We start from the raw sequence: 41,003 nt of genomic DNA on the forward strand, positions 1-41,003 counted from the left end.
ATTTTAACAGCAAGTGACGGGGATAACAAGGAGAAATGTTGTGATGGTGTCTAAATATCTGTAGTTAAGATAAAAGAATTCAGATTCTGATATAATAAATTATCGGCGCGTACCTTATTTTGAATGACGGGTTAAATGTATTTATATGTGAAATTACGATATATAGAGAAGTATGGTGTAAGTATATGGATTTAAAAATGAGTGTATCCGCAACTTTTAAACCATTCATGGGAACCAAAAAGAAAGCGCCGTCAATGCTAGAGGCTGTAATTTTTATTGGGATTCAAGCAAGCGGCAAAAGCTCTATGTATTACCAGCGCTTTAGAAATACCCATGTTCAAATAAACCTTGACTCACTCCACACGCGTAACAAAGAACGCCTATTACTTCAAAAGTGCATAGACGAGAAACATTCGTTTGTTGTAGACAACACAAACTCTTCAAGAGCGGAAAGAACAGCCTACATAAAGCTTGCACTTCAGAACGGATATAAGATCATCGGTTACTATTTTCACTCTGTTATTGCTGAATCTATTGAGCGTAATAAACAGCGCAGCGGCAAAGAAAAAATTCCCCGAAAAGGAATAATCTCAACCGCGAAACGTCTTGAAAAGCCGCTTTACGAGGAAGGTTTCGATGAACTCTATTATGTTATGATGTCGAAGAATGGAGATTTTTTAATCAGCAAATGGGAGGAGGAGAACAATGAAGTTTGACGAACTAGACAAGATGATGCGCATCTATGAAGAGTCGCTGGATCAGTGCATCATTCCCGATTGCCACATCGTTGTAAGGATAGATGGAAGATGTTTTACAAGACTCACGAAACAGACATTAAAGTTAAAAGCACCTTTTGACGAGAAGATGCGTGACTATATGGTCAAGACCGTCAGACACCTTATGGATTGTGGCTTCGGAATCATGTACGGTTTCACTGAAAGCGATGAAATTTCCCTCCTCTTCCGCCCTGGCGACGGAACATTTGGACGTAAGACACGAAAGTTGAACTCTATTCTTGCCGGTGAGGCAAGCGCAGTATTCTCGCTTCAAGTAGGTGTTACGGCTAGCTTTGACTGTCGTGTAATTCCACTTCCAAATGAGGAAAGGGTAATTGATTATTTTATGTGGAGGCAGGAGGATGCTCATAGAAATGCATTAAATGCTTACTGTTACTGGGCTCTTCGTGGAGAGGGACTTGATGTAAGAGCCGCGACAAAGCATATATTAGGTCTTGACATCGTTGATAAAAAAGAACTGCTCTTTGCAAGGGGTATAAACTTTAATGATATACCAGCATGGCAGAAATGGGGCGTAGGGATTTACTGGGAGCGCTATCAGAAAGATGGTTATAACCCCATTACCGGTCAGCTCAGTAAAGCTGACAGAATGAGGTTAAAGACAGAATATAACCTACCTACCAAGCAGGAGTACGCAAAATTCGTCAAAACGTTCTTGCCCAATGTTTAGAGCCGTGTTTTCCATTTTTAAAAATAGTCTGCCCAGTTCCTCGCCAGGTTTGTTTTTTGCTTACTTTTACCAATAGAACGCCTTGTCATGCACTTTGCTCTCTATACCCGGCGCACCTCTCCACAAACCTCTCCGCCGCCTTTGGGAAGCCGGCGAAGTGTAGATGAAGATATGAACCCAAGATGTTGTCTTTTGCATAACCGGCGCAGTAGCTTTCGCCGGTACGGTTTTTAGTGAATTGGAAGGCGCGGGGGATTTCGCAGTCGGCCTCGGCGCTGGAGAAGTGGAATTCGTGGCCGCGCAGCTCTTCGCCCTTTTTCGCGATGATGTTGTCGGAGAGCGCCTTTGCCGTGACGTAGCCGACGGTGCGCAGGCTGTCGTTCATTTTGCAGCTCATGGGGATGAGACTGCACATGCGGTGCGCCGCGCCGTCGAAGTCCTTTATCTCGCGCGTGAGGTACATGAAGCCGCCGCATTCGGCGTATATGGGCATGCCGGAGGCCGCGGCGCCGGCGATGGACTCTTTCATCGCGGTGTTTGCCGCGAGGCGCGCCGCGAAGACCTCGGGGAAGCCGCCGCCGAAGATGAGGCCGCCGCAGTCGGGGATTTTTTTGTCGTTGAGCGGGCTGAAGTTTACGATATTTGCTCCCGCCGCCTCGAGGACGGCGATGCTTTCGGGGTAGTAGAAGGAGAAGGCCTCGTCGCGCGCGACGGCGATCGTCACCCTCTTTTCCGCCCGCGGCGCGGCGTTGTTCTCCGCCCTGAGAGGCGGGGCGCTTTGGGCGATTTTCAGGAGCGTATCGAAGTCGATGGCCGGTTCGATCATCTTTCTGACGTTTTCAATGTGTTCGCGGTTGCCGTTTTCTTCCACCGGCAGCAGCCCGAGGTGGCGCTCGCGCACCTCCGCCTCCCTGCTGCGCGGCACGGCGCCGACAACGGGCAGGCCGAGGCGTTTTATCGCCTCGCAGACCATCTCTCTGTGGTTTTCGGAGCCGTAGCGGTTGACGATCACGCCTCGAAGGTCGACCTCCGGGTCGTAGTCGCGGAAGCCTTTGGCGATCGCCGCCGCGCTCTCGCCCATCGAACGGACGTCGATGACGAGCAGCACGGGGGCGTTAAGGGCCTTCGCGATCTGCGCGGTGCTGCTGACGCCGCCGCGCCCGCCGTCGTAGAGTCCCATGACGCCCTCGATTATCGAGATGTCCGCCTCTTCGGAGGCGGAGAGGAAGATTTTTTTCATCGCCGCTTCGTCTGTGAGCCAGGTGTCGAGGTTGTCGGCGCGTCCGCCCGCGGCGAGGCCGAGGTATCCCGGGTCGATGTAGTCAGGGCCGACTTTGTAGGGATGCACGCGTAGGCCGCGCGCGGCGAGAGCCGCGACGATGCCGCTGGTGATCGTGGTCTTGCCGCTACCGCTGTGAGCGGCGGCGATGAGCAGGCGGGGGCGTTCGGCGTCCACCTTATTTTGCCTCCGTGGACTGTGGATTTCCACCGTCGGCGCGTCGGGCTGGCGCGTCGGCCTTCAGGTGCATGATGTCGATGATGTAGTCGAGGTCGAGATTTTTTCTCGTTTGCGCCGCGAGGGCGTCGTAGGCCGCCTCTTTGGCCGCCGCCGTGGAGACCGCTTCGCGCTCGGGCAGGCCGCGTTTTTTGCGCAGGCGGTTGAGCCACACGGCGCGGAAGAGGTCGTTGTGGAAGGCGTTGTGGAGGTAGCTGCCGCCGGCGCGCAGTTCGCCGTCGGCGAGGCCGTCGGCCCTGCCGTCGAGCTCAAACAGCGGTGCGAATCCCGGCTCTTCCCGCAGTGGGCGGGTCTCTCCGAAGTGTATTTCGTATCCGTCGACGGCCGCCGCCTCTTTGAAGTATGGGTGTATCGTACGTCCGCGGCGGCGGATGGTGGTCTTTTCCTCGCCGAAGGTGGTGACGACGGGCAGCAGGCCGAGTCCCTCGATCGCGGGGATTTTGTCGTTGTCGCGGAGATGGCGGTCGTCTATCTCTTCGCCCATCATCTGGTAGCCGCCGCAGAGCCCGTAGACGGTGCCGCCGTTTTGGTAGAAGCGGCGTATTTCGGCGGCGAGGCCGGAATCGAGCAGGTACTTCATGTCGAGCACGGTGCTCTTGGTTCCGGGCAGCACGACGGCGTCGAGCGAGGCGACCTGCGCGGGTGAGGCGAGTTCGATTATCTCCACGTCCGGTTCGAAGCGGAAGGCTTCGATGTCCGTATGGTTGGAGACGCGCGGGAATTTTACGACGCCGACGCGGAGCTTGCCGTTACTTTCTTCCGTTTCGCCGCGGTGCCAGTTGATGCTCATGATGTCTTCGCCTTCGATGACGATGTCTGTGAGCCAGGGCATGACGCCGACCACTTTGACGCCGGTCTTTTTTTCGGTGAATTCCACCGCGTCTTCGAAGAGCGAGAGGTCGCCGCGGAATTTGTTGAAGATGATCCCCTTTACGCGGCGGCGGTCCTCGCCGAGCAGCTCAAGGGTGCCGACGACGGAGGCTATGGCGCCGCCGCGGTCGACGTCCGCGACGAGCAGCACGGGGATGTCGGCCTCCTGCGCGACGCGCATGTTGACGATCTCCGCGGCGTTGAGGTTGACCTCCGCGGGGCTTCCCGCGCCCTCGCAGACCATCACCTCGTATTTTTCGTCGATGATGGCGAGCGCCTTGCGCAGGGTCTCCAGCCCCTTGCCCATGGTAAAGCCGCGGTAGTAGTTTTTATCACAGGGGGCGTCGAATACTTTGCCCATCAGCACGATCTCCGAGGAGGTGTCTTTGCGCGGCTTGAGCAGTATCGGATTCATGTATGTCTGCGGCTCGACGCGCGCCGCCTCGGCCTGCACCCCCTGGGCGCGCCCCATCTCGAGGCCGTCGGGGGTGACGCAGGAGTTGTTGGACATGTTCTGTGACTTGAAGGGGCAGACGGCGTATCCCATGTCGGAGAATATGCGGCAGAGCGCGGTGGTGATGAAGCTTTTGCCCGCGTCGCTCGATGTTCCCTGTATCATGATGCCTGTGCAGTTTTTCATCTTATTACACCTCGGTTGTGGCGTTTGTCGTCTATATTTATTTGTACTTGTGCCGTATCGCGCTCTCTTTAAAACTCTATCCCGCGCCGCGCGAGCAGTCCGTCGTCGTAGTAGTGCTTTATTTTCTTCATTTCGGTGACGAGGTCTGCGCGCTCCACCAGCTCTTTTGGCGCGCCGCGTCCAGTCATTACGAGTTCCGTCTTCGCGGGGCGCGTCTCAAGCAGCGAGAGCGCCTCCGCGAGGGATAGGCAGCCGTGTCTCATCGCCGCCATTATCTCGTCGAGGATCAGTACGTCGGCGCCGCCCTTTTTGAGGATGTCTCGCGCCGCCGTAAGCAGCGGACAGGGCGAGGCGCAGGGGCCGCTTCCGCGTCCCTGGGGGCACTGGGCGAGCCTGATGCCGAGCTTTTCCGCGCTCTCGTGCTCGCCGCAGCGCTGGGCCTTCTGGAACTGGATGATGAAGACCCTGCCGCCGCAGCCCGCGGCGCGCATCGCCAGTCCGAAGGCGGCGGTGCTTTTGCCCTTGCCGCAGCCCGTGTATATCTGTACCTTGCCCTGCTCTTCGCCGCTGAACATCGTTCTTTAAAATCCTTCGCTTCCGGCCACTTCGTCGGCGCAGACGAGGAAGTATTCGATGTCTTCGTCGCTGTGCGCGGTGCAGAGGAATAGCGCCTCGAACTGCGAGGGGGCCAGCAGGATGCCGCGGGCGGCCATGCCGCTCCAGAAGCGGGCGTAGCGGGCGGTGTCGCTCTTTTTCGCCTCGTCGTAGCTCTTTACCGGTCCGGCGGTGAAGAATATCGTCGCGAGCGATTCGATGCCCTGCACACAGGCGGCCACGCCGTATTTTTTGAATATTTTATCGAGGCCGGCGCGCAGACGCTCTCCACGCGCGGCGAGTTCTTTGTAGATTAGCGGGTTTTCGCGCAGCGCCGTCAGCGCCGCGAGCCCGGCGGCCATCGCCACGGGGTTTCCCGAAAGCGTGCCCGCCTGGTAGACGGGGCCTAAGGGGGCCACCATCGACATCACGTCTCGGTGTCCGCCGTAGGCGCCGACGGGAAGGCCGCCGCCGATTATTTTGCCGAAGGTCCAAAGGTCCGGCGTCACGCCGAAGTATCCCGAGGCACAGTTTATCGAGAGACGGAAGCCGGTGATGACTTCGTCGAAGATGAGCAGCGCGCCGTTTGCCGCCGTGATTTCGCGCAGCCCTTCGAGGAAGCCGGGCGCGGGGGGAACGACGCCCATATTCGCACCGACGGGTTCGACGATCACCGCGGCGATCTCGTCCTTATGTGCCGCTAAGATCTTTTTGATCTCTTCCAGGTCGTTGTAGCGGCAGGTCAGCGTCGCCGCCGCGGTATTCGCCGGCACGCCGGCGCTGTCCGGCTGTCCCGCCGTCGCGAGGCCGGAGCCCGCCTTAACAAGCATGCTGTCGGAGTGCCCGTGGTAGCAGCCCTCGAACTTCACGACCATTTCACGTCCCGTGAAGCCGCGCGCCGCGCGTATCGCGGAGAGTACCGCCTCGGTGCCGGATGAGACCATGCGCACCATCTCGACGCCCTTGACGAGCTCCGTGATGAGACGGGCCATTTCGACCTCCATCGCCGTCGGCAGGCCGAAGCTCGTGCCTTCATGAGCCGCCTCGCAGACGGCGTCCACCACGGGAGCGTAGGCGTGGCCGAGAATCAGCGGCCCCCACGAACCGATGTAATCGGTATATTTTTTGCCGTCGGCGTCCCATATATAGGCCCCTTCGCCGCGCGCCGCGAAAATCGGCGTCTGGCCGACGCTCTTGAAGGCGCGGACGGGGCTGTTGACGCCGCCGGGGATGAGGCTCTGGGCCTCTTCAAAAAGTCTTTCGCACTGGCTCTGGCTCATTACAGCTCGCCCTCTTTCATCATCCTGGCGAGTTCGGGGGCGAAGTAGCTGACGATGACGTCCGCGCCGCCGCGCGCGAGGCAGACCGCCGATTCCGCAATGACGCGTTTTTCGTCGAGCCAGCCGCGCTCGACGGCTGCCTTTATCATCGAATATTCGCCGCTGACGCAGTAGGCCCCGACGGGGACCTCGCTGACCTCTTTCACGGCGCGCAGCACGTCGAGATATGGAAGTCCAGGCTTTACCATGATCATGTCCGCGCCCTCCTCGATGTCGAGCAGCGCTTCACGTACGCCCTCGCGCACGTTGTGCGGGTCCATCTGATAGCTTTTGCGGTCGCCGAAGGAGGGAGCGGAGCCCGCCGCCTCGCGGAAGGGGCCGTAAAACGCCGAGGCGTATTTCACGGCGTAGGAGAAGATCAGGGTATCGTCCATGCCCGCGCCGTCGAGTTTCGCGCGGATCGCCGCGACGCGCCCGTCCATCATGTCGGAGGGGGCGACGATGTCGGCTCCCGCCTGTGCCTGGGAGAGCGCCGTCTTCGCAAGGAGGTCGAGCGTCGGGTCGTTGTCCACCATCTCTCCCTTCAGCAGGCCGCAGTGTCCGTGCGAGGTGTACTCGCAGAGGCAGACGTCGCCGATGAAACACATATCGGGGAAGTGTATCTTGCCGACGCGCAGCGCCTGCTGGATGACGCCGTTTTCATTATAGGCCTCGCTGCCGAATTCGTCCTTGTGCTCGGGGATGCCGAAGAGGAGTATGGAGTTTACCCCCGCGCGTTGTACCTCTTCGAGGAGACGCGGGAAGGTGTCGGGGCTGTAGCGTTTCTGCCCGGGCATCGCGGGGATGTCTTCGATGATGTTGCTGCCCTCGCGGATGAATACCGGGTAAACGAGCATGGAGGGCGAGAGCCGTGTCTCCGCCGCCATGTCGCGGATGATTTTGTTTTTTCTCAGTCTTCTTGGACGTACTATCATCTTATATCCTCCTCCAGAGTATTTATGAGGCTCTCCAGGGTCGCCCTTTGAGCCGTTATTATCCGTTTAAAGCCCGCGCGCCGCGCCTCCGCCGCCGTCTGTTCGCCGATGCAGCAGGCGCGTTCTATCTCAAGCTCCGGCATGGCGGCCTTGAATCCGCGCACGGTCGAGGCGCTTGTGAATACCGCGGTATCCGCCCCCTGTGGGATTATCTCCGCCTGTTCGTATATTGTCTCATAGAGCGGCAGTTCGGTGAAGTTTATCTTCAGCGCCGCGAGCTCCGCCGTCAGCTCCGGCGAACCCTCCTTCGCGCGGAGCATCAGCACCGGAGCGGCTTTCGCCAGCTCCGCGAGGCCGCGGGCAAGGTGTAATCCGTCGTAGACCTCCGGCATGTAGTCCGTGATAAGGCCGCGCTCTTTCAGCGCCCTGGCGGTCGCCGGCCCGATCGCCGCGATCTTCGCTGCGCCGAGGGAACGGACGTCGCGTCCCTTTTCCGCAAGCAGCTCAAAGAGCGCTTCGACGCCGGTCATGCTGGTGAAGCCTAGCCAGCCGTATTTTGAAAGATCCGGCAGCTCCGCCTCTATCCGGCGCGTGCTGATGCAGGGCAGCTCCACGACCTCCGCGCCGCGCGCGCGGAGCATGGCGGAGAGTTTGCCCGCCCGTTCGCGCGGGCGCGTCACGATCACTTTGCGTCCGGAGAGCGGCAGGAAGCGTTTCCAGGCGAATCCCTCTGCGAGAGCCGTGACTTCGCCGACGATTATCAGCGCGGGGGAGCGCAGTTTTTCCTCCGCGCACCTGGCGGAGAGCGTTCCCAGCGTTCCCTGGATGAGCCGCTGCGCCGCGGTGCTCGCGTTTTTGACGGCCGCCGCCGGTGTGCCGCCGTCCATTCCCGCCCTTTGAAGCTCGGCGCATATTTCTGTGACGGCGCTGGCGCCCATGAGGAAGACGAGCGTGCCGCCGAGCTTCGCGATGGCCTCGTAGTCTACGGGGGCGATGGTGCCCTCTTTTGTGTGCGCCGTGATGACGTGAACGGAGCGCGCGATGCCCCTGTGCGTGACGGGGATGCCGGCGCAGGCCGGTCCGCCGAGCGCCGAAGTCACGCCGGGGACCACCTCGAAGGGTATATCCTCGCGGTTCAGCGCCTCGATCTCCTCGCCGCCGCGTCCGAACATGAAGGGGTCGCCGCCTTTGAGCCGCGCGACGCGCCGCCCCCTCTTCGCCTCGCGCACGATGATCTCTTCGATCTCGCGCTGCGGCACGGAGAGGCCGCCGCCGGTCTTGCCGACGTTAATCTTTTCCGCTGAAGGGGGCATCATCGCAAGCACGCCGTCGCCGACGAGCCGGTCGTAGACGACGCAGTCGGCGGCCTCCAGCAGTTCGCGGCCGCGCAGGGTGAAGAGCCCCGCGTCTCCTGGACCGGCGCCGATGAGCGCCACATGGCCCTTAGCCTGTCTCATAGCTCTTCCCCCCTTGAAAGTTCCTGCGCGAGCTTCACCGCGATTTTTATATTTTCCGACACCGGGCCCTCCGCCGAGCCGCGGCGGATATCGCAGCCGCTTTCGTCGGCGTATAGTCCGGTTATCTTTATCGTCTCCCCCGCGAGCGCGGCGAAGGCGCCGACGGGCGCGGTGCAGCCGCCGCCTAGTTCGGCGGAGAAGGCCCGCTCGGCTTCGGCGCAGGCTGCGGCCCCGCGGTCGCGTATCGCGTCGAGGTAGCGGTAGTCCTCTCCCGCGCGTCCCTGGCAGGCGAGCACTCCCTGTCCCGGCGCTGGTATCATTTCATCAGCCGCAAAATATCGGGAGATGCGACCGTCGAGGCCGAGCCGCTTTAACCCCGCCGCCGCGAGCACGAGGGCGGAGAATTCTCCTTCGTCGAGTTTGCGCAGCCTGGTGTTGACGTTGCCGCGCACCGGCTTGATCTCCACGCCGGGATAGAGCGCCGCGAGCTGTACGCGCCACCGCGCCGAGGAGCAGCCGATCGCGCCCGATTCGACGCCCGTCCGTCCCTGCGGCAGAACGATCGCGTCGCGCGGGTCCTCGCGCCGTGAGTAGGCGACGAGCGGCAGCGCGGGGTTTGCGTTCATCGGCATATCTTTAAGGCTGTGAACGGCGACGTCGATCGCGCCGGATAACAGCGCCTCCTCAAGCTCCTGTGTGAAGAGCCCCTTGATGCCAAACTTGTCCGAGGCTTCGGAGAAGGGTTTCATGTTCCTGTCGCCGGTAGTCTCCATCGCGACGAGTTCGACCACCAGTTCAGGGTGGGCGCGGGCCACCGCCTCCATTACAAGCTTTGTCTGCACGAGCGCGAGCGCGCTTTTTCGGCTTCCAAAACGTATTATCTTTTTATCCATCTTTTTTCTCCTCCAGAGCGGCGCGCTCCTCTTTCACCCATTCGTCCCAGACGGAACGGAGCCTATCCGCGAGCCTGTGCGTCAGCGCCGGTGAGAGCGCCCCCGCGGAGACGGAGGCCGAGACCTCGCCGCTCGTGACCAGCGAGGGGAAGAAGAAGCTGCACTCCGCCGCGTTGTCCGCGACGCTCACCGGTATGCCGCGCTCTTTCGCCGCCGCGCCGAGGGCGGCGTTGACCTTTTCGTCGTCGGTCGCCGCCACCGCGAGCGCCGCGCCTTCAAGGTCGTCAGGCTCCCAGCTCTTTCTCACGAGACGGCATTTCATCTCTTTGAACTCCGGGCAGAACTCGGGGCTGACGACGGTGACCGCCGCGCCGCACTTTATCAGCGTCGCCGCGCGCCGCGCCGCGATCCGGCCGCCGCCGGCGATCACCGCGGAGCGTCCCTCCATGTCCGTCAGCATCGGAAAGAGCGGCGGTCGGGAGAGCCCCAGTATCCGCCGCACCCAGAGCAGCGCCTCTGTGCAGCTGTGTCCGCCCTCTTCATGAGGGCGTTCTATCATGATAAGACGCGCCTTGCAGCTGCGCGCCGCCTCTATCTTTTCTTCGATGCCGCCCGCCGCGCCGCCGTCCTTCGTGACGAGCCAGCGCGCGCCGGTGAGACGGATCATCTCTTCGTTCATGAGCAGGCTGAAGGGGCCCTGCATCGCGATGATGTGGCCGCTGTCAAAGCCGCACTCGGCACATTTTTTTATCACTTCCGGGTCCGGCAGCACCCGCGCGAAGAGGCGCGAGCGCTCGCTCACGCAGGCGAAGGCCTCCAGCTCCTTGCTGCCGGTCGTCAGCAGCACGTTGCCCGTGGTTCCCTCGAGGAAGCGGGCCGCCTCCTCCGCGCTCTTCACGCGGACGACGTCTCCGTCGGTGACGGCCTCACGCCGCTGTACGCGCATGAGCGGCGTATTCGTGGCGGCGCAGGCGGCGCGGATATTTTCACGCGCCTCGCGCGCGTAGGGGTGCGTCGCGTCGATGACGCAGGCGATGTCGGAGTCCCTGATAAATTTTTCCATCTCCGCCGCGTCCATGCGGCCGACGGTCACCTCGGTATTTTCCGCTCCGCGCACCAGCTCAGCGCCGTAGGCGGTGGCGACGGCATAAACGAGCGGCAAACGGAAGCGCGTCAGTTCGCGCCCCTCGGTGGTGCCGCCGAAGAGCAGTATGCGCCGTCCCATCTCAGTTTTCGCCATCGGCGGGATGCCTGTAGCCTCGCGGCGTGATGAGGCGTCCGTTTATCACGCGGGTGACGGAGTTCCCGATTATCACGGTGCAGAACATGTCTATAGGCGCCTCCTTGAGGCCGTCGAGCGTCGTCAGGCCGAAGCTCTCTTCGTCGCGGCCCGCGTTGCGCACCCAGCCGGCGGCGCGGCCGCCGGGGAGCGTCTCCATGAGGATCGCCGCCGCGCGCGCAAGGTGGTCGGGACGTCCGTGGCTTGCAGGGTTGTAGATACAGATGACGAAATTGGCCTCCGCGGCGGCGCGCAGCCGCCTCTCTATCAGCTCCCAGGGCGTAAGCAGGTCGCTGAGGCTGATAACGGCGAAGTCGTGCATCAGCGGCGCGCCGAGTATCGAGGCCGAGCTTGCGGCGGCGGTGATGCCTGGGATTATTTCGACCTCAGTTTTGTCCCGCGCCACCTCAAGCATTATCCCCGCCATGCCGTATATTCCCGGGTCGCCGCTGGAAATGAGCCCGACGGTGCGGCCCGAGAGCAAAAGTTTAAGCGCCTCTTCGCAGCGGTCGCGCTCCCTCTTCATCGGCGAGGCGACGAGCTCTTTGCGTCCCTCGAAGATCGGGCGCACCAGCTCGATGTAGGCCTTGTAGCCGACGATCAGATCGCATTTTTCCAGCGCCGAAAGCGCCCGCGGCGTTATCTGTTCCGGCCCTCCGGGGCCGAGGCCGACGACGTATATCATCTCTGCGCCGCCTTTGCCAGTGCGCAGTAACATTCTTTTGCCATATCTATATCAACCCTTTCTTTTAATGAGAAGAGAAGTTTATTCATCATACTGCGGGAGGCGGCCCTTACGCGGGAGAATTCCTCGGCGTCGGCGCAGCCGAGCTCGTTTGCCAGTTCGCGCTCCGCGAAGGCGCAGACGTCCTCTATGTAGGGCATGCACTCATGTATCTGCCGCCATTCGTGGAAGCGCGCGGTGTGCGCCGCGACGCTCTTTTTTATCTCCCGCAGGAAGCCCTCCGCCAGCGCGCTGCGTCCCAGCCCGTCCATGTCCACCAGCGTCACCGAGGGACGTCTCATGAAGGCCGGTTCGATATCGCGCGGGACGGCGAGGTCTATCATCATCCGCCGGACGCCGTCGTCGCCGAACTCTTTTGTCGTGAGGACGAAGTGGGGGCTTGCCGTCGCGCAGATGACGAGGGCACACTCGCGCATCGCCTCGTATCTTGTATCGTAGGGGATCAGGGTAACGCCGGAGGGCGGCTGCGCGCCGTCTTTGCGGCAGCGGCGCTGCGTCATGCGCACCGAAGCGCCGCGGTAGCGCAGCAGCTGCGCCGCGAGCATTCCCATTTCGCCGCTGCCCACGACGAGCGCGGAGACTCCGCGCAGGGGAGCGGCGGGGGATCCGTCCGTTGATCCGGCGATGTCTTTCGCGGCGGGAGCCTGTGAGAAAAATTCCGCCGCCGCCGTGCAGGCCGCCGCCGCCGCGGAGCATTCATGCGGCAGGGCCTTATATTTTGTGCGTACCTCTTTGCCGGCTGTGATCGCGCGCTGGAAGAGCTGCCCGAGCAGCGGCCCGCAGGCTTTTTCCTCGCGCGAAGCGGCGAGCGCCTCTTTCATCTGTCCCAGTATCTGATCTTCAAGGGGTATCTGTGAATGGAGTCCCGCGGCGATCTCAAAGATGCGTGCCACGGCGGCCTCTCCGCGCAGCGAGAAGAAGCTGCCGCAGCCGCAGGCGCGGTGCAGCAGCTCCGAGGGCTCCTCTTCGGAGACGACGGCCAGCTCCGTCCGGTTGCAGGTCGAGATGAGGACCGCCTCCTGGACGTATGGCGCGATCTCGCGCAGCAGCTCCCGCCGCTCGCTCTCCGTAAAGGTGAATTTTTCCCGAACGTCGACGGAGGCCGACCTGTAATCCAATCCGGCGATCTTTATTTCCATAGTCATATGTCACAGACTCCTTTTTCTTGCCAGCGCGAAGGTGATGCCGGGGTATTTTGTTTTGAGGCGTACCATGTAGCCGCCGCGCGAGGCGGCGAGCGCCGCGCGTTCACAGACGTTGTCGGTCCCGACCACCGCGAGCGCCGCGGGCGAGGGGGTAAATTCCCCCGGCAGCGCCATCAGCGTCTCCGCGGAGAAGGTCTCGAAGGGTATTTCATAAAATTCCGCGAGTCCAGCGACCGCCGCCTCGTCTTTTTTTTGTTCGACGGAGGCGACGGAGGCGACGGAGAGCGGCGAATAACCGCTCTGTTTCATAAAGTCCAAAAAGCATCCGCGCAGCAGCTCCGGCTCCGTGCCGCGCTTGCAGCCGACGCCGACGATCAGGTTTTTGGGCCGCAGCCACAGCGTTACCGGATAGGGGGCTGGCTGCAGTTCGTCGGTGACGGCGACGCCGACGGCGTGCCCAGAGAGCAGCTCGGCGGCGACGCGCTTCGCGGCGGGAAGGTTCTCAATGGCGCAGTTGTTCTTCACCGCCCATGAGTCCGGCGGCGTGATGCCGTTCACGTCGGTGGCGGTGGTGATCACTGGTCGGGCTCCGATAGTTTCGGCGATGCGCAGCGCGAGTTCGTTCGCGCCGCCGATGTGGCCCGAGAGCAACGATATCACGCTGAGGCCCCGTTCGTCGGCGACGATTACCGCGGGATCTTTATCTTTGCCTTCAAGGTACGGCGCGACGGCGCGTACCGCGATCCCGCAGGAGGAGACGAATACCAGCGCCTCCGCCTCCGTGAAGCGCTCTTTCGTCCATTCGCCGAGAGATGCGCCGAAGGGCAGCACGCCGCCGCCCGCGTAATTTTCCGGGGCCCAGGCGCTGCCGCCGAAGGCCAGCGCGATCCGCCTCGCCAGCTTTGCCCCCCTCTCCGAGAATGCCGCCGCGCAGAGCTTCATCTTTTATTCGGCGGCCTTTCGGAAGCCGTGGGAGAAGTGTTTGTCGTAGAGCTTCGAAAGCTCGTACTCGTCGCCGAGGAAGTCCCCGACGAGTATCAGGGCCGTATTTTTTATTCCCGCCTCCGAGGCGAGCAGCGGCAGGGTGGCAAGCGTGGCGCGTATCACCCTCTGCTCGGGCCAGGAGGCCTTGTAGACCATGACCGCTTTGGTTTCGGGAGCGTAGCCGCCCATGATCAGTTCTGCGCAGAGGCCGTCAAGCAGCCCCGTCGAGAGAAAGAGCACCATCGAGGCCTGGTGCGAGGCGAGCAGCCGTATCTTTTCCTTGTCGGGAACCGGCGTGCGTCCCTCCATGCGCGTGATTATCACCGTCTGGCTCACCGCCGGCAGGGTGTATTCCACCGCCGCCGCCGCGGCCGCGGTGCAGAAGGAGCTGACGCCGGGGGTGATGTCATAGGGGATGCCGAGCGCTTTGAGCCTGTCCATCTGCTCGCGTATCGCGCCGTAGATCGAGGGGTCGCCGGTGTGGAGGCGCACCGCGTCGACTCCGGCCTCGTGCGCTTCGCGCAGCTTCTCTATAACCTCGTCGAGCGTCATGGAGGCGCTGTCGTGTATCTCGCAGCCCTCTTTCGCGCGTTTTAATAGTTCCGGGTTCACGAGGGAACCGGCGTAGATTATCATCCCGGCCTCCTCAAGGAGCCGCGCTCCGCGCAGCGTGATCAAATCCGGGGCTCCCGGCCCCGCTCCGACAAAATGTATCATTGATCTATTCTCCCTTCGCGGCGCCGGTCACCGCCGAAAAAATCACAACGGGGTTCTGCGCCTGCCATATCTGTGTCTTGCCGACGGTCTTTATTCTGCTCACGGCGACCTGCGCCGCGTCAAATCCGGTAAATTTTTCTCCCGCGAGCTCCTGCGTGCAGAGCACGATCGTCTTAAGTGAGACGGCGGAGACGACGAGACGTATTCCCGCGCCGCGCGCCGCGATCCGCTCGAATATCATGGGAAGCTCGGGGCCGCTGCCGCCGACAAAGACGGCGTCAGGGTCAGGCAGGGCGTCTATTACCGAAAGCGCCGAGCCCTCGTATACCTTTATATTGTGGAGGCGGAACTTTTCCGCGTTCGCGCGTATCAGCGCCGCCGCCTCGCCGTTTATCTCCACCGCGTGGAGCTCGCGGCATAACTGGGCCGCCGCCACGGATACCGAACCGGTGCCGACGCCGAGGTCCCAGACTACGGATTCCGGCGTCAGGCGCAGCTTCGCCGTTATCACGGCGCGTACCTCCTCGTGCGTCATCGGCACGCCGGCGGCGCGGATAAAATCGGCGTCTTCCGGCAGCAGAGGCGGGCGCTCGGTGAAGTCTTTGTTTATCAGCAGCACGATTGAAAGCGCGTCGAAGCTCTCCTTCGCGAGCGCGCGCGTCTCGCCGCGGCTGACGCGTTCGTCCTTCGCGCCGAGCCTTTCGCCGACCACCGCCTCCACCGCGCCGAGCCCCGCCTCCGCGAGCAGCGCGCATAGCCAGGCGGGGTTCTTCTGCGCGTCGCAGAAGAAGATCGCCGCGCGGTTATGCTCCACGGCGTCGAGAATCTTCGCGCCGCCGATCTCGCGCCCGTGCCCCGAGAGGATCACGGCCTCCTGCCACGTCTCGGCCGCCTTGGCGCAGAGGCTTTGGAGCGAGCTGATGCCGGGGAGGACGGTGATCTCGTCGTGGGGGAAATTTTTCTTTATCAGCGGCAGCAGGCTGAATATCCCCGTGTCGCCGGAGACGACGACCGCCGCGTCGCCGAGCTTAAGCTCCTCGCGAAGGCGGTCGAAGGTCTCTTTGAAGCTCTTCATTTCAATGACGTTCGGATGCCCCGCGGCGATGTGCAGATGGCGCGGGGCGCAGGCGACCGCGCGCGAGGAGGCGATCGCGGCGCTCACCGCCGGCGTCACCTCTTCTATATCGCCCGGTCCGGCTCCCAGAACATAAAGCCTATTTCCCATCTCTTATCTCCTCCGCAAAGGACGGCGCGTCATCAGTCGCGCCGAGAATTATTCCGCCGTTGTCGATAAAGGCGACGGCTGTCTTTATATCTTCAAAGGCGCGTTCTTCGCAGCGTTTCGCGGCGATACGCGCCAGTATCGTCCATAAAAAATCCAAGCCCTCTTTGCGCACGAGGCGCATCGCCTCTTCGGTGGTGGGACACTCGTAGAGGGCCTTCACCGTGGCGGCGGGAGCTCCCGCGATCGCCGCCTGCGCGCAGAGCGCCTCTTTCGCGCCGCCGCCGGTGCGGTTGTGGGTGTTGAAGCTGCCCGCCGCGACCTTGAGCAGCTTTCCCGGGTGTCCGCCGATCAGCAGCCGTTTCAGTCCGAGGCGGGCCGATTCGTCGAGCAGATGGCCGATATAGTTTCCGCACTGCACGACGGCGCGGTTATTTATCCCGTAGGCCCTGCGCAGCGCGTTCTCGCCAGTCCCCGCGAAGGCGACCGCCACCGCTTCGCGTCCCTCCGCCGTGTGGGTGTTGAGCTCCAGCGTCAGCGATTCAAGCAGCGAAGCCTCGTTCATCGGCTTTACGCGTCCCGAGGTGCCGAGGATTGAGATGCCGCCGGCGATCCCCAGCCGCGGGTTGAAGGTTCGTTTCGCGACCTCGGCGCCCTGTGGCGCCGAGATGGTGACTTCCGCGCCGCGCGCGCCGATCACCTCGCGCAGCGCGCGTTCGATCATCGCGCGCGGCACGGGATTGATCGCCGGTTCGCCGACGGGGACCTTGAGCCCCGGCAGGGTCACCGTCCCCACCCCCTCGCCGGCGAGGAAGCTCACCGCTCCCGGCGCGGGAGAGAGTTTCACGGCGGTCTTTATCATGATGCCGTCCGTCGAGTCAGGGTCGTCTCCCGCGTCCTTTATCACGCCGCAGCTGCCGTCCTCATATCCGACGACCGGCAGCGTGAAGATCCTCTCCTCCGGCGTCGTTATCTCTACGCTCGTGGGGCAGGGCGACCCCAGCGCGCAAAGCGCCGCGGCCTTCGCCGCCGCCGCTGCGCAGCTTCCCGTCGAATATCCCTCGCGGAGCTCCCTATTCGATGCCATAGAGCAGCGCGTTCACGATCGTGGAGGCGACCGGCGATCCGCCCTTGCGCCCCACGGCGGTTATATAGGGCACCTTCGTTGCGAGAAGGCGATCCTTTGATTCGACGACGTTGACGAATCCCACCGGCACGCCGATGACCAGCGCGGGGGCGCATTTGCCCTCTTCGATCAGCTCGCAGAGGCGTATCAGCGCGGTGGGGGCGTTCCCGATCGCGAAGATGGCGTTGGGGGTGGCCTTCGCCGCCTCCTCCATGCTCACGACGGCGCGCGTCGTGCCGCGCGACTCCGCCGCCTCGCGCACCGCGGGATCGGCCATACGGCAGACGACCTCGACGCCGAAACGCGCGCAGGCCGCCTTGTTGATGCCCGACGCCGCCATATTGGTGTCGGTGACGACGGAAGCGCCGCTTTTCAGCGCCTCGCGCGCGAGCTTCACGGCCTCTTTGGAGAAACGCATATTCTCCGCGAAGTCGAAGTCCGCCGTCGTGTGTATCACGCGCTTTACCACCGGCAGCTCCTCGGGAGCGCCGAGCCAGGGCCCCATCTCGGAGGCGATGATCTGCATGCTTGCCTGTTCTATTTCGTTTGGTCTCATAGCGGTTACCTCATCTTTAAAATTTTCTGTAAAGAAAGACTGATCTATTAAATACCCGGTCTCCGGCGGTTTGTTACGTATATTTTGCCTGTCGTGAGACCGATGTCTGCCGGCCAATGTCCGCTCCCGGCGAGCGGCTTCAAAACAACAGCGGCAAAGCCGCCAGCGCTATCGACAGCACCGCGAATCCCGCGGTCGTCGTAAAGTTCCAGAATAAAAGCTGCTTGGCCATTTCCCTGCTGAAGAGGCCGAAATAATAACCGGCGTTCGCGCGGAAGAGCCGTGTGACGATGCCGAAGCTGTTGCCGAGCAGCAGCGCGAAGACCGCCTGCGCTATCGTCAGCTCGCCCGCCGCGAGACTGCCGCCCGCGAGCGCGAGCGCCGCCGAGACGTGCGCGATGGAGGCGGCGGCCACCGTGAGCGCCGCGAGCGGCAGTATCGTCCCCGCCAGCAGCCACTCCTTTATCGTGCTCTCGGCCCACGGCACTAGCATATAGGCGACCGCGAAGAAGAACCAGGCGATAGGCAGAGTCTTGAGCAGCCGCTTGTTGAAGCGGATATCTTTTGCCGAGCCGCCGGAGGCCGTATCCGCCGTCGCCTCTTCCGCCGCGCCGCCGCGCTTGAGGATGAAGAGTATCAGCACGAAGCGCGCCGCGCTGCGCAGCAGCAGGATCGAGCCGAAGATCGCTCCCGATACCCCCGCCATCGAAGTGGCCATCACCATCGTCGAGGGCCAGCGGTGCAGATAGGCGGGGAAGGAGAGCAGCAGCGTCCCCCATTTTGCCGAGCGTTCCGACAGCTTGCCGCTGTCGAGCGCCGAGGCGACGAAGGCCGCCCCCGCCTTCGCGGAGCCGAGGCTCAGCGTCAGCGCCATGCCGAGCTCGGAGCCGATTCCCGCCTTTCGCAGATGCGGCACGAGCCGCCGCATAAGCCTGTCGGCGAGGCCGCTTCTCAGGACCGCGAAGCCGATAAGAAGTCCGAAGAGGATGTCGAAGGTGAGCCGCAGCTCGCCCGCGACCAGGCCGCGCCAGTCCATTTAGCTCCGCCAGAGCAGGAGTATTGAGAGGTATTCCTCGGCGGGCTCCAGCGCCGCCGCGCCCTCGTAAATCTTTTCGTCGGCGAGTCCCGCGCGGTCGATGCGCGCCATACGCCGCCAGGGTCCCGTCTCCGCGACGACCTCCGCGAGTCTCTCCTTTAGTATGCAGGGCTTATAGAGCGCCGCGGAATCGGCGCGGCGCAGCGCCGCCACGATTCCCTCCCGGTCGTCGATACAGGGAATAACGGAGAAAACGTCTTCTCCCATTGCGAGAAATGAGCCGATGCGCGAGGCCGCGAGCTGATGCGCGGAGATGCCGGGCACCAGCGAGAGCTCAAGCTCCGGTACGAGATTCTTCCAGGCGTCGAAGAGATAGGAGCCCGTCGCGTAGAGCGCCGAGTCGCCGATCACCGGCAGCACCACGCTCTTTGCACCGCGCCATGAGCCGCCGATTCGTTCCAGTTCGCCAAGGAGGAACTTCTCGCGCTCCTCCGCGTCGGTGAGCATCGGGAAGGTGACGGGGGTTGTCTCGACCTCCGGAAGGTTCGCGCGCACTATCTGCTCGGCGACGGAGAACTTTCCGCGCGGCGAATAAGGCGTCAGCACCACATCCGCCTCTTTTATGATTCTTAGCGCTTTGAGCGTAACCAGCTCGGGATCTCCGGGCCCTACGCCGACAACTGTAAATTTCAAAATCTTCACTCTCCGTAGAATATTTTTATCAGCCTTCGCCCTCCGGCCTCAAGTCCAAGCAGCGACGGGCGGCTCAGCTCTCCCTCCGGGACGACGGCTGTCTTTATCTTTTTTATCGCCGGATACCAGGGGCGCGATGCGAGCGACTTCATGTCGGTAGCGTTCATCGTGCCTCGCTGTATAAGATAAACATCTATATCGCCCGCGGCGGCGGCCTTGAGTATCCGTTCAAGGCCGTAGGGCGCTATCGCGCTGCCTTTACGGATCGCCTGCGCGTCGGGGGCGGCGTTTCTGCCTCCCGCGAGCTCGACGAGCTTTGCAGCCCACGAATCGGGCGAGCAGGTGTGCAGCTCCTTCGCCGTCGCCTCCACGAAGACGGCGGGGCCTTTGCCGCCTGATTTCTTTGCCGCACCGGCGGCGATCACGCCGCGGATATTTTTCAGCTTCGCCTCGGCGGCTGCCGGATCGCTTCCGATGAGCGCGGCTAGCCCGCGCAGATAAGAGGCGAATTTATCCCATCTTGGCGGCTCTATCGAAACTACCCGCACGCCGGCGCGCTCCAGCACGCTGCGAAGCTGCGGGTTCTGCCGTTCCGCGAGGCCGCGCGTCAGGACGAGGTTGGGCTTCAGCGCCAATATCTCCTCCGCGCCGCTTTTCGCCGAAAAACGCGGCAATTGCGGCAGCATGTCGTCATCGTCGTTTTTGGAGACGGCGACGAGCTGTCTTTCGCCGCCAAGCGCGACGATGTTGTCGGTGTGCCCCGGATAAAGGGAGACGATGCGTTTTGCCGCCGCCTCCGCGCGGAGCGGTGAGAGTAAAAATATGATAAGGACATATATAACTATTCTGGGTGCCATGCCGTATCGCCCTCCTCCGATCTGTAACGGCGGAACCTTATGCCGTACAGTTCATGTAATATTTTTTCGTCCAGCAGCCCGACCGGGCCGCGGGCGATGATCTTTCCCTCTTTGAGCGCGATAAAGTCGTCGCAGCAGGAGATCGCGCTGTTCAGGTCGTGCGCCGCCGCGACGACGCTCCTGCCCTCCGAGGCGAGCCGCCGCAGCAGCGAGAATATACGCCGCGAATGGCTCGGGTCGAGCGCTGAGGTCGGTTCGTCAAGCAAAAAGAGCTCCGGCTGCTGGGCGAGGATCATCGCGAGCAGCACGCGCTGCCGTTCTCCCCCGGAGAGCTCCGTTGCGGTGCGAAAGAGCAGATGGTCCACCTCCGCGAGCTTCGCGCTCTCAAGGATTATCCTGTCATCCTCAGGCTTCATCGGTTCAAGCGCCCCATGAAAGGGCAGACGTCCGAGCGAGATTATCTCGTAGACGGAGAAGGCGGCCTTCACGCCGATGCTCTGCGGCAGAAAGCCCACCAATCGCCCGAAGTCGCGGCGCGGGATATTTCTCACCTCGCGTTCGCCGAGCGCGAGCTTGCCACTGTAGCTTCCGAGGCCGCCGAGCGTACGCAGCAACATACTCTTGCCGCCGCCGTTCGGGCCGATGAGCGCCGTTATCCTGCCGTTTTCTATCTCGCCGCTGATGCCGTCGATTATCTTTTTCGCGCCGTAACCGGCGCAGAGTCCGCTGAAGGTATAGACGCTCATGTGCCGCGCCTCCTGCCCATCAATATCCAGCAGAAGAAGGGGCCGCCGATGAGCGCCGTAATGACGCCCACGGGGAGTTCGCCGAGGTTCTGCGCCGCTCCGTCCGCGAGCGCGAGCAGCAGCCCGCCGCCGAGGAAGCTGAATATGAGCAGCGGCCTTGTCGCGGGCCCCGTAAAGGTGCGCATGAGGTGCGGGACCACGAGGCCGACGAAGCCGATGATCCCGAAGAAGCTGACCGCGGCGGCGGTGGCGAGCGACGAAAGCGCGAGCAGCAGTCCGCGCAGCTTTTTCTCGTCAATGCCGAGCATCGCTCCCTGTCCCTCTGAGAGGGAGACGGCGTCTATCTGGCACGCATAGATAAAGGCAGGGATGAATAATATGAGGGCCGCGCCCTAGACCGAGAGGGCGGAAAGCGGCGAGGCTCCCGAAAGGCTGCCCATGAGCCAGAGGACGATGGCGCTGAGGCGGTCGTCCGCGATCGCCTTAAGAAAAGTAACGCCCGCGGAGAGTATCGCGTTGGTTATGATGCCTGCGAGGACTATATAGGCCGCGCCGCCGCCGCTGCGCGCGGCGATGAGGCTGACGAGCCAGAGAGCGGCCATCGCGCCGGCAAAGGCCATCGGGGTCACTGCGAACGAGCCGAAGAAAAAGCCGAGAGCGCCGCCAAAGGCCGCGCCAGCCGCTATCCCCAGCGTATAAGGCTCGGCGAGCGGGTTTGTGAGCAGTCCCTGCAGCACCGCGCCTGCGACGGCGAGCAGCCCTCCCGTTCCTACGGCGGCGAGAAAGCGCGGCAGCCTGACGCTGCGGATAACGAGAGCCTCGGGAGTGGCGCGCGAGGCTTCGTCTAAAAACGGATTCAAAAGCGCCGCGACGCGGGCGGCGGGAATATCCCACTCGCCAGCGCCGAGCCGCCAGAGCGCGGCGATGAGCAAAAGCAGACAGAGCAGCGCCGCGAGACGCAGACGCTTTATGTACAGCCGCCGTCTATGCTCAGAGAGCTCCGCCACGCCGGTCATCGTTTATTTCATCATATCCTTGATCTTGGAGACGTAGACGCGGGCCATGTCCGCATCTTCGCCAAGGCCGACGAGGAAGGTCTTAATATCCTTGTAGCCTGCCACTTTCAGCTGGCTGTACCATGATTCGGGATCGTCCTTATCGGCGAGGTCGTTGTTCGCGTGGTCGCCCGCGACGATCATCAGCGGGGAGATGACGAGCGTCTTCACGCCCTTGTCACGCTTGAGGCGCGCGATCACATCTTCGATCATCGGCGCCGCTTCGACAGTGCCAAGGGCAAAGCGGCCGGGGGCCTTCTTGTCGAGCGAAAGCTGGAGCTGGCTGTACATCGCGTTCGCGGCGTGGTGCGGCGTGCCGTGTCCCATGAGGACGATCACGGTGCCCTTCTTCGCGAGATCCTTCGCGAAGCGCTTCATGAGAATGTCGGCCATCAGATCGCAGTCGGCGGCCGATGAAAGATAGGGGCGGCCGAGTTTCAGTTCTTTGAATTCATACTTCCCCTTCACCGCGGCGACGCCGTTCACGAGTCCCGCGATGTCGTCATACTCTTCTCCGGGGATGATGTGCATCGGCATCACATAGACGTGGGTGAAGCCTTCGTCGTTCATCTGCGCGAGCGCCGATGTCGGCGTGGGAATATTGACGTTCTGCTCCTTCGCTATCTTCCTGCGGATGATGTTTGACGTGTAGGCGAGTCGGACTTCGGTGTCGGGGAAGGCCTTCTTTGCCGAGTCGACGAGATTGTCGATCGCCTTTTTCGCGTCCGGCATCGAGGTGCCGAAGGCGACTACGAGGATACCCTTCTTGTCGGGTTTATCCTTGGGAGCGGCGGCGAAGGCCGTGCCTGACATCACCAGTGTGAGCATTACGAGAGCTATTACAAACGATTTCATGAGAAATATTTCCATCCTTTCGATCATCGCCAATCCAGAATAAAATCTGGGTCCAATAAAAAAAGACCCGAAAGTGATTCTCCGAGTCTTTGTCCTGTCAGCCGATAACAAGCTGCAACAAACTATCGCGAAGATGTTTGCCCGCGCAAACAGATCCCTCCCTTTACCTTTCTCCAGCAGGTTTCCTGACTTATCTTCATCCTAACAGCGCGCCTTCCCGGAATAAATTCCAGTGACATCCTTGCGCTTTCGTCTGAACCACAGTGGCGGGGCCGCACCGGCATAGGAAAAAATCCGCACCGGTTTCCCTTACTGAGAAAGACAATATTCAATTTTGTGGTAATTATAACAGATGGCGCCCGGGTGTACAGGTGATTTTTAGCGGCGCTCCGGATAATTTTGTCACATCAGACAAAGAGAAAGCCGGGCGCGGCACTCCATGATACCAGTTCGCCATCCGCGTCAAATTCGAGAATATACATGCCTCCGTTCGGTATCCGCCACTCTCCGTGGGGAATATCTTTATCGGCGAAGCGGTGCAACACCGCGCGCATCACATTGCCGTGCATCGTGCCGGCGGCCGTTGATACTCCCGCCGCGCGGCATCGCGAAAGCAGCGCCGCAAAACCGGCGCAGACGCGCTCCGTAAAACCGTTGAAACTCTCGCCCCGCTCTATCGGACGGTCGGGGGCCGCGAGCCAGGCGGTATAGTTGGGGTCATCGTCAAGATTTGTATAGGGACGCCCCTCAAGGATGCCCAGCGAGCATTCGGATAACGCCGCGGAAAGATAATCGGCGGCGCGCCCGTATATCAGCTCGAGCGACTGCGTGCAGCGTTTCAGCGGCGATGAAAAATAGAACTCGGCGCGCGGATAGGAAAAACGCGCGCATATCTCCCGCTGTTCCGCCGCGCCCTGCGGCGAAAGCGGGATGTCGCGCTGGCCGGTCCAGACATTCTCCGCGTTCGCGAGCGACTGCGCGTGGCGGATGAGATAAATCCTCAACGGTAATCCTCCATCGCGGCGAGCAGGATGTCGTTCTCCGGTCTCGTCCGCGCCGCGATGCGCACATATCTTCCGTCGAGCCCGGGAAAATTTCTCGTGTGGCGCACGACGATGCCCCGTTCCAGCATAAAACGGATGAACCTTTCGTCGTCGTCGACCGCGGCCAGGAAATAGTTCACACAGCTGGGCAGCGTCGGAAAACCCGCCCTGTTCACCGCGGAGATGAGCCGCGGCATCTCCGCGGCGTAATAATCTTTCGTGCGGCGCAGCAGCGTGGCGTCCGCGAGGAAGAAGAGCGCCGCCTGCTGCGCGAGGCCGCTGACGCTCCAGCTCGGTTGCCGTCTCTTCAGCCTCTCCGTCATCTCGGCGCCGGCGAGGATATAACCGATACGCGCCCCGCAGAGGTTGTACGTTTTTGTCAGCGAACGCAGCCTGACGACGTTAGGCCGCGGCCGGTATGGGGCCAGTGCCTCGTCGGTCCAGATAAAATCACGATAGGCCTCGTCGACGATAAAAAGCGTCCGTGGGTGCCGCTCCGCGATCTCGTCGAGCTCTCCATCGGGGATGAAGCCCCCCGTCGGGTTGCAGGGATTACAGAGCCAGACGGCTCCCTCTGCGGGAAGCTTCGCCGCGCGAAGGTCGAAGATGTTGAGCGGAGCCGCGCCGAAATTCTTCAGCGCGCGCAGATACTCGCCGTAGACCGGCTGAAGTATGCGGTTTTCCCGCGCCGCCTCATAGGAGGCGATGAGATATATCGACTCGTTGGAGCCGCTGGTCACCAGGATATTTTCCGGCGCGGCTCCCGTCGCCTCCGCGAGAAGCGCGCGCAGCGCAAGACATTCGTCGTCGGGGTAATCCTCCAGCGCCGCGCGCAGGTCAGGGACGAAGCCCCCGCGCTGCGCCACGGCGTTGGTATTGGTGCTGAAATCGTAGACGCGCTCCGGCATCGGGAGGCCGAAAAGTTCATATAACTTTTCGGGGTTTGCGCCGTGAAGCTGAAATTCCATCAGTAAAGCCGCCTCTCGACCGCAAATATCAGCACCGCGCAGAGCGCTACGGAAATGTTCATTATATAGTGGGCGTGCAGGATGTCGTTGGGCTCCGGTTCACGCAGATCGTCGCCGAGCGTCGGACGGGCCTCCCACTCGCCGCCGTAAAAGGCGCCGCCGCCCAGGCGGATGCCGAGCAGCCCCGCGAAGACGCTCTCGCCGTGGGCGCTGTTCGGACTCTTGTGATTCAGACGGTCACGCCGGAATATTCTCCACGCGCGGCGGTAATCCATGTTGGCGAGCGCGCCCGCGCCGATGGCGATGACTGCGCCGAGGCGCGCGGGGATAAAATTCAGAATATCGTCGAGCTTTGCCGCCGCCCAGCCAAAATCGCGGTAACGCTCGTCGTCATAGCCGACCATAGAATCCATCGTGCTCGCCGCCTTGAAGAGCCAGGCGAATACCGCGGCAAGCCCAAACAGCGAGCCGGCCGTCATCCAGAAGAGCACGGAGACTACGCCGTCGATATAACTCTCCGCGATGGTCTCGACCGCCGCGCGAGTAACGCCGCCAGCGTCAAGCCGGTCGGTGTCGCGGCCTACTATGCGCCCCACCTGTTTGCGCGCGCGCTCCAGATCCCCGCTTGCGAGGGCGCGGGCCACGGGCAGCGATTCATCTTTGAGGGACTTGAAGGCGATCGCCGCATAGAGCAGATATATATTGAGGGCCGTCTGCGCCCATCTGCCGATGAATCCGGCGGCGGTCATGGCCACGGCAACGACCGCCGCGACGGTGGCGAGCACCGCGGCGCAGAACAGCAGGCCGCGCCTTCTGCCATCCTCGCGGGCGTAAAAGATTTTCTCATAAAAGGTAACCAGCCGTCCCACCAGTACCACGGGGTGCGTCGGCCATTTAGGATCTCCAAAAAGGGCGTCAAGCAAAAGCGCCGCTAAAATCTGCAAAACCATTCCCCCTTGCTTATTTTGCCTTAAGCAAGATACATTCTACCCTCAATATTACAACCACGCGATAAAATTTTTGCAAAAAAACTTTGGCAGAAAACCGCCAAGCCGATTTTACCTATGCCGAAAGTAAAAAATAGTGATATAGTTTCCATCATGATTATAGACTTTCATACACACGTTTTTCCCTATAAGATGGCCGACGCGGCGATGACGAAGCTTCAGCAGCAGTGCGAGGTTCCCTATTACGCTCCGGCTACCGTGGGATCGCTTATCAGGACAATGGACGAGTGCGGCGTTGACAAAAGCGTCGTACTCAATATTGTGACGAAGGAGACGCAACATGAACACGTCCTCTCTTTTGCAAAGGAGATAGATTCGGAGAGGCTGATATCCTTCGGCTCAGTAATGCCCGGCTCGGAATACGCCCTTGAATACGTCTGGAAGATATCGGACGAGGGGCTCAAAGGCATAAAGCTGCATCCTCCGTTACAGCGCGCCGATGTGGACGATAAAAGGCTTTTCCCCGTTTACGATCTGGCGCGGGCGCTCAACCTCGTAGTTGTCTTTCACGCGGGCTGGGACGCGACATACAGGGATGAGATGCGCGCCTCGGTCGAAATGACAATCAATGTCGTAAAAAATTTCCCCGGCCTGAAACTCGTAGCCGCGCACATGGGCGGACTGCGCCTCGCGCGCGACGTTTTAGACCATTTGGCGGGAAAATATGACCTCTACTTCGACACCGCCTACGCGGCCGACCCCTGGCTCGACAAAGAGATGTTCCGCGACATCATCCGCCGCCACGGCGCGGAGCGCATCCTCTTTGGCAGCGACTACCCCTGGCACCTGCCATCAATGGAGATCAGGCTAATAAACAGCCTCGACATCGGCGAAGAGGAAAAAAAGATGATCCTCGGAGAAAACGCCGCAAAGCTGCTGGGGCTGTAATTCTAGGAAAATAGAGAAGCGAGAGAAAACTCCTCGCTTCTCTTATACATCTTATTTTTCCCATGCTTTGCGAGCATTAGAAGTTTACGTCAGTACGGAAGCGTACTACTGACTCTTTTCCCCATGCGGCACTGCCGGTGTTGTCGCCATGATCGATGTTGTCATAGACAAGTTCGAAGCGGATTGCTGGTGTATATTGATAGGCAACACCAACTCCCCATTCTGTCGCGTTATCTAGCCAGTTTGTATTAAAATCAACATTTGTAAAGTGAATGAAGCTGCTCCATTTTTTATCCCAATTTTGGTAGGCTTTTACGAACCACCATTTTGAAGTTCCGTATGGATCTGCGTACTCCATATTGCGTCCCACAAAGTCGTAATTCCCCGCACCCCCGCCTATAGAGTAGCGGTTATTGAGTCCCAAGAAAGTATTATCCTGTTGTGCGTGTTCAATCCAGAAGCCTGTGAACCCAAGTAAATCCTGTTTTATATCAAGCATGGCTTTCCATGCTTTTGGACTATCCTGAGTTTCTCCGGCCAGAGCGCCTGTGAATGCTAACGATGGTGTGGGAACATCGCGTCCTAGGTCCTGGAAATAATAAATTCCCTTGAGCTCAACGGAGGGAGTGAATTTGTATTGAGCGTAGACACCATACACATTTACGTTGTAATCTCCGTCTAGCAGGGTTCCTTCTTTCGACGGACTGTCAGTGTCGAACCAGTAGCCAGTTGCGCCCAACATGAACTTTTCGTTAGGCCTCCAGTTGATGTCAAGCACATAATTCATCAGGGAACCGGTGTCGAGAGCTCCAAGGAGGTATTCCATGAAATAGCCGTCGTTGCGTCCTATGATGGCGGTGACGCTAAGGTCTCCCCAGCTTTTTGTAAATCGGAAACCATCGGTGCGGTAGTCGCCAAAGAGAGCGTCATTATCTCCAAACAAACCGTAAGCGCCCTCAAAATCAATCAGGAAGCGCCCGAAACGGAAACCAATGTCACACGATGGGAACCTGGTGTCAGTATACATATAAGACCACAGACTATGTTGCTGGTCCCCACGGCCGTCTCCGCCTGTGGAATTTGCCCCCGTGCGGTACTCGGCAAAGAAATACGTGTCTTCGCTAATCTGTTTTGTCAGGTAAAGGTAAAACATATTTTTCGTGAACTCATTTTTTGCGCCATTTGCAAAAGTCGAATTGAAGTAATGTTTACCGCTGTCGCTGCCTGCAAACTTAGCATCGAAGCTGAACGTACCCTGTATTCTCCAGCCGCCAAGTCTTTCTTCAAGAATAGCGGATCTCTTGTCGAGCATATCGACCTTTACTCCAAGTGCGTCGAGCTCATCCTTGAATTCTAGCACGAGCTTTTTGAGAAGCACGAGATCCTGTTCGTCCGCTTTTTCGATATTTATTGATGACAGCATACGGGCGACTGCAGAGGCCATTTCATAACGATTGACAGGATTTGTTCCTTTAAAAATATCGTTGGAATAGCCAGATAGAATGCCGCGTGAGGTCAAAAGTTTCATTGCATCATATGCCCAATACCCTTGGGGGACGTCCATAAACGCGTTTGCCATCGAAGGAGTCGGAGCCGCAAAAGCCAAAATTAAAACAAGTAAAGAGACTGCCACAAAAGTTTTCATGTTAATAGCCACCTTCTTCGGTTTTTATGAATTTCGGGACGGTGCCTAGTCTAATATTTTTCTGTAGGATCCGTATTAATGGAGTATAGGGGAATACTCGTCAGGGCAATATTTTGCCTTAGCATAAGTTAGAATATAATAAAGAACTGCGCTAACAAAATAGCTCTGTATAGCAGGGATACCCAATGGATGTATATACTGAGTAAAATACCCTACCGTTATACCTGCCGACATGGCTATAGTTGCGAGCCAGTTCCATGCCAGCCTGTCGCGCCAGACCTTCCTGGAAATGAGGAAAAAGTCTGTTGCCATAATGGCGCCAACGGCAGGAAACATTAGCCCAGTCAGAAACAGGAAATCCATAAAATGATCGAGGATACCCATAAGTGCTATGACCAACGCGATGACCGAGCCAATAGTCGTGTACATCTTTCGCTGGAATTCATTTTTTGCATCGAACATATTACTAAGGCAAAGTCCCATCGAATAGACGCATACGAGTTGGGATGTCCACTGTGCAAGCCAGAGAATCAGGAACCCCCACCACCCAAAGCCCAGCCCTTTCATGATGGCGACAATGTCAAAGGTCCCCTTTCCCACCCCCATTACCGCACCCATCATAAAGAGCATGAAACCGACAATTAATACGCCTATGGGGACCATTGCCGCATTTTTGATAGTTGGCTTACAGAAGCGAGTATAGTCTGCCATTATGACCATCTGTGAGACGTTTGCTCCGACGATTAAGCTTATTGCCTCTGTCGTTAGCATTTTCTGTTCAGGCTGGAAATTAACAAGTGTGTCGAAACCTACGCCTTTGATCGACAAGTAGAAACCTGCGATACATAGCAGGACGCCTCCTGGGACGGCTACGTAATCGACCCATTTCACTGAGGAATATCCGAATATTGGTGGTAGTGCAAATAAAATACCTGCAATGATTGTCATAACGATCCACGTACCCTTTTGTGAAGTGTAATCTATGTTGAACATTGTACATAGCGCATTGCCGGTTATAGAAGTTTGGATCACCCACCAACCAATTAGGTTAAGCATTATTATGAGAGATATAACATATTTCGATTGTAAAGATCCAAAAGACGAGCGTGTTATGACAGTTGAGGAGCGTCCAGTGAGCGCACCGAGATGGCAGTTAATGCTGTCAAATATCCATGTTATCCCCAACAGGGCAAACAGGGAGATGAAAACAAACTGTTTCAGACTGAAATTCGCGATTACGCCACTGCCTGTCATGATAACACTGATGGCGAATTCACAGCCGGCCCAGACAATTGCGGCGTTCACCCAAGATTCTCTTTTACTAGGAGGTATCGGCAGTATTCCCGCTTCGTTGTTGACGGTATTATTTTCCGTTGACATGGGTGTATCTGCTCCTTTCTGTTCAAATCTTTTGCTGTTGGAAATGAGATTTGTGAAGGTACGGGTTATGGAAAATAAGTAAAGAGAAAGGAGCGCAGAACGCATTGCGCTCCTTTCTTGTTGCCGCAGAAATGTACTATGCGTTCCTGAGTGATTTGGTCATGGTCTCATCGATGTCCCCGATTTCACTTAGTACGACGCCGTATGCGGTCCTGGCCTCTTCCCGGCTGATGTACTCCTGCAAATAGTCCTCGCGGACCTTCTGAGGATCTCTTTCGAACGAGCAGCCGAATCCGCCGCCGCCGCCTGTATACACGGTAGCCGTAGTACCTTTGGCCATCGGGTAGGCGTTGACTTTTAGCATTTCTTTCACATCTCCGCCGCTTCGTACTACGACGTTTGGTTTGGCTCCATCCTTGCCGCCTTTAATACCCCAGGCCGGAGTTACAGAGCGTTCAAACCAGAGATAGAGGAAGGTATCATCATAGAGAGCTTCGTATTCCTTAATGATCCCGAGCCCGCCACGATTACGTCCGGGGCCTCCGGAGTCACGACGCAGACTGAAACTGTTGATACGGACGGGGTAGTTGTTCTCGAAAACCTCGACGGGTATGTTTTTATAGGCTCCATTTGATACGTTGATAAGAGCGTCGGAGCCGTCTGCTGTTTCGTATGCGCCCCAGCCGCCGACGGTCGCTTCGACGTAAAGATAGTTTTGGTTGTATCTTGGGTCATGCCCTGAGAGGTAAACGACCATTGAATCGCCATAGTGAGCTGCGCTGACGCGTTCGGGGCAAATATTTTCAAGCGCTTTGGGGATGAGGTCGATCAGTAATCCAAGCGATGAAAAGTACCATGCGCACGCCGACGGTTCCTCGGCTGTAAAGATAGATTTCTTCGGAGCTTTTATCTTGAGATGCCTGAAGCATCCGCCGTTTACCGGTGCGTCGGGTGATACTATCATCTTATAAGCCATGCGTGTTGCAGATATGGTCTGTGCGAAGCCACAGTTTGTGGATCCCTTAGCCGAGGGGGCGGAGCCCTCAAGATCAACAGTCATTTCACCGTCTTCGATAGTAATGGTCATATTAACGAAGATAGGTTTCATCACAGTGCCGTCGTTGTCAAGATAACCAGAGGCGCGGTAAATGCCGTTCTCGAAGGAACTGACGACCTCTTTTTCCATTATTTCCGACTGGAGAAATATGTCATGGATACTGTCACGCACAGTGTTGTGACCGAAACGCCTTACTATTTCTATGAAGCGTTTCTCACCAGTTTTGCACGCAGCGATCTGAGCGTTCATGTCGCCCATGGCGGAACGGTAGAAGCGCGTATTGCGGCATATCATGTCTGCAAGGTCATTTTTTAACACGCCTCGGTCCATTATTTTCATTGGAGGAATACGGAGTCCTTCTTGAAATATCTCTGTTGAGTCAAGCGGATATCCAGGGTCTTTTGAACCAATGTCCAGCCAATGCGCTCTGTTTGCTGTGAAGCCGCATAGCTTACCTTCATAGAATATTGGAGAAAGGAATGTCATATCGTTGAGGTGAGCGCCTGTCATATAACAGTCGTTCAGGACGTAGACATCACCTTCATTCATTATAGTTTTCGATACCGCCGATATATTCTGTTGTTGACTTGATAGTGACTTCAAGGTTCCCGAGGAACATTGGTACGCCAACGGAAAGCCCGAGAGCATCGGCATTTTCATCGAATAACCCAGCTGCACAGTCCTTTGATTCGTAAATGATAGGAGAGTACGAACTACGGTATAGGCATTCATTCATTTCCTTAGCTGCCGAAATGAAAGCGTTGCGCATTATTTCTGTTGTAATAGGATTTCCTCTGAATTGCTCGTGGTTGCTCATATTTTCTCCTCCCTGCTTAATTGTGCCTATATCACATTTTTGTGATGATAATGTTTTCATAGCCGTCTACATGGATAGAGTATCCAGGCGGTACGACAGTCGTGGCACTGAGTTCTTCTATAACGGCAGGGCCTCCGAACTTTGTGCCGGGCACGAGTTCTTTTCTCATAAAGATGCCAGTTTCTATCTCCTTGCCGGAGAATATTACGGAAGTTTTCTTATATGGAACGGCTTTCGCATCTGTCTTTTCTGGCAGTGCCGCCTTTTGGACTCTATCAATCTGACCGATGCCCGCTAACCTAATGTTGACTATCTCAATAGCGCCGTTAGGGTTATGGTGTCCGTAAACTTACTGGTGGTATTCGTTGTAAGCGTCTTTGAGTCCATTTATAGTTTCTTGCGTGATTTCATTACCCTTGAATTCGACGTTGAGCGTGTAGTCCTGTCCGACATAGCGCATATCGATAGTTTTTTCGTATACGATCTCATCCTGTGAGATATACTGTTGGAGCAGCAACTCGGATATTTCATTTTTCATCTTCGCGTACAGATCTCTAATTTTGTCGATGTCAGCATTTTCAAGGTTTTCGCGGTAGGTTCGCACTGTGTCCTGACGCAGATCGCACTGATGCATCCCCCATGCCGAGTATGCGCCCGGCATCTGTGGTACAATTATGGTCTTGATACCGAGCTCTTCTGCTATGAATACCGCATGCATGGGGCCGGCACCACCAAATGCAACAATAGCGAAATCGCGTGGGTCGATACCCTTACGGACCGTTATCTGACGAATTATTCCTGCCATGTTAGCATTGGCTATTTGGCATATTCCTTCGGCTGTTGTTAAACAGTCCATTCCTATTTGGTGGGCGACATTTTGTATCGCCTTCAGCGCAGCCTCCGTGTCTAGTGTCATGCGACCGCCAAGGAAGTTTCGAGCGTCGATTCTTCCTAGCGCCAGGTTTGCGTCGGTAACTGTGGCCTCCGTGCCGCCATTGCCGTAACAGGCTGGTCCGGGATTTGAGCCGGCGCTCTTTGGGCCAACACGGAGCCCTTTACCCTCTATGCTGACAAGGCTGCCGCCACCGGCACCAATGGTGTAGACATTGACCATCGGTGAGAGGATAGGGAAACCCTCTAGACATGTTTCCGTTGAAACATCGGGTTTACCATCTATCAGGATACTGACGTCAAAGCTCATTCCCCCCATGTCGATGCCTATGAGGTTTTTATATCCAAGTGTTTCGAAGAGGGCATTTTTCCCAATGGCGCCACCGACAGGACCGGACATGAGAGTGTATATTGGTTTCTCCTTTGCTACCTCTGAGGTCATGAGGCCACCGTTTGACTGCATGATATGTATTGGACGCATGTAGTTCTTACTTAACATACGGCTCTCAAGAAGCGAGAGGTAATCTCTCATGATTGGAGCGATATAGGCGTTAACTGTCGAAGTGCTTGTTCTTTCATATTCACGCCATTCTCTAGCGACGCTGTGCGATGTCGTTATCTGTGTGTTGGGTAGGAGTTTGCCGATAATTTCTGTTGCCCTTAACTCATGTTCTGGGTTAATGTATGAGTTGATAAGGCAGATGACAACGGAATCATACCCATTTTTTTCAATTTTGGCGGCCGCTTCCCTCACGCTTTCTTCATTGAGTGGGGTGCTAACGCTTCCGTCAAAGAGGATTCTTTCTGTTATCTCGAATACGTCACTTCTTTTTACGAGCGGAACGGCTTTTTTATAAAATCTGTCATACATCTCTGGCCGGTCTCCACGGGCAATCTCATAAATGTCCCTGAATCCCTTTGTGGTTACGATGGCGACCTTTGCACCATGACGCTCAAGAAAGGCATTTAATCCAACTGTTGTGCCATGAACAAAGAAATCGATTTCCGAATAATTGGAGATCTCCATATCTAGGCCGTTGATAATCGCGTCGGAGAGATTATCGTGGGTCGTCAGCGTCTTTCCTTCTTTGTACGTTTTTGTCTGTCCGTCATAAAATATAAAGTCTGTGAATGTTCCGCCAATGTCAACTGAAACTCTGTATCTGCCCATAATTGCCTCCTTACTCCGGTAGTAGCTCTACCCTGACTTTCTCAAAACCTAGGCTCCATATACGCTCTCCTATGGCTTCGAGCATCTTCTCCTCTTCCCACAAAACCCTGCCGATAACGTTAACTGTGATCTGGCCTCCATGGAAACCCAGCTTTTCTGCTCCATAAAACATAGATAATGTTTCTGGTGCGTGATTTTGATCTTTAAAATCCCAGTCTCTCCAGTAAACGAGGTCAAACTTACTGACAACGCATGTCTGGTTTTCTTTCTCTGGCAGATGCAGTGTTTTGATGGGAATATATATCTCTCTACCGCACCATCGTGTGTGCTGCACCTGACTTTCGACAGGTATTATTTCCAGAACTGATGTCACAGTTGAAGCGGCGTCATCCCTGAGTCTTGTCGTTAGAAAACCTCCGCGTTCGAAGTGAAACTTAAAGTAAGACATAGTTCACCTCCCCAAATATTTTGTTTTATCCTTGTGATTCAGTGATATTAGTTTAATATTTCTTGGGGGAATAAAAGTTGAATGAAATAATACGTGAGGTGGAACGGAAACGGAATTATAATGGAATTGTAAGAAAAATGACAATTAAATTTATTTAACAATTTGTAGTGCATGAATAAATGATAATTATTTTTCTTTATTATAGCTTGTGGTCGTGTAGTTGAGATTTAGAGTAGAAAAACTAGATTCATTATCTATTTTTTGTCGAACATATTTGAACGTATGTAAGAAATGTGGGGTTATTTTAATCATCTTGTAAAATTATGCATAAATCCACGGCATAACATCGCGAAAATGCTACGAAGCTGATGATAAAAACAGGGCGGAACGTTTATTGGCTCCGCCCGTAGGAAAAATCTTGCCGGGGTTTATACGGAATCAGTTTGTGAGGAATCTTTCAAGCCCCGCTTGCCTATACTCCGCCCAACTATAATCCATCATGTATTGTCCAAAATACATATGCTTTACTTCTTTATCTCCGTTCAATAATCTGTAAAGATCACAGTCAATGCTGTCGACGCTAATGCTCCTGCTGCCGCGGCTTAAAATTATTATGTGTCCGGCGCCGGCTTCGTCAAGTTGGTTCTGCAGTGAACGTCCCACCTTTGAGTAAAGACTTTGTGTCATCTCGTCGTTTGCTCGATTCTCCCAAAGTGTTCCTATGGCCTGGTCACTCGTTACTATCCCTCCTTGGCGGTCGATAAGCATCGCTAGTAGTTCCTTTGCCTTCGAGCTTCTGAAAGGTATGGGCGTATCATCTACGAACAGGTCGAAATATCCGAAGGTGCGGGCAAAGATGTGCTTTTTATTTTTTTTATTGAGGAAAAGGTCTGATGCCTTGATTGCGTAGTCAAGGTCCTCCGCTGTATAGGGTATAAGGATGTAAGCGCCGACATTGACGCGGACCGCCTCGAGGACATAATGATAGGTTTCCGCCCCAGTTATGTAAAGTAGCCTTACATCGTGATAAACAGAACGAATTTGTGTTCCCATTTTGATGCCTAATTCCCCGAGAGAATTGATATCAAGCACGACCATGTCGGCCCCGTTGCTCTGCAGATACCGCCACGCTTCATCCAATCCTGGAAATGATTTAGGGTCTGGCAGATAATCTAACTTGGCAGCGGCATTAAAAAAAGGAGCCAGCTGGTCTTCGCAGTTGCCTATGATTATGCTCTTCAAGCGCGTTCCTCCTCTCTTTTTGTCAGGATAGTATCTACCGATCTAGGATGATAAGTGCGCTAGGATATTCAATTGTATTGTGTATGTCATCGTTCAATTATACAAGTATAATACGCCATTATCTTCTTATCGGGAACCATTTTTATATAACCGCACAAAATGGAATAAAAAAATGCTTTAAGGTTTTTCTCTTTTTTACAATGTTCTATTTCCCCACCAATATCTGTTCCGCGAGCTCCCTCACGGCGGCCTTGATGTTGAAATCGCCGCCGGAGGCGCCGACGCAGCCGGGGCAGCCGCTGCGGCAGCCGCAGGAGTTCATCACGGAGAGCGCCGTTTTGACGAGCTCGTTCTTTATCTCGAAGGTACCCTCCGCGAGGCCGACGCCGCCGGGGATGTTATCAATAATATAGATGGCCGCGCGCCGCAGCTGCGGGTCCTTGAGGCGGCTCGTTACGAGGATGTCCGCGCGGTCGCACATGAGGAAGAGCGGCGCGGTGTTGCGTACCAGGTGTTCCAGACCCTCCATCGCGAGCTTGAGCTCCGCGTCTTCCTGACGGCACTGTGGCATCATTAGCCAGCAGGCGGTGGTGTGCATCTGCTCCTCCGGCAGGCTTATCTGCCCGAAGCCGGCGTTCTCATGCGTCGCAAGCTTTATCTTCTTAAATATCGTCGGCGTCAGCGTTACCACCACCTCGCCCCAGCCGTAGTTGCCCTGCGTCTCGAAGTCGTCGGTGATGTTGATGCGCAGCGAGGCGTCGCCGTCGGTGTAGTAATCCGCGGCGATCTCTCTGATGAAGCACTGCATCTTCTCCGTGTCGAGCGACTCGACGATGTACGACTTGCCGCCGTGGAAATAGATGGCGTCGGGAAAGATCAGCGTCGGCGCCGAACGGCGGTCCATCGTGCCGATGACGACGGGCTTTGTCTCGACGGTGATATCCGTTATCGTGTAATTTTCCCCCGTCGCGCTGCGCAGAGAGAGCCCCGCGGCGGGGTAGGAGTCGGCCTGCCAGTAATATCGCGCCTCATCCGCCTCATTCACGCGGTGCAGCACCTCGTGGTCCGCGAGGTAGTCGAGTATCGCGTCAACATCCTGCCCGCCGAATCTCTCTCCCGCGTGGAAGGGCAGTTCGAAGGCGGAGCACTTGACGTGGCTCACCTGTATATAGGGATTATAGGGATCGATGCGCGCCCTCTCCGTCGGCGCTCCGTAGAACCATTCGGGGCGCTGCGCGAGGAACTGGTCGAGCGGATCGGCGGAGGCGACCATCACCGCCGCCGAGATTGCGCCGCGCCGTCCCGCGCGCCCGATCTGCTGCCAGGCGGAGGCGATGCTGCCGGGATAGCCGTGCAGCACGGCGAGGGCGAGAGAGCCGATGTCGATGCCGAGCTCAAGGGCGTTTGTGCTGACGACGCCGCGCAGCTCGCCGCTGCGCAGATCGTGTTCGATTTTCCGGCGCTCCTTCGGCAGATAACCGCCGCGGTAGCCCATGATCATCATCGGGTCCGCGCCCCGCTTCACGAGGTCAGCGCGGATGGATTTGAGCAGCAGCTCGACATTGAGGCGCGAACGCGTAAAGACGATCGTGCTGATGCCAGAGGCCAGCGCCTCGGCGGCGATGCGCGAGGTCTCAAAGAGCGACGAGCGCCGCATCCCCGTCCTCCAGTCGATGACGGGCGGATTATAGATGATGATCTCCTTTTCGGAGGCGGGCGCGCCACTCTCCGTGATCAGCTTCACGGAGCGGCCTATCAGCGTCTGCGCGTGTTCGTCGGGGTTGGCGATCGTCGCGGAGCAGCAGATAAAGGTCGGGTGAGAGCCGTAAAATTCGCAGATGCGCGCTAGGCGCGAAAAGAGATTCGCGAGATGCGAGCCGAAGATCCCGCGGTATGTGTGCAGCTCGTCGACGACAATATATTTGAGATTTCGGAAATAGTCAGACCACTTTGTGTGGTGCGGCAGTATTCCGGAGTTGAGCATGTCCGGGTTCGTAATGACTATATGTCCCTCGCTGCGCGCCTGCCGCCGTTTGACGGGATCGGTGTCGCCGTCATAGACAAAGCCGTGGATCTTGCCGTCGGCGAAGGCGGCGAGCTCTCCAAGCTCCGCGAGCTGATCCTGCGCGAGGGCCTTCGTCGGGAAGAGATAGAGGGCGCGCGTGCTGGCATCCTGCAGGACCGCGTGCATGACCGGCAGGTTGTAGCAGAGTGTCTTTCCCGAAGCCGTCGGCGTCGCGATGACACAGTCGATCCCCGAGAGCGCGCACTCCACCGCCGCGCTCTGGTGGGAATAGAGCGCCTCCACGCCGCGTTTTTTCAGCGCGTTTACAATACACGGGTCGAGCGCGCCGAAGCTGCCAAAGGCGGCGGGATGAGCCGGCAGCTTCTTTATCGCGGGAGCCTTGCCTCCGAGGTCGGCGATCCAGCGAACGAGAGCCTCTATTGATGGTTCTTTTTTTGCAAAGTAGTTATTCAACATGATTCAGCCTGATTCTGCCTTATAGTAAAAAATTTTTTCTTGTATGTTGAAGAGTCCATGACCGAAACGCTGCAGTTCAGCCACGAGAGTTTCTTGCGAATACTTGTCTGAAGCCTATCCATGATCATCTTTTTGCTCCGTGTCTCAAAGAAAAAATCCCCCTCGAGAAAGAGGATGATGTAGAGCGGCTCGCCGCCGGTGCCGAGAGGGCGGCAGAGCTCGGAAAGTTTTCCCGCGTGGGAACAGCCCCTCCCCTTTGACAGGGCTCCGCAGAGGCAGGCGATGGTCATCGCCGCCTTGAGGCTCATCTCGATATCGAGGCTCTCCCGTTCTTCGCCGGGGGAGGGGGTGATGACATCCCTCTTGGCGTTGTCGGTCCCGATCCGCCAGATATTCTCCGCTTCGTGTCCGCGGCAGTTCTTCACCTCAATGAGCGCCCGCTTTCCCTCCGATTCGCAGATAAAATCTACCCCTTTACTGTGGGGGAGACAGTTGAAGTAGCGCCGGTAAAACTCGCTGTCGTCGAATTTAACTACCCGGTCGCCGCGGAAGATAAAGCTGATGCCGCTCTCCTCAATTTCCATAGATGAGCTCCTGCTCTCTGTCGTAGAGGTTGTCGAACTCCTCCATAATAGAATTGTGGTTCAGCTCCGAGACGGTGCGGCCCTCCTCAAAGCAGAGCTGCCCGTCCTCTTTGTAGAGCGAGATAAACTTGATATCCGCCGGAGCGGAGCCCGTCGGCGGGTAGGCCGAGAGCAGATTAAAGGACTGCTGCACGAAATAGTCGTGCGTTGTGATGAAGACCTGGACGCCCATCTCCGCGAGCTTTGCCACCGCCTCGGCGATCGGCTTTATCATCATCGGATTCATATTGGTCTCCGGTTCGTCCCAGAAGAGGATCGAATTTTCGTTGAGACTTCCCGAAGAGATAAGGTAGATGATAGTCGCGAGCTTACGGTAGCCCTCCGAGACAAGCCCCATCTCGAACTCGCCCTTGCCCTTCATCTTGAGATAGAATTTTTTGTCTCTCTGTACGATGCTGCCGTTGATAATCCTGCCGAAGCTCTCAATGACGCTGTTCTGCTGCTCGGTGTTGCCGCCCTTCTTGAGCGGCCGGTCCAGCAGCTTGGTCAGGTCGTAGTACATCTCTTCAAAGTCGATATGGTAAGTCTCGTAAAGAGACTGGAAATGCTCCGTGGCGGAGATCATCTCCTTCGGCGGAATATAAACGGGAAAATAGGGGGCCATGCCGTCCTCCGAAACGCCGATATTCACGCTCACATCGGCATGACGGTCCTGCCGGCTGCTGAAGCCGACGGAGACGGAATCCTCCGCGCCGATGCTGAGCGAGAGCAAGGCCCGGCTGCCGCCGGAGCCGCGGCTGGCCAGGCGGCCGACCTTGTCGTCGTCGGGACGAAAGACGCCCTGGAGCTTTTTTACCAGGCTGCCCTCGATCTCCTCCTTCGTCATCTTGTCGAGCCTGCCCTCGGAGACGCCCTTCAGCGCGGCGTACATCGCCTTGATCAGCGTCGTCTTTCCAGTGCTGTTCTCCCCGCTGATGATGTTTATCTTCGGAGACCACCTTAGACTGAGCCTGTCGAATAACATAAAATTATTAAGTTCCAAAGAAGATATTTTCACCGGGAACACCTCCTGACAGCGGCGACAATACTTCCAAATATATATACTATATCCTAAAAGTATAGGTAAAAAGGGGGAAAGATTCAAGCAGGGCCGCCTGCGAGCAGCGGCAAACATCTAATGTTTAGCAACCATGCCTGTGACGTCTGCTATAGTCGCTGTGCCACCGTCCCTTTTTAAAGTATACTTAAAATGTCTTTTAAGATAGAATATAAAAATCAATAATAGAAAATAAAAGGCGCAGGTGATCTCTATGCAGGAATCGGGAGAAAACTATCTTGAGACAATATTGATACTACAAAATAAAAACGGCTCCGTACGCTCAATAGATGTGGCGCGCAAGCTATCCGTCAGCAAACCGAGCGTAAGCCGTGCGATGGGGATATTAAGGGACGATGGTTTTATAACGATGGAGGCCAACGGCGAGCTGGTCCTCACGGAACAGGGCCGCGCACGGGCCGGCGCGATCTATGAACGGCACCGTTTCATCACGAGGTTCCTTGCCGACGTAGTCGGGGTCTCTCCGGAGACCGCCGAGACCGACGCCTGCCGCATAGAACACATAATAAGCGAAGAGACGTTTGATAAGATCAAAGAATACCTTACAGAAAAATAATAGATCATATGAAAATCCCGCCTTGCTTTCGTCCGGGCGGGATGTTGCATTACTCCACCGCGTCCTCGTTCTTCAATAGCTCCAGACAGCCGTACAGCAAAGAGACCACCGCATCCCTGTCGTGTCCCCTCAGCGGTGGCTCCTGTCTGCGAAGCTTATCCTTTACATGGACCAACAAAAGCTCGATTGATACGGAGTTTCTGCCGTCGTCAATGATTTTCCTCAGTTCGCAGGCCAAGTCGTTTTCCTGTTCAGAAGGGGCTACGCTACTGCCACCATATATTTCCGAGAAAGAGAGATTCTTATTTTCGCCGATAAGAAAGGAGACGGAGGTATTCAGCTTTTCTGCGAATGAGCACAATAAATCAAAGGAGGGGGTTCTCTTGCCTTTTTCTATTTCACATAAATAGGCCTGAGTTATATCAAGCCGTCTGGCCATATCCCCCTGCGACATCTCTCCCCGCAGAGATTTCAGCCGTTTACCGATGACGTTGCCGCATTTGCCCTCTCTGTAATTCTTCTTCATGCTAAAAATATAACGTTAAGTATAAGCAGTAACAAACAACCTCCTGTTAATTTTTAAGCTGCCTGTAGAATTTTAACACCAATATAGAAATGTCTTCCTCCGATAAAGTGCCGTTTTATAGGTTCTTGAAATTAACGCAGGCGATATGAAAAACCATAAAATCTCTCAAAAACAAGAAGAAACAACCGATAAATGATATAACATATGGTATAAAAACTGCCGGATACCGCGATGAAACACAGCGGATGCCCTTACGCGCCTTTGCCAACAGTCATAATTGCAAATCCATAAAAACATAAAGCAACAATATCAGTCAAATTAGGGATAAGAGTAGAAGAACTAAAGACACTAGGTCTGGCGTCCTTATAAAAAGTGAGTATAAAAGGGTTGACGATTGGGCGAAAAAATAATATACTTACTTTTGTTGCGCCCGCATCCGGCATCCCGCCGGAAACGGCCCGCAGCGAGCACCAT

At 57.3% G+C, this 41,003-nt stretch carries 40 protein-coding genes, 1 pseudogene and 1 riboswitch; of the genes and pseudogenes, 4 read left to right on the forward strand and 37 right to left on the reverse strand.

All coding sequences use genetic code 11. From position 1 onward, the window contains the following. Nucleotides 1-185: 185 nt before the first annotated feature. Nucleotides 186-716 carry an AAA family ATPase gene (locus LIO98_RS04315; protein ID WP_291953554.1) on the forward strand — a complete coding sequence of 177 codons (531 nt, stop codon included), beginning with the start codon at nt 186-188 and terminating at the stop codon, nt 714-716. Continuing rightward, a complete protein-coding gene (locus tag LIO98_RS04320; protein ID WP_291953555.1) occupies nt 706-1,467 on the forward strand; it encodes a tRNA(His) guanylyltransferase Thg1 family protein in 762 nt (253 codons plus the stop codon). The genes LIO98_RS04315 and LIO98_RS04320 overlap by 11 nt, the downstream gene beginning before the upstream one ends. An 85-nt stretch (nt 1,468-1,552) precedes the next feature. Here the strand turns inward: LIO98_RS04320 and LIO98_RS04325 are convergent, their stop codons facing one another. From LIO98_RS04325 to cbiB, 24 genes and pseudogenes are all read right to left on the reverse strand, one after another. Then, complete coding sequence (locus LIO98_RS04325) at nt 1,553-2,923, reverse strand: cobyrinate a,c-diamide synthase (protein ID WP_291953556.1); 1,371 nt, start codon at nt 2,921-2,923, stop codon at nt 1,553-1,555. Nucleotide 2,924: 1 nt separating this feature from the next. Further along, nucleotides 2,925-4,493 carry a cobyric acid synthase gene (locus LIO98_RS04330; RefSeq protein ID WP_291953557.1) on the reverse strand — a complete coding sequence of 523 codons (1,569 nt, stop codon included), beginning with the start codon at nt 4,491-4,493 and terminating at the stop codon, nt 2,925-2,927. A 68-nt stretch (nt 4,494-4,561) separates the two neighbouring features. After that, complete coding sequence (locus LIO98_RS04335; protein WP_291953558.1) at nt 4,562-5,068, reverse strand: cob(I)yrinic acid a,c-diamide adenosyltransferase; 507 nt, start codon at nt 5,066-5,068, stop codon at nt 4,562-4,564. Nucleotides 5,069-5,074: 6 nt separating this feature from the next. Next, nucleotides 5,075-6,367 (reverse strand): glutamate-1-semialdehyde 2,1-aminomutase, encoded by a 1,293-nt coding sequence (hemL, locus tag LIO98_RS04340; protein ID WP_291953559.1) that lies wholly within the window; start codon nt 6,365-6,367, stop codon nt 5,075-5,077. Next, a complete protein-coding gene (hemB, locus tag LIO98_RS04345; protein ID WP_291953560.1) occupies nt 6,367-7,341 on the reverse strand; it encodes a porphobilinogen synthase in 975 nt (324 codons plus the stop codon). Before hemB ends, hemL begins: the two co-directional genes overlap by 1 nt. Next, nucleotides 7,338-8,798, reverse strand: coding sequence for a uroporphyrinogen-III C-methyltransferase (gene cobA / locus LIO98_RS04350; RefSeq protein ID WP_291953561.1), 1,461 nt, complete (start codon nt 8,796-8,798; stop codon nt 7,338-7,340). Before cobA ends, hemB begins: the two co-directional genes overlap by 4 nt. Further along, complete coding sequence (gene hemC / locus LIO98_RS04355) at nt 8,795-9,691, reverse strand: hydroxymethylbilane synthase (RefSeq protein WP_291953562.1); 897 nt, start codon at nt 9,689-9,691, stop codon at nt 8,795-8,797. The genes cobA and hemC overlap by 4 nt, the downstream gene beginning before the upstream one ends. Beyond that, nucleotides 9,684-10,916, reverse strand: coding sequence for a precorrin-6A reductase (cobK, locus tag LIO98_RS04360; RefSeq protein WP_291953563.1), 1,233 nt, complete (start codon nt 10,914-10,916; stop codon nt 9,684-9,686). Before cobK ends, hemC begins: the two co-directional genes overlap by 8 nt. Before the next feature lies 1 nt (nt 10,917). Continuing rightward, a complete protein-coding gene (gene cobJ, locus LIO98_RS04365) occupies nt 10,918-11,655 on the reverse strand; it encodes a precorrin-3B C(17)-methyltransferase (RefSeq protein ID WP_291953564.1) in 738 nt (245 codons plus the stop codon). Beyond that, nucleotides 11,652-12,860, reverse strand: coding sequence for a hypothetical protein (locus tag LIO98_RS04370; RefSeq protein ID WP_291953565.1), 1,209 nt, complete (start codon nt 12,858-12,860; stop codon nt 11,652-11,654). The genes cobJ and LIO98_RS04370 overlap by 4 nt, the downstream gene beginning before the upstream one ends. Nucleotides 12,861-12,863: 3 nt before the next feature. Further along, nucleotides 12,864-13,802: a cobalt-precorrin 5A hydrolase gene (locus LIO98_RS04375; RefSeq protein WP_291953566.1), complete on the reverse strand. Its 939-nt coding sequence runs from the start codon at nt 13,800-13,802 to the stop codon at nt 12,864-12,866. 3 nt (nt 13,803-13,805) lie between these two features. Further along, entirely contained in the window at nt 13,806-14,561 is a 756-nt protein-coding gene (cobM, locus tag LIO98_RS04380; protein ID WP_291953567.1) for a precorrin-4 C(11)-methyltransferase, read from the reverse strand. Nucleotides 14,562-14,565: 4 nt separating this feature from the next. Next, nucleotides 14,566-15,786 carry a precorrin-6y C5,15-methyltransferase (decarboxylating) subunit CbiE gene (gene cbiE / locus LIO98_RS04385; RefSeq protein WP_291953568.1) on the reverse strand — a complete coding sequence of 407 codons (1,221 nt, stop codon included), beginning with the start codon at nt 15,784-15,786 and terminating at the stop codon, nt 14,566-14,568. Further along, the gene (gene cbiD, locus LIO98_RS04390; RefSeq protein WP_291953569.1) at nt 15,776-16,870 is read right to left on the reverse strand and encodes a cobalt-precorrin-5B (C(1))-methyltransferase CbiD; all 1,095 of its coding nucleotides are present in this window, start codon (nt 16,868-16,870) and stop codon (nt 15,776-15,778) included. Before cbiD ends, cbiE begins: the two co-directional genes overlap by 11 nt. Next, nucleotides 16,857-17,465, reverse strand: coding sequence for a precorrin-8X methylmutase (locus LIO98_RS04395; protein WP_291953570.1), 609 nt, complete (start codon nt 17,463-17,465; stop codon nt 16,857-16,859). The genes cbiD and LIO98_RS04395 overlap by 14 nt, the downstream gene beginning before the upstream one ends. Nucleotides 17,466-17,604: 139 nt before the next feature. After that, entirely contained in the window at nt 17,605-18,501 is an 897-nt protein-coding gene (locus tag LIO98_RS04400; protein ID WP_291953571.1) for a hypothetical protein, read from the reverse strand. Continuing rightward, on the reverse strand, nt 18,502-19,194 hold the full coding sequence (locus LIO98_RS04405; protein ID WP_291953572.1) for a precorrin-2 C(20)-methyltransferase: 693 nt from the start codon (nt 19,192-19,194) through the stop codon (nt 18,502-18,504). A gap of 5 nt (nt 19,195-19,199) precedes the next feature. Further along, nucleotides 19,200-20,051, reverse strand: coding sequence for an ABC transporter substrate-binding protein (locus tag LIO98_RS04410; protein WP_291953573.1), 852 nt, complete (start codon nt 20,049-20,051; stop codon nt 19,200-19,202). Beyond that, nucleotides 20,036-20,797, reverse strand: coding sequence for an ABC transporter ATP-binding protein (locus LIO98_RS04415; protein ID WP_291953574.1), 762 nt, complete (start codon nt 20,795-20,797; stop codon nt 20,036-20,038). The genes LIO98_RS04410 and LIO98_RS04415 overlap by 16 nt, the downstream gene beginning before the upstream one ends. Next, nucleotides 20,794-21,813 (reverse strand): annotated as a pseudogene (locus tag LIO98_RS04420) (iron ABC transporter permease). The gene LIO98_RS04415 and the pseudogene LIO98_RS04420 overlap by 4 nt, the downstream one beginning before the upstream one ends. A gap of 3 nt (nt 21,814-21,816) precedes the next feature. Continuing rightward, a complete protein-coding gene (locus tag LIO98_RS04425; RefSeq protein WP_291953575.1) occupies nt 21,817-22,722 on the reverse strand; it encodes a sirohydrochlorin cobaltochelatase in 906 nt (301 codons plus the stop codon). A 142-nt stretch (nt 22,723-22,864) separates the two neighbouring features. Continuing rightward, nucleotides 22,865-23,049, reverse strand: a riboswitch (cobalamin riboswitch). Between the two features lie 65 nt (nt 23,050-23,114). After that, a complete protein-coding gene (locus LIO98_RS04430) occupies nt 23,115-23,711 on the reverse strand; it encodes a histidine phosphatase family protein (RefSeq protein ID WP_291953576.1) in 597 nt (198 codons plus the stop codon). Then, nucleotides 23,708-24,718, reverse strand: coding sequence for an aminotransferase class I/II-fold pyridoxal phosphate-dependent enzyme (locus LIO98_RS04435; protein ID WP_291953577.1), 1,011 nt, complete (start codon nt 24,716-24,718; stop codon nt 23,708-23,710). The genes LIO98_RS04430 and LIO98_RS04435 overlap by 4 nt, the downstream gene beginning before the upstream one ends. Next, a complete protein-coding gene (gene cbiB, locus LIO98_RS04440) occupies nt 24,718-25,662 on the reverse strand; it encodes an adenosylcobinamide-phosphate synthase CbiB (protein WP_291953578.1) in 945 nt (314 codons plus the stop codon). Before cbiB ends, LIO98_RS04435 begins: the two co-directional genes overlap by 1 nt. Nucleotides 25,663-25,818: 156 nt before the next feature. Here cbiB and LIO98_RS04445 point away from each other — a divergent pair, with 156 nt between their 5' ends. Continuing rightward, nucleotides 25,819-26,613, forward strand: coding sequence for an amidohydrolase family protein (locus LIO98_RS04445; RefSeq protein WP_291953579.1), 795 nt, complete (start codon nt 25,819-25,821; stop codon nt 26,611-26,613). Nucleotides 26,614-26,689: 76 nt separating this feature from the next. On the opposite strand, the gene LIO98_RS04450 is transcribed toward LIO98_RS04445, so the two are convergent. The 11 genes from LIO98_RS04450 to LIO98_RS04500 form a co-directional block, all read right to left on the reverse strand. Beyond that, the gene (locus LIO98_RS04450) at nt 26,690-28,258 is read right to left on the reverse strand and encodes an S-layer homology domain-containing protein (protein WP_291953580.1); all 1,569 of its coding nucleotides are present in this window, start codon (nt 28,256-28,258) and stop codon (nt 26,690-26,692) included. A 75-nt stretch (nt 28,259-28,333) separates the two neighbouring features. Beyond that, entirely contained in the window at nt 28,334-29,638 is a 1,305-nt protein-coding gene (locus tag LIO98_RS04455) for a cytosine permease (RefSeq protein ID WP_291953581.1), read from the reverse strand. A gap of 136 nt (nt 29,639-29,774) precedes the next feature. Beyond that, nucleotides 29,775-31,244 (reverse strand): hydantoinase B/oxoprolinase family protein, encoded by a 1,470-nt coding sequence (locus LIO98_RS04460; protein ID WP_291953582.1) that lies wholly within the window; start codon nt 31,242-31,244, stop codon nt 29,775-29,777. Beyond that, nucleotides 31,237-31,512: a hydantoinase B/oxoprolinase family protein gene (locus LIO98_RS04465; protein WP_291953583.1), complete on the reverse strand. Its 276-nt coding sequence runs from the start codon at nt 31,510-31,512 to the stop codon at nt 31,237-31,239. The genes LIO98_RS04460 and LIO98_RS04465 overlap by 8 nt, the downstream gene beginning before the upstream one ends. 31 nt (nt 31,513-31,543) lie before the next feature. Next, the gene (locus LIO98_RS04470) at nt 31,544-31,831 is read right to left on the reverse strand and encodes a hypothetical protein (RefSeq protein WP_363303948.1); all 288 of its coding nucleotides are present in this window, start codon (nt 31,829-31,831) and stop codon (nt 31,544-31,546) included. Between the two features lie 30 nt (nt 31,832-31,861). Next, nucleotides 31,862-33,574: a hydantoinase/oxoprolinase family protein gene (locus LIO98_RS04475; protein WP_291953584.1), complete on the reverse strand. Its 1,713-nt coding sequence runs from the start codon at nt 33,572-33,574 to the stop codon at nt 31,862-31,864. A 10-nt stretch (nt 33,575-33,584) separates the two neighbouring features. Then, nucleotides 33,585-34,022: a DUF3830 family protein gene (locus tag LIO98_RS04480; protein WP_291953585.1), complete on the reverse strand. Its 438-nt coding sequence runs from the start codon at nt 34,020-34,022 to the stop codon at nt 33,585-33,587. Between the two features lie 438 nt (nt 34,023-34,460). Beyond that, nucleotides 34,461-35,264 (reverse strand): hypothetical protein, encoded by an 804-nt coding sequence (locus tag LIO98_RS04485; protein WP_291953586.1) that lies wholly within the window; start codon nt 35,262-35,264, stop codon nt 34,461-34,463. Between the two features lie 205 nt (nt 35,265-35,469). Further along, nucleotides 35,470-37,746, reverse strand: coding sequence for a DEAD/DEAH box helicase (locus LIO98_RS04490; protein WP_291953587.1), 2,277 nt, complete (start codon nt 37,744-37,746; stop codon nt 35,470-35,472). Continuing rightward, the gene (locus tag LIO98_RS04495; RefSeq protein WP_291953588.1) at nt 37,740-38,330 is read right to left on the reverse strand and encodes a DUF6661 family protein; all 591 of its coding nucleotides are present in this window, start codon (nt 38,328-38,330) and stop codon (nt 37,740-37,742) included. The genes LIO98_RS04490 and LIO98_RS04495 overlap by 7 nt, the downstream gene beginning before the upstream one ends. Next, nucleotides 38,320-39,387: an ATP-binding protein gene (locus tag LIO98_RS04500; protein ID WP_291953589.1), complete on the reverse strand. Its 1,068-nt coding sequence runs from the start codon at nt 39,385-39,387 to the stop codon at nt 38,320-38,322. The genes LIO98_RS04495 and LIO98_RS04500 overlap by 11 nt, the downstream gene beginning before the upstream one ends. A gap of 247 nt (nt 39,388-39,634) precedes the next feature. Here LIO98_RS04500 and LIO98_RS04505 point away from each other — a divergent pair, with 247 nt between their 5' ends. Beyond that, complete coding sequence (locus LIO98_RS04505) at nt 39,635-40,003, forward strand: metal-dependent transcriptional regulator (protein ID WP_363303950.1); 369 nt, start codon at nt 39,635-39,637, stop codon at nt 40,001-40,003. Nucleotides 40,004-40,052: 49 nt separating this feature from the next. Here LIO98_RS04505 and LIO98_RS04510 read toward each other — a convergent pair whose 3' ends face one another. Further along, nucleotides 40,053-40,529, reverse strand: a complete 477-nt coding sequence (locus LIO98_RS04510; protein WP_291953591.1) for a helix-turn-helix transcriptional regulator — start codon at nt 40,527-40,529, stop codon at nt 40,053-40,055. Between the two features lie 251 nt (nt 40,530-40,780). Then, nucleotides 40,781-41,003: hypothetical protein (locus tag LIO98_RS04515; protein ID WP_291953592.1), on the reverse strand; the 223-nt coding region annotated here is incomplete at its 5' end.

The sequence above is a fragment of the Cloacibacillus sp. genome (genome assembly GCF_020860125.1).
Classification (GTDB): Bacteria; Synergistota; Synergistia; order Synergistales; family Synergistaceae; genus Cloacibacillus.

What these genes read in the sequence shown, in the direction of transcription:
- LIO98_RS04315 (WP_291953554.1), top strand. Translation starts at nt 186, where the DNA reads ATGGATTTAAAAATGAGTGTATCCGCAACTTTTAAACCATTCATGGGA.
- LIO98_RS04320 (WP_291953555.1), top strand. Translation starts at nt 706, where the DNA reads ATGAAGTTTGACGAACTAGACAAGATGATGCGCATCTATGAAGAGTCG.
- LIO98_RS04330 (WP_291953557.1), bottom strand. Translation starts at nt 4,493, where the DNA reads ATGAAAAACTGCACAGGCATCATGATACAGGGAACATCGAGCGACGCG.
- LIO98_RS04335 (WP_291953558.1), bottom strand. Translation starts at nt 5,068, where the DNA reads ATGTTCAGCGGCGAAGAGCAGGGCAAGGTACAGATATACACGGGCTGC.
- hemL (WP_291953559.1), bottom strand. Translation starts at nt 6,367, where the DNA reads ATGAGCCAGAGCCAGTGCGAAAGACTTTTTGAAGAGGCCCAGAGCCTC.
- hemB (WP_291953560.1), bottom strand. Translation starts at nt 7,341, where the DNA reads ATGATAGTACGTCCAAGAAGACTGAGAAAAAACAAAATCATCCGCGAC.
- cobA (WP_291953561.1), bottom strand. Translation starts at nt 8,798, where the DNA reads ATGAGACAGGCTAAGGGCCATGTGGCGCTCATCGGCGCCGGTCCAGGA.
- hemC (WP_291953562.1), bottom strand. Translation starts at nt 9,691, where the DNA reads ATGGATAAAAAGATAATACGTTTTGGAAGCCGAAAAAGCGCGCTCGCG.
- cobK (WP_291953563.1), bottom strand. Translation starts at nt 10,916, where the DNA reads ATGGGACGGCGCATACTGCTCTTCGGCGGCACCACCGAGGGGCGCGAA.
- cobJ (WP_291953564.1), bottom strand. Translation starts at nt 11,655, where the DNA reads ATGATATACGTCGTCGGCCTCGGCCCCGGAGGGCCGGAACAGATAACG.
- LIO98_RS04370 (WP_291953565.1), bottom strand. Translation starts at nt 12,860, where the DNA reads ATGACTATGGAAATAAAGATCGCCGGATTGGATTACAGGTCGGCCTCC.
- LIO98_RS04375 (WP_291953566.1), bottom strand. Translation starts at nt 13,802, where the DNA reads ATGAAGCTCTGCGCGGCGGCATTCTCGGAGAGGGGGGCAAAGCTGGCG.
- cobM (WP_291953567.1), bottom strand. Translation starts at nt 14,561, where the DNA reads ATGATACATTTTGTCGGAGCGGGGCCGGGAGCCCCGGATTTGATCACG.
- cbiE (WP_291953568.1), bottom strand. Translation starts at nt 15,786, where the DNA reads ATGGGAAATAGGCTTTATGTTCTGGGAGCCGGACCGGGCGATATAGAA.
- cbiD (WP_291953569.1), bottom strand. Translation starts at nt 16,870, where the DNA reads ATGGCATCGAATAGGGAGCTCCGCGAGGGATATTCGACGGGAAGCTGC.
- LIO98_RS04395 (WP_291953570.1), bottom strand. Translation starts at nt 17,465, where the DNA reads ATGAGACCAAACGAAATAGAACAGGCAAGCATGCAGATCATCGCCTCC.
- LIO98_RS04400 (WP_291953571.1), bottom strand. Translation starts at nt 18,501, where the DNA reads ATGGACTGGCGCGGCCTGGTCGCGGGCGAGCTGCGGCTCACCTTCGAC.
- LIO98_RS04410 (WP_291953573.1), bottom strand. Translation starts at nt 20,051, where the DNA reads ATGGCACCCAGAATAGTTATATATGTCCTTATCATATTTTTACTCTCA.
- LIO98_RS04415 (WP_291953574.1), bottom strand. Translation starts at nt 20,797, where the DNA reads ATGAGCGTCTATACCTTCAGCGGACTCTGCGCCGGTTACGGCGCGAAA.
- LIO98_RS04425 (WP_291953575.1), bottom strand. Translation starts at nt 22,722, where the DNA reads ATGGAAATATTTCTCATGAAATCGTTTGTAATAGCTCTCGTAATGCTC.
- LIO98_RS04435 (WP_291953577.1), bottom strand. Translation starts at nt 24,718, where the DNA reads ATGGAATTTCAGCTTCACGGCGCAAACCCCGAAAAGTTATATGAACTT.
- LIO98_RS04445 (WP_291953579.1), top strand. Translation starts at nt 25,819, where the DNA reads ATGATTATAGACTTTCATACACACGTTTTTCCCTATAAGATGGCCGAC.
- LIO98_RS04450 (WP_291953580.1), bottom strand. Translation starts at nt 28,258, where the DNA reads ATGAAAACTTTTGTGGCAGTCTCTTTACTTGTTTTAATTTTGGCTTTT.
- LIO98_RS04455 (WP_291953581.1), bottom strand. Translation starts at nt 29,638, where the DNA reads ATGTCAACGGAAAATAATACCGTCAACAACGAAGCGGGAATACTGCCG.
- LIO98_RS04460 (WP_291953582.1), bottom strand. Translation starts at nt 31,244, where the DNA reads ATGAATGAAGGTGATGTCTACGTCCTGAACGACTGTTATATGACAGGC.
- LIO98_RS04465 (WP_291953583.1), bottom strand. Translation starts at nt 31,512, where the DNA reads ATGAGCAACCACGAGCAATTCAGAGGAAATCCTATTACAACAGAAATA.
- LIO98_RS04475 (WP_291953584.1), bottom strand. Translation starts at nt 33,574, where the DNA reads ATGGGCAGATACAGAGTTTCAGTTGACATTGGCGGAACATTCACAGAC.
- LIO98_RS04480 (WP_291953585.1), bottom strand. Translation starts at nt 34,022, where the DNA reads ATGTCTTACTTTAAGTTTCACTTCGAACGCGGAGGTTTTCTAACGACA.
- LIO98_RS04490 (WP_291953587.1), bottom strand. Translation starts at nt 37,746, where the DNA reads ATGTTGAATAACTACTTTGCAAAAAAAGAACCATCAATAGAGGCTCTC.
- LIO98_RS04495 (WP_291953588.1), bottom strand. Translation starts at nt 38,330, where the DNA reads ATGGAAATTGAGGAGAGCGGCATCAGCTTTATCTTCCGCGGCGACCGG.
- LIO98_RS04510 (WP_291953591.1), bottom strand. Translation starts at nt 40,529, where the DNA reads ATGAAGAAGAATTACAGAGAGGGCAAATGCGGCAACGTCATCGGTAAA.